At 67.2% G+C, this 57,671-nt stretch carries 50 protein-coding genes and 1 tRNA gene (1 of these 51 running past the window's edge); 31 read left to right on the top strand and 20 right to left on the bottom strand.

Features of this window, described 5'->3' with window-relative positions; all coding sequences use genetic code 11:
- Positions 1-11, top strand: partial view of an ATPase BagA gene (gene bagA, locus ACT86A_RS23350; protein ID WP_445094339.1) — the end only. The gene continues 1,027 nt to the left of window position 1, outside the view; the window shows 11 of its 1,038 coding nt (coding positions 1,028-1,038); its start codon lies off the left edge, out of view; its stop codon occupies positions 9-11.
- Entirely contained in the window at positions 8-1,174 is a 1,167-nt protein-coding gene (bagB, locus tag ACT86A_RS23345; RefSeq protein ID WP_445094338.1) for an ATPase BagB, read from the top strand. The genes bagA and bagB overlap by 4 nt, the downstream gene beginning before the upstream one ends.
- 95 nt (positions 1,175-1,269) lie before the next feature.
- Here the strand turns inward: bagB and ACT86A_RS23340 are convergent, their stop codons facing one another.
- Positions 1,270-1,593, bottom strand: coding sequence for a WhiB family transcriptional regulator (locus tag ACT86A_RS23340; RefSeq protein WP_014981178.1), 324 nt, complete (start codon positions 1,591-1,593; stop codon positions 1,270-1,272).
- A 366-nt stretch (positions 1,594-1,959) separates the two neighbouring features.
- Here ACT86A_RS23340 and ACT86A_RS23335 point away from each other — a divergent pair, with 366 nt between their 5' ends.
- Entirely contained in the window at positions 1,960-4,329 is a 2,370-nt protein-coding gene (locus ACT86A_RS23335; protein WP_445094337.1) for a penicillin-binding protein, read from the top strand.
- A gap of 129 nt (positions 4,330-4,458) precedes the next feature.
- Here the strand turns inward: ACT86A_RS23335 and ACT86A_RS23330 are convergent, their stop codons facing one another.
- Positions 4,459-4,923 (bottom strand): GatB/YqeY domain-containing protein, encoded by a 465-nt coding sequence (locus tag ACT86A_RS23330; RefSeq protein WP_445094336.1) that lies wholly within the window; start codon positions 4,921-4,923, stop codon positions 4,459-4,461.
- A 133-nt stretch (positions 4,924-5,056) separates the two neighbouring features.
- Between ACT86A_RS23330 and ACT86A_RS23325 the strand changes: the two genes are divergently transcribed.
- The 4 genes from ACT86A_RS23325 (at position 5,057) to ACT86A_RS23310 (ending at position 9,062) form a co-directional block, all read left to right on the top strand.
- Positions 5,057-6,019 carry a metallophosphoesterase gene (locus ACT86A_RS23325; protein WP_445094335.1) on the top strand — a complete coding sequence of 321 codons (963 nt, stop codon included), beginning with the start codon at positions 5,057-5,059 and terminating at the stop codon, positions 6,017-6,019.
- Between the two features lie 1,222 nt (positions 6,020-7,241).
- A complete protein-coding gene (locus tag ACT86A_RS23320) occupies positions 7,242-7,973 on the top strand; it encodes a DUF8017 domain-containing protein (protein ID WP_445094334.1) in 732 nt (243 codons plus the stop codon).
- 60 nt (positions 7,974-8,033) lie between these two features.
- Positions 8,034-8,107 (top strand) — tRNA-Pro (locus ACT86A_RS23315).
- 226 nt (positions 8,108-8,333) lie between these two features.
- Complete coding sequence (locus ACT86A_RS23310) at positions 8,334-9,062, top strand: SDR family NAD(P)-dependent oxidoreductase (protein ID WP_445094333.1); 729 nt, start codon at positions 8,334-8,336, stop codon at positions 9,060-9,062.
- Positions 9,063-9,070: 8 nt separating this feature from the next.
- Here the strand turns inward: ACT86A_RS23310 and ACT86A_RS23305 are convergent, their stop codons facing one another.
- Positions 9,071-9,529 (bottom strand): hypothetical protein, encoded by a 459-nt coding sequence (locus ACT86A_RS23305; RefSeq protein WP_445094332.1) that lies wholly within the window; start codon positions 9,527-9,529, stop codon positions 9,071-9,073.
- 287 nt (positions 9,530-9,816) lie between these two features.
- On the opposite strand from ACT86A_RS23305, the gene ACT86A_RS23300 reads away from it, so the two are divergent.
- Positions 9,817-10,572 carry an FAD-dependent oxidoreductase gene (locus ACT86A_RS23300; RefSeq protein WP_445094331.1) on the top strand — a complete coding sequence of 252 codons (756 nt, stop codon included), beginning with the start codon at positions 9,817-9,819 and terminating at the stop codon, positions 10,570-10,572.
- Positions 10,573-11,315: 743 nt separating this feature from the next.
- Here ACT86A_RS23300 and ACT86A_RS23295 read toward each other — a convergent pair.
- Positions 11,316-11,522, bottom strand: coding sequence for a DUF397 domain-containing protein (locus ACT86A_RS23295; protein ID WP_445094330.1), 207 nt, complete (start codon positions 11,520-11,522; stop codon positions 11,316-11,318).
- Positions 11,512-12,402, bottom strand: a complete 891-nt coding sequence (locus tag ACT86A_RS23290; protein ID WP_445094329.1) for a helix-turn-helix domain-containing protein — start codon at positions 12,400-12,402, stop codon at positions 11,512-11,514. Before ACT86A_RS23290 ends, ACT86A_RS23295 begins: the two co-directional genes overlap by 11 nt.
- 710 nt (positions 12,403-13,112) lie before the next feature.
- On the opposite strand from ACT86A_RS23290, the gene ACT86A_RS23285 reads away from it, so the two are divergent.
- From ACT86A_RS23285 to ACT86A_RS23255, 7 genes are all read left to right on the top strand, one after another.
- Positions 13,113-13,382 carry a hypothetical protein gene (locus tag ACT86A_RS23285; RefSeq protein ID WP_445094328.1) on the top strand — a complete coding sequence of 90 codons (270 nt, stop codon included), beginning with the start codon at positions 13,113-13,115 and terminating at the stop codon, positions 13,380-13,382.
- Positions 13,383-13,774: 392 nt separating this feature from the next.
- A complete protein-coding gene (locus tag ACT86A_RS23280) occupies positions 13,775-14,317 on the top strand; it encodes a DUF3558 domain-containing protein (RefSeq protein WP_445094327.1) in 543 nt (180 codons plus the stop codon).
- A gap of 46 nt (positions 14,318-14,363) precedes the next feature.
- Positions 14,364-14,768, top strand: coding sequence for a hypothetical protein (locus ACT86A_RS23275; protein ID WP_445094326.1), 405 nt, complete (start codon positions 14,364-14,366; stop codon positions 14,766-14,768).
- Positions 14,768-16,111 carry a hypothetical protein gene (locus ACT86A_RS23270; protein ID WP_445094325.1) on the top strand — a complete coding sequence of 448 codons (1,344 nt, stop codon included), beginning with the start codon at positions 14,768-14,770 and terminating at the stop codon, positions 16,109-16,111. The genes ACT86A_RS23275 and ACT86A_RS23270 overlap by 1 nt, the downstream gene beginning before the upstream one ends.
- Positions 16,108-16,875, top strand: a complete 768-nt coding sequence (locus ACT86A_RS23265) for an ESX secretion-associated protein EspG (RefSeq protein ID WP_445094324.1) — start codon at positions 16,108-16,110, stop codon at positions 16,873-16,875. Before ACT86A_RS23270 ends, ACT86A_RS23265 begins: the two co-directional genes overlap by 4 nt.
- 498 nt (positions 16,876-17,373) lie before the next feature.
- On the top strand, positions 17,374-18,615 hold the full coding sequence (locus tag ACT86A_RS23260; protein ID WP_445094323.1) for an APC family permease: 1,242 nt from the start codon (positions 17,374-17,376) through the stop codon (positions 18,613-18,615).
- Between the two features lie 201 nt (positions 18,616-18,816).
- On the top strand, positions 18,817-20,166 hold the full coding sequence (locus ACT86A_RS23255; protein WP_445094322.1) for a serine hydrolase domain-containing protein: 1,350 nt from the start codon (positions 18,817-18,819) through the stop codon (positions 20,164-20,166).
- 145 nt (positions 20,167-20,311) lie between these two features.
- Here ACT86A_RS23255 and ACT86A_RS23250 read toward each other — a convergent pair whose 3' ends face one another.
- The 3 genes from ACT86A_RS23250 to ACT86A_RS23240 form a co-directional block, all read right to left on the bottom strand.
- On the bottom strand, positions 20,312-21,229 hold the full coding sequence (locus tag ACT86A_RS23250) for an aminotransferase class IV (RefSeq protein ID WP_445094321.1): 918 nt from the start codon (positions 21,227-21,229) through the stop codon (positions 20,312-20,314).
- A 193-nt stretch (positions 21,230-21,422) separates the two neighbouring features.
- On the bottom strand, positions 21,423-22,457 hold the full coding sequence (locus ACT86A_RS23245; protein ID WP_445094320.1) for an aspartate-semialdehyde dehydrogenase: 1,035 nt from the start codon (positions 22,455-22,457) through the stop codon (positions 21,423-21,425).
- A gap of 3 nt (positions 22,458-22,460) precedes the next feature.
- Positions 22,461-23,726, bottom strand: a complete 1,266-nt coding sequence (locus tag ACT86A_RS23240; protein WP_445094319.1) for an aspartate kinase — start codon at positions 23,724-23,726, stop codon at positions 22,461-22,463.
- 162 nt (positions 23,727-23,888) lie between these two features.
- Here ACT86A_RS23240 and ACT86A_RS23235 point away from each other — a divergent pair, with 162 nt between their 5' ends.
- Positions 23,889-24,314, top strand: a complete 426-nt coding sequence (locus ACT86A_RS23235; protein ID WP_445094318.1) for a secondary thiamine-phosphate synthase enzyme YjbQ — start codon at positions 23,889-23,891, stop codon at positions 24,312-24,314.
- Between the two features lie 23 nt (positions 24,315-24,337).
- Here the strand turns inward: ACT86A_RS23235 and ACT86A_RS23230 are convergent, their stop codons facing one another.
- On the bottom strand, positions 24,338-24,913 hold the full coding sequence (locus ACT86A_RS23230; protein WP_445094317.1) for a dihydrofolate reductase family protein: 576 nt from the start codon (positions 24,911-24,913) through the stop codon (positions 24,338-24,340).
- Between the two features lie 74 nt (positions 24,914-24,987).
- Here ACT86A_RS23230 and ACT86A_RS23225 point away from each other — a divergent pair, with 74 nt between their 5' ends.
- Positions 24,988-25,566, top strand: coding sequence for a TetR/AcrR family transcriptional regulator (locus tag ACT86A_RS23225; protein WP_445094316.1), 579 nt, complete (start codon positions 24,988-24,990; stop codon positions 25,564-25,566).
- A 64-nt stretch (positions 25,567-25,630) separates the two neighbouring features.
- On the top strand, positions 25,631-25,819 hold the full coding sequence (locus tag ACT86A_RS23220) for a DUF1918 domain-containing protein (RefSeq protein WP_445094315.1): 189 nt from the start codon (positions 25,631-25,633) through the stop codon (positions 25,817-25,819).
- Between the two features lie 197 nt (positions 25,820-26,016).
- Here ACT86A_RS23220 and ACT86A_RS23215 read toward each other — a convergent pair whose 3' ends face one another.
- Positions 26,017-26,373, bottom strand: coding sequence for a sporulation protein (locus tag ACT86A_RS23215; protein WP_445094314.1), 357 nt, complete (start codon positions 26,371-26,373; stop codon positions 26,017-26,019).
- Positions 26,374-26,560: 187 nt separating this feature from the next.
- Here ACT86A_RS23215 and ACT86A_RS23210 point away from each other — a divergent pair, with 187 nt between their 5' ends.
- Positions 26,561-27,019: an SRPBCC family protein gene (locus tag ACT86A_RS23210; RefSeq protein WP_445094313.1), complete on the top strand. Its 459-nt coding sequence runs from the start codon at positions 26,561-26,563 to the stop codon at positions 27,017-27,019.
- 103 nt (positions 27,020-27,122) lie between these two features.
- Positions 27,123-28,334, top strand: a complete 1,212-nt coding sequence (locus ACT86A_RS23205; protein WP_445094312.1) for a low temperature requirement protein A — start codon at positions 27,123-27,125, stop codon at positions 28,332-28,334.
- On the opposite strand, the gene ACT86A_RS23200 is transcribed toward ACT86A_RS23205, so the two are convergent.
- From ACT86A_RS23200 to ACT86A_RS23185, 4 genes are all read right to left on the bottom strand, one after another.
- Positions 28,312-29,172, bottom strand: a complete 861-nt coding sequence (locus ACT86A_RS23200) for an ion transporter (protein ID WP_445094311.1) — start codon at positions 29,170-29,172, stop codon at positions 28,312-28,314. The genes ACT86A_RS23205 and ACT86A_RS23200 overlap by 23 nt on opposite strands.
- A 117-nt stretch (positions 29,173-29,289) precedes the next feature.
- Complete coding sequence (locus ACT86A_RS23195; RefSeq protein ID WP_445094310.1) at positions 29,290-30,906, bottom strand: GMC oxidoreductase; 1,617 nt, start codon at positions 30,904-30,906, stop codon at positions 29,290-29,292.
- A gap of 76 nt (positions 30,907-30,982) precedes the next feature.
- A complete protein-coding gene (locus ACT86A_RS23190) occupies positions 30,983-32,593 on the bottom strand; it encodes an alpha/beta hydrolase (protein WP_445094309.1) in 1,611 nt (536 codons plus the stop codon).
- A gap of 268 nt (positions 32,594-32,861) precedes the next feature.
- Positions 32,862-33,629, bottom strand: coding sequence for a sulfite exporter TauE/SafE family protein (locus ACT86A_RS23185; RefSeq protein WP_445094308.1), 768 nt, complete (start codon positions 33,627-33,629; stop codon positions 32,862-32,864).
- A gap of 282 nt (positions 33,630-33,911) precedes the next feature.
- Here ACT86A_RS23185 and leuA point away from each other — a divergent pair, with 282 nt between their 5' ends.
- The 6 genes from leuA to ACT86A_RS23155 all read left to right on the top strand — a co-directional run bounded on the left by leuA (position 33,912) and on the right by ACT86A_RS23155 (position 42,558).
- Positions 33,912-35,705, top strand: coding sequence for a 2-isopropylmalate synthase (gene leuA, locus ACT86A_RS23180; protein WP_445094307.1), 1,794 nt, complete (start codon positions 33,912-33,914; stop codon positions 35,703-35,705).
- Positions 35,706-35,991: 286 nt separating this feature from the next.
- Positions 35,992-37,686 carry a MinD/ParA family ATP-binding protein gene (locus ACT86A_RS23175; RefSeq protein WP_445094306.1) on the top strand — a complete coding sequence of 565 codons (1,695 nt, stop codon included), beginning with the start codon at positions 35,992-35,994 and terminating at the stop codon, positions 37,684-37,686.
- A gap of 302 nt (positions 37,687-37,988) precedes the next feature.
- Positions 37,989-39,764 (top strand): hydroxysqualene dehydroxylase, encoded by a 1,776-nt coding sequence (locus tag ACT86A_RS23170; RefSeq protein WP_445094305.1) that lies wholly within the window; start codon positions 37,989-37,991, stop codon positions 39,762-39,764.
- Positions 39,765-39,857: 93 nt separating this feature from the next.
- Positions 39,858-40,499 (top strand): pyridoxamine 5'-phosphate oxidase family protein, encoded by a 642-nt coding sequence (locus tag ACT86A_RS23165; protein ID WP_445094304.1) that lies wholly within the window; start codon positions 39,858-39,860, stop codon positions 40,497-40,499.
- A gap of 66 nt (positions 40,500-40,565) precedes the next feature.
- On the top strand, positions 40,566-41,804 hold the full coding sequence (locus ACT86A_RS23160; RefSeq protein WP_445094303.1) for a DUF1727 domain-containing protein: 1,239 nt from the start codon (positions 40,566-40,568) through the stop codon (positions 41,802-41,804).
- A 43-nt stretch (positions 41,805-41,847) separates the two neighbouring features.
- Positions 41,848-42,558: a type 1 glutamine amidotransferase gene (locus ACT86A_RS23155; RefSeq protein WP_445094302.1), complete on the top strand. Its 711-nt coding sequence runs from the start codon at positions 41,848-41,850 to the stop codon at positions 42,556-42,558.
- Between the two features lie 226 nt (positions 42,559-42,784).
- Here ACT86A_RS23155 and ACT86A_RS23150 read toward each other — a convergent pair whose 3' ends face one another.
- Complete coding sequence (locus ACT86A_RS23150) at positions 42,785-43,702, bottom strand: transglutaminase family protein (RefSeq protein WP_445094301.1); 918 nt, start codon at positions 43,700-43,702, stop codon at positions 42,785-42,787.
- Positions 43,699-46,326, bottom strand: coding sequence for a circularly permuted type 2 ATP-grasp protein (locus ACT86A_RS23145; protein ID WP_445094300.1), 2,628 nt, complete (start codon positions 46,324-46,326; stop codon positions 43,699-43,701). Before ACT86A_RS23145 ends, ACT86A_RS23150 begins: the two co-directional genes overlap by 4 nt.
- A 559-nt stretch (positions 46,327-46,885) precedes the next feature.
- On the opposite strand from ACT86A_RS23145, the gene ACT86A_RS23140 reads away from it, so the two are divergent.
- Positions 46,886-47,530, top strand: a complete 645-nt coding sequence (locus ACT86A_RS23140; protein ID WP_445094299.1) for a hypothetical protein — start codon at positions 46,886-46,888, stop codon at positions 47,528-47,530.
- Between the two features lie 69 nt (positions 47,531-47,599).
- Here the strand turns inward: ACT86A_RS23140 and recR are convergent, their stop codons facing one another.
- Together recR and ACT86A_RS23130 are read right to left on the bottom strand one after the other, a co-directional pair.
- Entirely contained in the window at positions 47,600-48,208 is a 609-nt protein-coding gene (gene recR, locus ACT86A_RS23135) for a recombination mediator RecR (RefSeq protein ID WP_364326588.1), read from the bottom strand.
- 13 nt (positions 48,209-48,221) lie between these two features.
- Positions 48,222-48,554: a YbaB/EbfC family nucleoid-associated protein gene (locus ACT86A_RS23130; protein ID WP_445094298.1), complete on the bottom strand. Its 333-nt coding sequence runs from the start codon at positions 48,552-48,554 to the stop codon at positions 48,222-48,224.
- A 199-nt stretch (positions 48,555-48,753) separates the two neighbouring features.
- Here ACT86A_RS23130 and ACT86A_RS23125 point away from each other — a divergent pair, with 199 nt between their 5' ends.
- Positions 48,754-49,407: a hypothetical protein gene (locus tag ACT86A_RS23125; protein ID WP_445094297.1), complete on the top strand. Its 654-nt coding sequence runs from the start codon at positions 48,754-48,756 to the stop codon at positions 49,405-49,407.
- A 42-nt stretch (positions 49,408-49,449) separates the two neighbouring features.
- On the opposite strand, the gene ACT86A_RS23120 is transcribed toward ACT86A_RS23125, so the two are convergent.
- The gene (locus ACT86A_RS23120) at positions 49,450-49,884 is read right to left on the bottom strand and encodes an SRPBCC family protein (protein WP_445094296.1); all 435 of its coding nucleotides are present in this window, start codon (positions 49,882-49,884) and stop codon (positions 49,450-49,452) included.
- Positions 49,885-50,219: 335 nt separating this feature from the next.
- Here ACT86A_RS23120 and ACT86A_RS23115 point away from each other — a divergent pair, with 335 nt between their 5' ends.
- Positions 50,220-51,683 (top strand): FAD-binding oxidoreductase, encoded by a 1,464-nt coding sequence (locus ACT86A_RS23115; RefSeq protein WP_445094295.1) that lies wholly within the window; start codon positions 50,220-50,222, stop codon positions 51,681-51,683.
- A complete protein-coding gene (locus ACT86A_RS23110) occupies positions 51,680-52,996 on the top strand; it encodes a class I SAM-dependent methyltransferase (protein ID WP_445094294.1) in 1,317 nt (438 codons plus the stop codon). Before ACT86A_RS23115 ends, ACT86A_RS23110 begins: the two co-directional genes overlap by 4 nt.
- 10 nt (positions 52,997-53,006) lie before the next feature.
- Here the strand turns inward: ACT86A_RS23110 and ACT86A_RS23105 are convergent, their stop codons facing one another.
- Positions 53,007-56,594, bottom strand: coding sequence for a protein kinase domain-containing protein (locus tag ACT86A_RS23105; protein ID WP_445094293.1), 3,588 nt, complete (start codon positions 56,592-56,594; stop codon positions 53,007-53,009).
- Positions 56,595-57,210: 616 nt separating this feature from the next.
- Here ACT86A_RS23105 and ACT86A_RS23100 point away from each other — a divergent pair.
- Positions 57,211-57,603: a MarR family winged helix-turn-helix transcriptional regulator gene (locus ACT86A_RS23100; RefSeq protein WP_445094292.1), complete on the top strand. Its 393-nt coding sequence runs from the start codon at positions 57,211-57,213 to the stop codon at positions 57,601-57,603.
- Positions 57,604-57,671 lie beyond the last annotated feature (68 nt).

Below are 57,671 nucleotides of genomic sequence, written 5' to 3'. Positions count from 1 at the left end.
GAGTCCGATGAGTACGCCGAGTACGCCGCCTACGCCGAGTACGCCGCCCCACTCCCCGGCAGCACCGCTGGATATTTCGCGGATCATCGCCGATCCGTCCGCCCGCGTGGTGGTCTGCTGTGGCTCCGGCGGCGTCGGCAAGACGACCACCGCCGCCGCCATCGCGCTGCGCGCCGCCGAGCAGGGACGCAAAGTCGTGGTGCTCACCATCGACCCCGCGCGCAGGCTGGCTCAGTCACTCGGTGTCGCCGACCTCGACAACATCCCACAGCGGGTGGCCCTCGGTCCCGAGGCCAAGGGTGAACTGCACGCGATGATGCTCAACATGCGTCGCACCTTCGACGACATGGTGCTCGAGCACACCAACCCGGAAAAAGCGGAGCAGATCTTCGCCAACCCCTTCTATCAGACCGTAGCCTCCTCTTTCGGGGGCACGCAGGAATACATGGCGATGGAAAAGCTGGGCCAGCTGGCCCACCGGGGCGAGTGGGACCTGATCGTCGTCGACACCCCGCCCTCACGAAACGCCCTCGACTTCCTGGATGCACCCAAGCGGCTGGGCAACTTCCTCAACGGTCGCATGATCCGGGTGATCATGGCGCCGGGCCGCGGCGTGACCCGGTTGGTGACCGGCGCGATGAGCCTGGCCGTGCGCGGCGTGTCCACCGTCGTGGGCGGGCAAATGCTCAAGGACGCGTCGAACTTCCTGCAGTCTCTCGAGTCGCTGTTCGGCGGCTTCCAGGAGCGGTCCGACCGGACCTACGCGATGTTGTCGAAGCCCGGCACGCATTTTCTCGTGGTCGCCGCGCCGGAACCGGATGCGCTTCGCGAAGCCTCCTTCTTCGTCGACCGGCTCTCCAGCGAAAGCATGCCGCTGGCGGGGCTGGTGCTCAACCGCACGCATCCGGTGCTCAGCTCGCTGTCGGCCGATCACGCGCTCACCGCCGCCGATCAGCTCGAGCAGGCCGATCCGCGCACCGCGGCGGTGTTACGCGTGCACGCCCGCCGAGTGGCCGCCGACAAGCGGGAGCAGCATCTGCTGCATCGCTTCACGGGCGCGCACCCGCGCGTATCGATCGTGTCGGTCACGGCGCTACCGTTCGAAGTGTCCGATCTCGACGCGTTGCGCGCGGTGGGCGATCAGCTCACACGAACGGCGCGGGCCACCGTCTGACAGTCAGGCGCATCCGCTATCTCTCGAATGGGAGATCGCCGGCCGGAAACGAACCGAGCCCGCTCGCGCGGGCTCCGGTTCGTGATTCGCTGGGACTACATCGCTACTTGATGCTGGCGCTGGGCCTGGAAGAAATCGGCCCAAGAGGTTACTTCCGGGTGCTGTTTCAACAGGGCGCGGCGCTGGCGTTCGGTCATGCCGCCCCATACGCCGAACTCGACGCGATTGTCGAGCGCATCGGCACCACACTGCATGAGCACCGGGCAGTGCCTGCAGATCGTCGCCGCTTTGCGCTGCGCCGCGCCGCGGACGAACAACTGATCGGGATCCACTTCCTTGCATCGAGCCTGGGCTACCCAGGCGATCCTTGCTTCGGCCTGCTCTACGTCCAATCGAGCGATGGGGGTTGTCATGTGCATTTGGTGTGCCCCTTTGCAGTCCGAACACCGGTCAACGGCGCTCCAGAATCGCGTTGCCACCGCGCAGCACCCAATCCCCGCTGCGGAGTGCACCACATTCCACTTTGAGTGTTAGCTCTATCACACTGGGTTCTCAATCTAGGTAAAGGTACGGCGCTTGCGCAAGACCGTCCCGAGATTTTTTGGTACGTCCGTCCCTGCAAAATCGGACGCACACCGGACGGTCAGGCAGATTGCGCGCACGCCGTCGTCCGACACGCCGCACGCGATCTCGCGACACGCCCATTCCGGCTCGAGAACAAGCAGTTCCGAGCGCCGATCAAATGCCGCCAGGAATACTCGAATCCCAACCCGTAATCTTGTTCCGTGCCGATCACACATACGCTCGCGCGGCTGGCCGGCAGTTGCGTGCTGGCCGCCGTGCTCGTCGCGGGGTTGTTGTTCCCGCTCGCCGGTGGCTTCGGATTCGTCTCCAATCGCGCCGCCGACGCCGTCGACAACGTCTCGTCCGAACTGGTCGAGGGGACGGTGCCCGCGGTCTCGACCATGGTCGACGCGGCGGGCAATCCCATCGCCTGGCTGTACGAGCAACGCCGCTTCGAGGTGCCCAGCGACCGGATCTCCAACGACATGAAGCTGGCGATCGTGTCCATCGAGGACCGGCGCTTCGCCGAACACGAGGGCGTCGACTGGCAGGGCACGCTGCGCGCGTTCCTCACCAATACCACCAGCGGCGAGGTGCAGCAGGGCGCGTCGACACTGGATCAGCAATATGTGAAGAACTTCCAGCTGCTCGTGGTCGCCAAGACCGACGCCGAGCGACGCGCCGCCATCGAGACCACGCCTGCGCGCAAGATCCGGGAGATCCGGATGGCGCTGACGCTGGACCGCGAGCTGACCAAAGACGAGATCCTCACCCGATACCTCAACCTCGTCCCGTTCGGTAACTCCTCCTACGGCATCCAGGACGCCGCGAAGACCTACTTCGGCGTCGACGCGGCCGACCTGAACGTGTCGCAGGCCGCGATGCTGGCGGGCATGGTGCAGAGCTCGTCGAAACTGAACCCGTACACCAACACCGCGGGCGTGCTGGCCCGGCGCAACACGGTGCTGGACACCATGATCCAGAACATCCCCAGCCGCGCCGACGAGTTCCGCGAGGCCAAGACCAAGCCGCTGGGCGTGCTGCCGGAACCCAAGGGGCTGCCGCGCGGCTGCATCGCGGCCAACGATCGTGGCTTCTTCTGCGACTACGCGCTGCAGTATCTGGCCAACGCCGGCATCAGCCGCGAGCAGATCGACAAGGGCGGCTACCTGATCAGGACCACCCTCGATCCCGCCGTGCAGGATTCGGTCAAGCGGTCGGTGACCGAGGCGGCGAACCCGAACCTCGACAACATCGCCGAGGTCATGTCCGTGGTCGCGCCGGGACAGGATTCGCATCCGGTGGTCGCCATGGCCAGCAGTCGCACCTACGGGCTGAACCGGGACGCGAACGAGACCGTGCAGCCGCAGCCGTACGCGATGGCCGGCGACGGCGCCGGCTCGATCTTCAAGCTCTTCACCACCGCCGCGGCCATGGAGAAGGGCCTCGGCATCAGCGCCGAACTGGACGTGCCGGGCCGCTTCGAGGCCAAAGGCATGGGTAACGGCGGCGCGCGCGGCTGCCCGCCCGCCACCTACTGCGTCGAGAACGCGGGCAAGTACAAGTCGCCCATGTCGGTGACCGAAGCGCTGGCCACATCGCCGAACACCGCGTTCGTCAAGCTGATCCAGGCCGTGGGCGTCACCCCGACCGTCGACATGGCGATCCGGCTGGGCATGCGCTCCTACACCGAACCGGGCTCCTCAGGTCACGGCAATCAGAGCCTGGCCGACATGATCAAGGACCAGAACCTCGGCTCGTTCACCCTCGGCCCGGTCGCGATCAACCCGCTCGAGCTGTCCAACGTCGCCGCGACGCTGGGTTCCGGCGGCCGGTGGTGCCCGCCGAACCCGATCAAGGAGGTCATCGACCGCCAGGGCAAGCAGGTGCCGCTGACCCAGCAGGCGTGCGAGCAGGTCGTCGAGCCGGGCTTGGCGAACACCCTCGCCAACGCGATGAGCAAGGACGACATCTCGGGCACCGCGGCGGGAGCGGCCGCCTCGACGGGCTGGAACTTCCCGTTGTCCGGCAAGACCGGCACCACCGAGAGCCACCGCTCCTCGGCTTTCCTCGGTTTCACCAACGCGCTGGCCGCCGCGGCATACGTCTACGGCGACAGTCCGACGCCCGGTGAGATCTGCTCGTTCCCGCTGCGCAACTGCGGCGACGGCAACCTGTTCGGCGGTAACGAACCGGCGCGCACCTGGTTCAACGCCATCAAACCGGTGGTACCGCTGTTCCCGCCGCCGGCACTGCCACCGCTCGATGACAAATACGTGCGCGGCGCCAACAACGCCCAGGTGCCCGACGTCGTCGGCAAGACCCAGTCCGAGGCCACCGCCGCGCTGGTGGCGGCAGGCTTCCAGGTGTCGCCGGTGACCGGCGCCGGTGACCGGCCCAAGGGCACCGTGATGGGGACCGCGCCGAACGGTTCCGCGATCCCCGGTTCGGTGATCACGCTCTACATCAGTGACGGCACTGTGCGCGCCGCACCACCGCCGGGTCCGCCGCCACCGCCGCCCGGAGCGCCGGGGCTGCCGCCACTACCGCGGCTGCCACCCATTCCCATCCCGATCCCACTCCCCCGCTGAGCACACGAAAGGGGCCGCGAACCTCGCGGCCCCTTTCTGTATCTGATATGCGCCGCATCTGATATGCGCCGCGCCCGGCCCCGCCGTGGCCACGCAAGCTACCGCCTCCGGGCCTGCCGGGATTCGGGGCTACAGCCGCGCCTTCACCGCGGCCGAGATGCGCGAACCGTCGGCTTTGCCCGCCGCCAACCCAGTGGCGATCTTCATGACCTGGCCCATCTGCCGCATGCCCGGCCGCTCGCCGATTTCCTCGGCAACCTGCGCGATAGCGGTATCGGCGAGATCGGCGACCTCGGCGTCGGTCAGCTGGGTCGGCAGGTACTCGTCGATGATGCGTGCCTCGGCGTGCTCGTTCGCCGCCAGCTCGCCGCGCCCGGCCTGCGTGTAGACCTCGGCCGATTCGTTGCGCTTCTTCGATTCCTTCTGCAGCACGGCGACGACCTCGCTGTCGGTGAGCTCCCGCGCCTCGCTGCCGGCGACCTCGACGGTCTGGATCGCCGACAGCAGCATACGCAAGGTGGAAAGGCGCAGCGTGTCCTTGGCTTTCATCGCGGCGGTCAGGTCCGCACGCAGCTGCGATTTGAGTTCCGACATGCCGCTCACGGTAGCGGGTCCGGCGCGACGGTCACACTACATTTGCCTCGGCGTCCGATTTCCCGGCCCGGGAACCGGCGCTTGTGCCGAAGCACACTCGGCGCTCCCGAGCGGGGTCACCTATGCTGGGCAAATGCCCGTGATCTCGACCTCTGCTGTACGCACGACCGCGCTCGGAGCCGCCGGGGCCGCGGTAGCCGGAATCGGCTACGCCTCGCTGGTCGAACGCAATGCCTTCATCCTGCGGGAGGCAACCATGCCGGTGCTGGCGCCGGGGTCGTCGTCGCTGCGGGTGCTGCACCTCAGTGATCTGCACATGATGCCGGGTCAGAAGCTCAAGCAGCAGTGGTTGCGGGAGCTGGACCGGCTGGAACCCGATCTGGTGGTCAACACCGGTGACAATCTGTCGCACCAGAAGTCGGTTCCCGCGGTGGTCCAGGCGCTCGGCGGATTGCTTTCCCGCCCGGGCCTTTTCGTTTTCGGCAGCAACGACTACTTCGCACCGGTGGCAAAGAACCCGCTGAAATACTTCAAGCGCGACCACCGCCGCACCTTCGGCGCGCCGCTGCCCTGGAAGGACCTGCGCGCGGCCTTCACCGAGCGCGGCTGGCTCGACCTGACGCATGTGCGCCGCGACCTCGAAGTCGCCGGTATCCGGATCGCCACCGCCGGCGTGGACGACCCACACCTGCAGCGCGACCGCTACGACACCATCGCGGGCGCCCCGAACCCGATGGCCGACCTGCGCATCGGTCTCACCCACTCACCTGAACCGCGGGTACTGGACCGCTTCGCCGAAGACGGATACGACCTGGTCCTGGCCGGACACACCCATGGCGGCCAGCTGTGCCTGCCCGGCTACGGTGCGCTGGTCACCAACTGCGGAATCGATCGGTCCCGGGTGAAGGGCCCGTCGAAGTGGGGCGAGCGCACCCAACTGCACGTCTCCGCGGGCGTCGGCACCTCGCCATGGGCGCCGTACCGATTCTGCTGCCGTCCCGAAGCGACCTTGTTGACGCTGGTCGCCGCGCCGCCGAAACGGCCGGGGGCCGACACAGGCCAGGGAGTGTCGGCGTCGGAGGCCGTCGCCCGCTAAGGTCCCCTGCCGAGACGTGAGTCAGGTAGGGGACGAAGCAAGTGAACAGAAATCCGCACGCGGCCGCGAGCGAGGAAATTACGCGCCTGCGAGGCGCAGTCATGGGCGAGTGTCGACGCGTGAACCGGACACGCGGCGTGTCCTCACGCACGACGGACCGCAGTGCCAGTGAGGCGCAGTGGTGAGTGGATCCGACGACCGGCGCGACGACCCTACGGTTCTGGGACGCTCCGCCACACCACAGGCTCCTCGGCAACCACAGTTCGCCCCTGACCCGGCGCGTCACGATGCCGGTGCCGCGTGGCGTCCGGCCGCTGGAGCGGATCCGGTCACGCCATCCGAAGCACCGCGTCCATTTTCGCAGTGGCCGTCGGGCGGCGCCGACCCAACCCGGGTGAGCGAACCGGCACGATCCACCGGCACGCCTTGGCGGCGTAGCTCGAACGAGCAGACGGCCGATCATGATTCGCAGCAGCGGCCACCGGGCATCGACGGGCAGCCGGAGTATCCGCCGACGTTGCAGTGGCAACCGGCAGCTGCGAGGGAAGCAGGCGCACCGTCTTATCCCCGGCAGCCGGCTGTCGACGGCAGCGCGGACCGATCATCCCGCGCGGACCAGACGATGGCCTACCCCGACCCCACCTTGCAGTGGCAACCGTATGGGCAACCCGATCCCACCCTCCAGTGGCAACCCGGGCAACCCGATCCCACCCTCCAGTGGCAACCTGGCGCGCAGGGTGGTCCGGTCACGCCGGGAAGTAGCACTTGGGCGCCCAACGCGGCTGATTCCACCAGGAACGCCCCGTCGCGGGGTGGCGGGCACCCGCACGCCCAGCGGGGCCACGACGATCCGACCATGTTGGCCCGATCCCTCGGTGTGCCCCCGGCATCTGGGCAGCCGCACCCCGAATCAGGTTTCGGAACCACCGGACAAGCCGATCCGGCCATGTTTGCCCGACCACTGGGTGCATTCGACCAACCCCTCGCCGTCAGCAGACCGCAACCCCATTCGGGAGAGGGTGACGGCACGGTTTTGCCCCCGTACCCGACCACCGACCGTTTCGTACAACCAGCGCAGACCTACCAGTGGCAACCGGCGGGCGGGCCGGGACCTTACGGCACTCCCCCACCCGAGCAGTATCAGCCCGGATACGGTCCGGGCGGACCTCCGCCTTACCTCCCGAGCGGGAGCGGCCGATCCGCCACGTCCCGCGGAAAGGCCGTGCTCCTGGTCGGCCTGGTCGTGCTGCTGGTCGCGGGTGTCGCGGCGGGCGCCGTGGTGCTGACCAAGAGTGGATCGAACGATTCCGCCCAGGGCAGTTCGCCCTCGCTGGTGAGCGCGCTCACTACTTCCGGCTCGCCCGCACCGGCCACCAAGACGGCGCCGACGACGACTACGGGCCGGGCAAGCGACAAAACCCCGGTCATCCCCGGCTATCAGGTGGTCGCGGCACCCGACAACGGTGCCGCCTACGACGTGCCGGCCGACTGGACCGTCGCCTCTGCGGGCACCATCGGCGGGTTCGGCCATCCGCCCAACGCCGTCGCGGGCAAAGGCTATGCCAGCGAAGGCAAGGGCTACTGCCCCGGCTCCACCCGGACAGTCGCCTTCCTCACCGGCTCGGACACCGCTGATCCGGCCACCGCGGCAACCGAACTCGGCACCAGGACGGCCGCGCTCGCCTACCAGGGCACCCCGGGCGGCCGACCCCGCGCGCCTGTGCCGTTGGCGTCGTCGGACGGGTCCCAGCACGGCGCGTTCGTGGAGACCACAGGCACCGTCGCCACGGCCAAGCCGGGCTGTGCGACGGCGTACTCCATCTATACGGCCGCCTTTCCCTCCGACAGCGGAACCTTCGTCATGGTGATCGTCGCCGACACCGGCGTCCCCCGCGCTCTCGACGCCGCGACCGCCAAGCGGATCTGCGCCAGCATTCGGCCGGTCGAAAGCTGACTGACCTGCCGGTTTAACGTCTCGCCCCGCACTGTTGTAAGCTACTGCAGGTTCGATTCACGGGGTGTGGCGCAGCTTGGTAGCGCGCTTCGTTCGGGACGAAGAGGTCGCAGGTTCAAATCCTGTCACCCCGACTCGTGGTTGAGACGACGGGAAGGCCCCTGACCAGTACACCTGGTCGGGGGCCTTCTCCGTTGTGGGTCTTGCGACGATTCCCACGCCCAGGACCATCGAACACTCAGCACAGCGGATGAGTCCGACACGATGATCGGGCGCTGCCTACTAACGTGTTGTCGGGTGGTGTGCGGGAATTACGATCGCTGAACCTATACTCTCGCAATCTACGAAAAAGGGGGGCAAATGAGCGAGCCTGTCGATGGAGCGCGCGCAGACAAACCGCTGGCCGGGAAGACCGCGCTGGTCACCGAGGCACATACCGGGATCGGCAAGACGATCGCGAAAACGCTTGCCGCGCAAGGGGCACAGATAGTGGTTCACCATCCGCACATTCCGGAGTGGGCGGCGGACGTGGTCAAGGAGATCACCGGCGCGGGTGGTGCCGCACTGGGGCTCGCCGCGGACGTCGCCGACCGCGCCGAGTACCAGGAACTGGTGGAGGTGCTGCTGGAGGACTGCGGTAGGTGGGACCTGCTGGTCCACACGGCGGCGGTTCCCGAGGCCGTGCCGTTCGCGCAGATCGGTCCCGAGGCATTCGATCTCGGCTTCGCCGCCGCGGTGCGGGGCGTGTTCAACGGGATGCAACTGGCCTCGCAGCACCTCGCAGAGGACGGCCGGATCATCACCGTCTGCGACTCCGCGACCCCGGGTGGCGCGGTCTACGACGCGACCCGGGGTGCGGTCGAGCAACTCGGCAAGGCCGTAGCGCCGGAGTTCGCGCCGCGGCGGATCACCGTCAACACCATCAGCCATGGCGTCGGCACCACTGACCACGCGGAACTCACCACCGCACTCGCCGCGATGAATCCGGCCGAGCCCCCCGCAGTGGTGGCTTACCTCGCCGGTGCCGCCGCGAGCACGGTGACCGCGCAAGCCATCCGGCTGGGCCCAGCGGCGCAGCCGGGGGCGTAGCCGGTCGGCTACCCGACGACGTTCCCACCGTAGGAACTGAATCCACGCCCCTTCGCCTGGCAGGTGAAGCTCCCGTGGAATCCCACCGCGCACGTCGAGCCCGCGTGCTCGATGCTCGGACCCCACTGTCCCGAGCCGGTCTGCACGTCGTAGATGCGGGGATTGCCGCCGGGCAGCGTGTACGGCGTGCCCGGGTCGAAGGTGGGGTGCGCGGGCAGCCAGGGCTGGTCGATCACTATCTCGTTCACCGTTACCGGCACCGGCACGTAGGTGTTGCCCACGTAGTAGCTCAGGTGCAGCGGAGAGCCGAAGTCGCAGCCGACGGACCCGTCAGCGAAGATCGCGCAGTTCGTGCTGCCGGCCGAAAAATAGACCGTGCCCGCGTCGGCGTGGGCGTTTCCGGCCGCGATGAGCGGCGCTACGGCCGCGGCGGCAAGTGCTCCGGCGAACCTTGTGCTGCGCTTCATGCCATCTCTCCTTAGTGAATTCGCTGACCGACCCGACAACTCTGTCGGCCCGGCGCCGGATTCTGTTTCGCCCCTGTCGAACACAGGCTGCTCGCCCCGGCGCAGAGCCCGCCAGGTTGATCGCCTCCGCGCTGCAGACCGTCGAAGAGTGGCCGGTGATCGCATTCTCGCCCCTGCGGAATCGGCGCCCTGCGCAGATTTATACATTTGTTCTAGACAAACGTCCTAACCTCATGTCAGACATACGTCTGAGACATTTGATCGACGAGGCGGGAATCGAGGAAATCATGAGCACCAAGTCCGTAACCAGCCAGCTTCGCGTGCTCGTCGCCGGTGGCGGCATCAGCGGCAATGCCGTTGCGCCGCAACTGCTCCGGTCCGGCATCCGGGTCACCGTCGTGGAGCGGGCCGCGGCGCCGCGGCCCGGCGGACAGGCCGTCGACCTGCGCGGACCGAGCCGCGAAGTGGCCGAACGGATGGGGATGATGCCGGGTATTCGCGACTTCCAGCTCGACGAGCGCGGCATGAAGTACGTCGACGACGCGGGCCGCGAGATTCTGCGCATGCCGAGCGAGTACTTCGACGGCAGGGGCGCGGTTGCCGAAATCGAAATCACCCGAGGCGATCTCAATCGGATTCTGCTCGACCTGCTCGCCGCTGAAGGTTGCGGCGACTACCGCTACGGCGAATGGATCACCGCGATCGAGCAAGACCACGCGGGCGTCGACATGACCTTCCGTCGGCTGGACCGACGGCAGAGCGACCTGGCCGTCGCCCAGGTCGGGTTCGGTGCCGCACACCCCTGGTTACCTTCGGCAGCCACAACGACCATCTCGTTGCAGTCAGCTCCAGGAAGAGCCGGCGCGAACGACCACTCCGCACCCATGTCCACCGAGCCGGCCACCCCTCGTAGACCGGCCCGGCGGACACCACCCCCGAAGTCCGACCTGTCACCCCTCGAGACAGGCCGTTCCCCGGTTCCCGGTGGTGGCTTGCACCCCCACGAGAACAACAATGCAGGCGCGGGCTTGGCGCACCCTTAAAAACAACTTGCAAGGCGAAACCGCAGGTAGAGGAGCGTTACCAAGTGGTGACGCGGCAAGGTCCTCCGGCACCGCCGGGTTCGCGGGATGATGGAGACCGAGTGCGCCAAGGAGATTGGAAGCGACGATGGAGACCGTGGTGGTCTGGATTCTGGCCAGCCTGCTCTACTGGTGGGGCCTGCTGAACTGACGAAACCTGGCCGCCTACCCGGCCAGGTTTACTACAACCGTCGTAGTTATCCCGTTTCGAGCGGATGCGCCGTCAGCGGCGTCGCAGCCGCGGGTGCCTGTCGGTGCGTCATCGTCGCGCCGGGCGCCGGTATTCGCCCCGGGCATCCGATCAGTGGCGCGCATCACAGAAACAGGGCGGAATAGGTTCCGACGAGGTGTCGTTGAAGATCCCTGTCGGCGTCCGGACAGCCCCGGGCCGCACCCTTTTCGTCGCTTCGAGCGACCACCCGCCGAGAGGCGCTTGTGGGACGTCGACCCCAAATCGTGACGCTGACGCGGCGTCCGGCAACTCAGCGCCGTCAGGTCTCGCGACCTGACGGCGTTGCCCTTTTCCGGGGCCGCCGATTCCTCGCGTGCCAGTAACAAAACCCCCGGCCGGCGAAAGGGTCCACACGTCGACCTACCGACCCGATGCCACCGGTGCCGAAATTGCGCCAGGCGACGGTACCCCGTCCACCGATGAACGAGTCCCGCCCTCGAAACCACTGAGGGCAGGACCTTTTCGGCTATCGCTACTTACGGTTGAACGCGCCGTCCACGAGGCTTGCCGTGAAGGCATCCCACTCGCCAGGGGTGAATACCAGCGCCGGGCCGGTGGGGTTCTTGGAGTCGCGTACTCCGATCACGCCTGCGTCGAGAAACGCGACCTCCACGCACTGGGAGCCGCTCTCGCTGCGGCTGCTCTTGAACCAGCGTGCCCCAGTTAGGTCAACGTTCACGCTCATACTCCCTTGCAGCCTGGCGAAGCAGGTCTCGCGTTCTTGTCTCGTCCAGGGCATCTACCCGGATGGCGTCAGCGAGTTCATGGTAGCGCTGGACCTCGTCAGGCTTCTCGACATACAGATCGCTGCTCACCCGCCCTTCGACATATACAACGGGCGGCTCGACCTGCTTGCCCTTGCGGTCGGATCCGAAATCCAAGATCACAAATGGGCCGTGCAAGAAGCCCCAGGTCATCCCGGCCGAGTAGGGATGTACACGCAGCGTCACGTTCGGTAACTTGCCGACCTCGGCAAGATGCATGAGCTGCGGTGACATCACTCGCGGCCCACCCATGACACGGTGTAGTGCGGATTGATGCAGAAGGACCTCGACAGCAAGCGGGTTGGACTTCCGCGTGACCATCGCCTGCCGCCTCAGGCGGACCGCCACTCGCCGCTCGATGTCGTCTGAGCTGTTGTAGCCCGGAAAGGCACGGAATGTCGCTTTCGCGTAGTCTGCGGTTTGCAGCAGTCCAGGAATCTGCTCCTGATAGGTCACGAGCGTGCGCGCCGATTGTTCCATCCCTACGTACATGTTGAACGCATTGGAGAACAACCCGCCCAGGGCGGTCACCTCAGGGTTCCGCGCAGCCTGCACGGCGAGATCGACAGCCTTTTCCAACTCGTCCGGGTCTACCTCGTACAGCTCGCACAGTGCCCGCACATCTTGTTTGCGTAGCTTTTGCGGACGTCCAGTCTCGAGTCGTTGTAGTGCTGCCGGGCTCAGCTGAACTTCCTGCGCCGCAAGGGCGATGGTCAGCCCGCTCGCTTCCCGTCGCTCGCGCAGAAATCGCCCCAATTGGCGACGCAGCAGCGTTGGCGATCCATCCTCGGACACCCGAATACCCCCTCGGTTCTGAATGTGTAAGACCGCGATTCTGAACCCATCATGCTCCCAATCCGGGGTTGTTCGTGGGGTTTTGAGCGGATTGTTTTGAATGTTCATCCAGGTGTAGTGCAGGTATGAAGCGCCGTGGTGTCCTGACTCAGCGCCCGTTGAAAATCTCTACTGCCTCGCATCAGCGTTCTTTCGAAGACGGGCGGACCTTCAGCTACGAGTGCGCAGGGAAGAAAACTTGGACCACATACCTTTTGGCGATACACCAGAGGCCCGGTGCTACTTCTACCGGCGGGTGTGCGACCTGCCTGCGGTGATAGACCCTCCGCAGCTGGGGCGCATCATCATGCCCGCCAGACACGTGTGGGCGTTGATGATGCCCGCCCGTCTGGGCCAGGCGGTAGAACACGAAATGCGTTGCCGAGCAGAAACACTCGGAGCCGTCCTCGCCCATCCCCGTTCCGGCAGGTGGTCCTATCTCATTCGTCCGGACATACCGGACGAGGTCGGTGTCTTCGCAGAGCTGTTCCGCTTGAACGTTTCGGTTGTACGCGAAGGTGGCACCATCGCGCTTCCCTCACCCGCAGATCACGGTGCGTCGTTCCGGCAGTGGGTACGACCACCGCGTTGCATATACCGGCCATCAGGGCTGGTCGTACTCGCGGCGATCCGGGTATGCGCCGGTCCGGGACGACGCCGGATGGTGGCCCATGGGTGATCGTGCGTGCGGACCGTGGATCATGTGGTCGCACTGCGGCTTCGGCAAGTTCGATCCACGCACCAACACACTGATCGAGGTCGCCTGCCCGTCGCGGTTCTGCGCGACCTGGGTGCCACTCACCGACGGAAAGCTCGCCGACCACGAGCGAACCGATGGTGGACATTGTCCATGGAGCGGCGTTCACGTGGAAGACGACCGCGCCGACCTGCCGGACCGGATCATCGACACGGAGGCGGCGCGATGGAGTGGCGAGCAGTGACCTCCGCGAACGGTTCCCCGCTGCCCGAGGAACCAGACGTACACCTCAGCGTCTTCCTGCACGGCGCCCGGTTCGACTTCGCCGCGTGCCTGACCGCCGCACTCCGGTTCATCCAAGACCATCAGGCCCGCCACCACGCCGACGCAGTAACCGTAATCGCGGGCGACCCAACAGATCTACCTCGCCTTCCATGCGAAGGGCTCTTTCTACAGCCTTGAGCGCACGGCACACCCGCGAGGTCCGCGCACCTGCTCGGATCCTGTCCGATACCGAGCAGATGTACGGCGACTGCCGGTACGGGGCTGCGATGCCGGATCGGACGGAACCAAGACAGGGTTCGCCGCGTCATATAGTTGTCACGGGGAAATCCGACGCCGAAGCCAGGGAGAGCTATGCGCACCGCCGACGTCATACGCACCGTCCTCGGTGGTGCCGCCGTGCTGGCACTCGCCACAGGCTGCGGGTCCGGCGTGGACGGGACCGCCACGACCAGCAGCAAAGCAGCAGAAGATATCCCGATATTCAACCCATGCACACAACTCAGCGACGACGTTCTGCGAGCTGCGGGGCTGGACCCGGCCACGAAACGCGTCATTACCGACCCGCCTGAAGGGCCCTCGTCGTGGCGGGTCTGCGGCTGGTATCCGTCGGCACACCAGTACAGAGTCGACGTCATGTCAACCAGTCACACGATCGACGAGGCTCGGACGAACGGCAAGGTGACCATCCTCCGGGAGGTCACGATCGGTCCGCGTAACGGCGTGATTACCCAGGACAAGTCCGATAAACAGGGCGACAGCTGTTACGCGAGCTTCCCAGCGCGACAAGGCATGTTCGAGGTTGCCGTTGGGTGGGAGAGCAGGACCCAAAAGCCGGATATTTGCGAGTTGGCTGTAAAACATGCTCAGGAACTCGAGCCCGGCCTACCAAAGTAGCTGGTGCCATTGGCAGTCGATTTCCGGCCCGCGCGAGGGAGAAACCATGGCCGATGAAATTCAGGGCGAGATGCGCCGGTGGCAGCAACTCAAGCAACAGGCTGACTCCGGTGAGTTCCGGATGGAGGAAGGCATCGGCGAAGCACTGCGCAGACGTTGCGAAACATTCCTCGGAGAACTAATGGCACTGAAGAGTCAGGCACAACGGCTCGATCACCTGTCAGGTTACGGCGATCTTCCTTCCGCCAAAACGATCCAGGCCAAGTTCGAGAAGAAGGCCGCTGGTGGTGACTCGCATGATCCGAATGACTCCGCCGTCGCCCGCCTTCAACAGCACATCGAAGTCGTCCAGTTGATGCACGACACCTACGCCGCCGCGATCGGCAAGCTCCAGTCCACCGATGCGGCGGCCGCCGGCCGGATGACCACCGTGACGGAAGAAGTGCGCTGATGGTCAATTCGCTGGATGTCGCCAAGGGCGTCATCAACGTCGTCGCCGGTCCGGGGGCAAGCATTGTCATCGATGCGTACGCGCAGTCGAATCGAAACAATGAGCGGGATGCCAATCTGCGCAAAGACGCCGATGATTACTGGCGATCCGATCGGCAGATCATCGAGAACGAGTGGGGCAAACTCGATCCGCAATACCATCAGCCGGCGCCGAGCAAAATTCTCTCGCCGGAGGCATTCGAAACCTGGTCGCACGAGCAGATTTGGAATGCGCTGAACGGACATGACGGGGTCAAAGGTGTCGAGCAGGGCGATATCAACGCGGGTGCCGACGGGTGGCGACGACTGACCGAGCAAGCCACGAACGCGATCAACGCGTTCCGCGCGGGCGTCGACTCCGACATCGAAACACTGTGGACCGGCAGAGCCGCCAACTCCGCAATGGAAGCCACGCGCACCTATTCGGACGAGTTCAGAAAGCTGACCGTCAGCTTCCAGATGGTCGCCAACGGCATCGACCTCACGCAGGGTTACCTCGATCAAGCCAAACGATCGGTCGCCCCACCCGAGACTGTGGACGCCCTCGGCGAGTTCCTGGGCCACATCCCCGGCAACGGTGTGCTGAAGCTTTCCCAGCATCGGGCGAATGAGGCCGAGGCGCATGCCCAGGACGTGATGAGCACGGTTTATCAACCGGGTGTCTTGAAGGTCGACGGGCGAACGCCGCTGCTGCCCGAGCCGTACAACCCGGTGCACAACTCCGGTGACCAGCCCACCCACGCCAGCCCGGTTCCGGGGAGCAATCCCACTTCGAACTATCCGACCGGCCCCAATCCGGACGGGGTAAATCCCACCGGACCGCAGCCCGGCGACCCGAACAGCTCCACCGCGCCGAACACCAACGACCAGAACACCAGCAACCAGACCGCGAACCAGCCCGACACCAATCCGGCCAACACCAGCACGCCACAGACCGTTCCGCAGAACTATCTGGAGGACCAGGTCGGCCGCCCGAACACACCGAACCCCGGCTCACCGCACCTGACCACGTCGAGCCCTGGTTCACCGAGCATCCCCGGCATGCCGGCCGCCCCCGGCCCGGGCAAGAGCATCCCCGGCAGGCCGACCGGACCGACCGTCCCGAGTGTGACGGGAACCGGGACCGGCCGTCCGCAGACCGGGCGGCCGGGCATGCCCGGATTCGGTATGCCGCCGGCCGCACGTGGCAAAGGGGACGACGACGAGGAGCACAAGACCCCCGACTACCTCGTCCAGGATCGCACCACCGAACTGCTCGGCGAGCAGCCACGCGTGCTGCCGCCCGGCGGGGTCATCGGCGGATGAAGGAAAACCGCTGGCAGCTGGACGGTTTCGCGTTCGTCCTCGCCATGTCCGCGATGGGACGGGACCGGCTGCCGTACCCGTTGAGCTACCGACCGGAGTTCACCGAACACCGCGACGACTACGAGCGGCTACGCGCCCGCACGGCACAGCGCTTGGGACACGTCTTCGATGAACGGCTCCACCGCGCGCTGACCACGTTGCTGCAGCCGCGCGTGCGGATCGAGATCCACGGTTTCCACGGCCCGAACAACGCCCAGGTGGTGCGCATCCACGCTGGTCTCGCCGGCCGCCTGGCCACCATCGCGCAGCAGTTGCCCGGCCCCAACCGTGAGCACGGCCGTGACGTGATCATCACCCAGTGCGGTGCGAACATGCTGGCCGCCCAGATCGCCGCGAAACTACCCCGCTGCCCGGGCGGAACCCACTACCCGTTCACAGCACGACGCAGTGACCTCGACCAACCGGTGTACTCCCGCCACCCCACCCGGCTGTCACCTATCGAAGAAGTCAACCGGTTCCTCCGCCGCCCCCGCGCCGGCACCGGCGAAATCACCGTCTACCCAGGCGCCGCCTACGACGCCCGCCCCACCAACGACGGCCATGCCCTCATCTGGCTCGACTACCCCACCGACGGCCGCTATCTACTGTCCAGCCACAGCCCCAACGATTTCAGCATCGCCCCCGGCCCGGCCGATGAACTCCTCCGTCAACTGCAAAGCCGCATCGCTACCGCCGACCGCGTTCGCTCAGACGCTTGGTCGTGATCAGCCAACGCCTGCGCCTATTGACAGCCGATTGCTTCCGCACCGACGCCGGACGGCACCTGGACTCTGGTCCGCATTCGGTGGCGGCCGGTGATCCCGCCCGAACAGGGGTGCTCGCCCCGGCGGCAAGCACCGCGAGGTATCGGCTACACCGGCCTGATTCAGCAAGTGCAACCTCGGTGCTCCGGGCTCGCTGTCGCCGACCACCGAATGGGGACCAGAGCCGAAAATGGGACAGAGCCGAAGACTGGACAGGCCCGCTCGGATTGGTGGAGTGCGAGCTCGGGTGGTATGCAACCGGCAAATGTTTCAGCGGACCGCAGCCATCCGCGTTGCCATACCGGACGCTCAGTCCGGAGCGAATCGTCCGAGGCCGCCACAGCGATCGGTGCACGGGGCCATCGTGCCCACATAGCTGGTTCGACGCACCGACTTCGCGGGTGCGACGTCCGTTGTCCCGACCTGCGTGGACGCGGGAGGTGCGGAAGGATGCAGCTCATGGCGTCGCATGATGGAACCTTGCACCGCAGGCTCGGGCTCACCGATTCGGTGATCATCGGGCTCGGGGCGATGATCGGGGCGGGTATCTTCGCGGCGCTGGCTCCTGCGGCGGCCTCGGCGGGGAGCTGGTTGTTGCTCGCACTGGCGGTGGCGGCGCTGCTGGCGTACTGCAACGCGACGTCGTCGGCACGGCTGGCGGCGCGGTATCCGGTTTCCGGGGGAACGTACGTGTACGGGCGGGAGCGGCTCGGGCCGTTCTGGGGCTACCTCGCCGGGTGGGGATTCGTCGCGGGGAAGACAGCCTCGTGTGCGGCGATGGCATTGACGGTCGGTAGTTACGCTTGGCCCGAGCAGGCGCATGCGGTGGCCGTCGCGGCGGTGGTGGCAATCACCGCGATCAACTACACCGGGGTACAGAAATCGGCGTCGGCTACTCGAGTGCTGGTCGCGGTCGTGCTCGTGGTGCTCGCGGTGGTCGTCGCGGCCGGGTTGTTCGGAACGCACTCGGCGGCAACGGCATTGACCGACCGAATCGGTCCGCGCGATGTTCTCACGGCGGCCGGGCTGCTGTTCTTCGCGTTCGCGGGCTATGCCCGTATCGCGACCCTCGGCGAGGAGGTGCGCGACCCGGAGCGAACCATTCCCCGGGCCGTCATGATCGCGCTCGGGCTGGCTCTGGCGGTTTACGCGCTGGTGGCGGTCGCGGCGCTGAGCGTGCTGGGGTCCGCCGGGCTGGCCCAGGCCACTGACCCGCTCGCCCGAGTGGTTACCGCGGCGGGCGTCCCGGCGGCGGCCCCGGTAGTGCGGGTCGGCGCGGTGCTCGCGGCGGCCGGATCGCTGCTGGCGCTGATCCTGGGTGTCTCCCGCACGGTGCTCGCCATGGCGCGGGATGGTTATCTGCCGGCTGCGCTGGCCGCGGTGCATCCGCGATTCGGGGTCCCGCATCGCGCGGAGCTCGTAGTCGGCGCGGTCGTCGCGGTAATCGCCGCCGTCTTCGATCTGCGTGCGGCGATCGGCTTTTCCTCGTTCACGGTGCTCGTCTACTACCTGATCGCGAATGTCTCCGCCGCGACTCTCACCGTTGTGGAGAACCGCCCGCCCCGCTGGATTCCCATCGTCGGCGCAGCGGGGTGCGTCATCGTCGGATTCTCGCTGCCACTGGTCGCTGTCCTGGCCGGACTCGGCACACTCGCGCTCGGCGCAGTGCTGTACGCGCTGCGAAATCGATCACGCGGATAGACAGAACTCGCAGCGGAAGATCGCCACCGAGCCTGCCGCGGCCCGGCAGCGTCAGCGGGTAACCCGCCGCGGCGAAGATTTCCGCGGTCACCGTGGCGGACCCGGCGACACCGCACCAGGCCGTCCCGGCTGGGCAAGTTCCACGCTCCTTCGTCCGCCTGTTGCCCCGATGATTCCCGCCGAGCGGGCTAGCCTTGCCACATGCAGCGTTTCGGTGGATTCCTGGCGGGGGTCGCGGCGTTTTCGCTGGTAGCGGGCAATCTGCTCGTCGGGAGCGCACAGGCCGCGCCCGATGATCAGCTGCGGTGTGGCGTCAGCTCGGGCCGAGAGCTACAGCGCGCGGCGCCGGAGCAGGTCGGGTTGGATTCCGCGCGGCTGCAAGAAGCGCTGCGCTTCGCCGCGGAACGAAACCGATTCAACGTGCAGGTGTTCCGGCACAACTGCCTGATCGGTGAGGGCCCGACGAACAATCAGACCGATAACGTCCCGTGGAACATCTGGAGCGCGACCAAGAGCATCGTTTCCGTTCTCACCGGAATCGCCTTGGACCAGGGCAAACTCGAACTCGACGCGCCGATCGACCGTTACCTGCCCGCTGGACTCGGCGGCCCGGCGCGCCGGTCGATTACCGTCGAGAATCTGCTCACCGAGACATCGGGTATGCGGGTCGGTGTGCTGACCGAGGGCGTCACCGGGGTGATCCCCGTCGACCCGAACAGCGCGGTGCAGGCGCTCGGGGTGCCGCTGGACAATCCGCCGGGCACCGTCTTCACCTACAGCCAGCGCAACGTCGACCTCCTGGCTTACGTGGTCGAACTCGCCGTGGGTGAACCGCTGCAACAGTTCGCCCAGCGGGAACTGTTCGATCCGCTCGGTATCGCGCGCGACGACTACTACTGGGCCCGCGACCGCTCCGGACATACCTACGGCTACGCACACCTGATGATTCCACCGAAGGATTTCGCGAAGCTCGGCCTGCTGGTGAGCAACGACGGACAGTGGGGTGCCCAGCGCGTCGTCTCCGCCGAGTACCTGCGCAAAGCGCGCACGCACTCGCCGACGAACCCGTGCTACGGATACCTGTTCTGGCTCGGGCCGGGTTGCGCCGAGATGGCGGACTTCCTGCCCAGCGACGCCTACATGATGGCGGGGCTCGGATTGCAGAACGTCTTCGTCATTCCGAGCCTGGATCTCACGGTGGTGTGGACCGGCGTTTTCGGCAACGTCAGCGCCCAGGGCGTGAACGGGATCATTCAGAACACCCAGGAACTGACCTATGAATTCTTCCGCAAAGTCTTCGACGCATTCGATGAGCGGCCGGTGCCCGACCAGGGCCCCTACATCGAGCCGCCGGTGCGGCTGGACCCCCGCCGTTTCGTCGACAACGACATTCTGATCGCGGTACTCGGCCTTGGGCCCGCCGCCTATCCGGGCTGCAACGTCTTCGCCTGCCTGAATTACCCATTGGAGCCGCCGTTCGCCGACACCCCGCCGGGCTGCGCCATCTTGGCTTGCCTCGGGCAGGATCCGCGCACCCCGGGCATCCGCTGAGCGCTACTGGTCGCCGTTCAACAGGCCCTCGACTGTGCCGGACGGGCCAGTTCCGGGACGAACAGAGAACCCCCGATCGCACAGTCATGCAGCCCAATGACTTCAATATGAAGATTCCCCGACGACGGCCCTGCCGGGACCGGCGCTATCCGGACAGTGTCGTGACCCACCCGTGGACCCCGTCGGTGCGCAGCGCGGCGTAGTGGCGTTTGCGCAGCGCCTGGGAGATCGGCCCGGGGACACCGCTGGCAACCACACGACCGTCCACTTCGACGACCGGAGCCGCACCGGCGGAGGTTCCGGTGACGAACACCTCGTCGGCGATGTACAGCTCGGTGAGGTCCACGGTGCGTTCGACCACCGGAATGCCGTCCTCCGCCGCCAAGGTGAGGACGGTCCTGCGGTTGATGCCGTCGAGGATGTCACAGGAGACGTCCGGCGTGATCAGCGTGCCGTTGCGGACCAGGAAGATATTCGCCGCACTGAGTTCGCAGACGTGCCCGTTGCCGTCGAGGAAGACGCAATCGTCGTATCCGCTGTCGATCGCATCCTGCTTGGCCAGGACCGAATTCACATAGGCGCCATTGACTTTGGCGCGGGACGGAATGGCATTGTCCGGAATCCTTCGCCACGGGCTGGACTTCAGCCGCATCCCCTCCTGCGGGACGATCGGCACCGCGTCGTAGACGAACATGCTGACCTGGATCGCACAGCCACGCACCCGAGTGCCCGGGATGGATTCGACCACGTGCACCGTCGCCCGCACGAAGACATCCTCGTGCGGGGCGTTCGCCGTGATCAGTTCCGCTACAGCAGCGCGAAACCTGGCGAAATCCCATTCCATGGCGAACCGGTCGATCCCGATGATCTTGCACGACTCCTCGAGCCGCCGGAAATGATCATCCAGCCGAAACGCGGTCCGTGCTGCCCCGTTCACGTGCACTGGGAAGACGGTGTAGACGCTCAGTCCGTACAGCACCGCGGACGATGCGACACCGACCACGGCCGCGTCGGCCGCAACGATCCGGTCACCGAGATACACGTGGGGATGAGGATTAGCCATCGCCGCAGGCTAACAGCGCGGCGTCCGGGCAGGCGAACCAATTTCGAATCGGACACGGTGACGCGGCGAAACGCGGGAATTGAGACCGTAGACATGGATCCGAGCTGAGCTGTCGGCGAGCAGTCCCCTTCTCCGGCATCAGCCCAACTGCGGGCGGCACCTGGCAGGTGCCGCCCGTTCAACCTAGAACACCTCAGCGGTTGCTGAGCAGAACTTCGGCGATCTGAATTGTGTTGAGGGCAGCGCCCTTTCGCAGGTTGTCGCCCGAGATGAACAGGGCGAGACCGCGACCGTCGGGGACGCCGGGGTCCTGGCGGATGCGGCCGACGAGGGAATCGTCGGCACCGGCCGCGGCCAACGGGGTGGGCACGTCGACCAGTTTTACGCCGGGGGCCTTGGCCAGGATCTCCTTGGCGTGCTCGACGGAGAGCGGCTCGGCGAACTCGGCGTTCACCGACAGCGAGTGGCCGGTGAAGACCGGGACGCGCACGCAGGTGCCGCTCACCGCGAGATCGGGTATGCCCAGGATCTTGCGGCTCTCGTTGCGCAGCTTCTGATCCTCGTCGGTCTCGCCGGAGCCGTCGTCGACCAGCGAGCCGGCCAGCGGAAGCACGTTGAACGCGATCGGCGCGACGTACTTGTTCGGTGCGGGGAAATCCACCGCGCGGCCGTCATGGGTCAACTGCTCGGCGGCGCCGATCACCGCGCGCGCTTGGGTGGCCAGTTCTTCGACACCGGCCAGGCCGCTGCCGGATACCGCCTGATAGCTGGACACGATCAGGCGACGCAGACCCGCGATGTCGTGCAGCGGCTTGAGCACCGGCATGGCCGCCATCGTGGTGCAGTTCGGATTGGCGATGATGCCCTTGACCAGATTGCGCGTCTGCTCCGGGTTGACCTCGCTGACCACCAGCGGGACTTCCGGGTCCTTGCGCCAAGCCGACGAGTTGTCGATCACGGTGACACCGGCCGCCGCGAAACGCGGAGCCTGCACCCGGGACATGGTGGCACCGGCGGAGAACAGCGCGATGTCCAAGCCGGACGGATCAGCGGTCTCGGTGTTCTCGACGACGATCTCGCGGCCGCGCCACGGCAGCGTCTTGCCCGCCGAACGCGCGGAGGCGAAGAACCGCACCTCATCGGCGGGGAAGTCGCGCTCCTCCAGCAGCTTCCGCATGACGGCGCCGACCTGCCCGGTCGCGCCGACGACTCCTACCCGAACGCCCATGACCTATCGCCCCGTTCCCGCGTGGACCACCGCGACCTCGTCGCCGCCGAGGTCGAACGCCTTGTGCAGCACCTTGACCGCCTCGTCCAGTTCGGTGTCCTTGACCAGCACGGAGATCCGGATCTCCGAGGTGGAGATCAGGTCGATGTTCACCCCCGCCTTGGCCAGCGCCTCACAGAACGTGGCGGTGACCCCGGGGTGGCTCTTCATACCCGCGCCGACCAGCGAAACCTTGCCGATGTGGTCGTCGTAGAGCACCTGGGAGAAACCGATATCGGCCTGGCGCTTGGTCAGCATCTCCACCGCGCGGGCGCCCTCGGTCTTCGGCAGCGTGAAAGTGATGTCGGTCTTGCCGGTCTCCACCTTCGAGATGTTCTGCAAGACCATGTCGATGTTGATCTCGGCGTCGGCGACCGCGCGGAACACCTTGGCGGCGTAGCCCGGTTCGTCCGGCAACCCGACCACGGTCACCTTGGCCTCGCTGCGGTCATGGGCGACGCCGGTGAGGATTGCTTGCTCCAAGGGGATGTCCTCCATCGATCCAGAAACGTAGGTGCCCCGCTTGTCGGTGTAGGACGAGCGCACATGCACGGGCACGTTGTAGCGGCGGGCGTATTCGACGCAGCGCAGCATCAGCACCTTGGCTCCGCAGGCCGCCAGTTCGAGCATCTCCTCGTAGGAGATCTGGTCGAGCCGCTGCGCGTCGGGCACGATCCGCGGGTCGGCGGTGAAGACGCCGTCCACGTCGGTGTAGATCTCGCAGACGTCCGCGTTCAGCGCGGCCGCCAGCGCGACTGCGGTGGTGTCCGAACCGCCACGGCCCAGCGTGGTGACGTCCCTGCTGTCCTGGCTGACGCCCTGGAAGCCCGCGACCAGCACCACGAGGCCGTCGTCGAGCGCGTCCCGGACGCGGCCGGGGGTGACGTCGATGATCTTGGCGTTGCCGTGCGCGCCCGTGGTGATCACGCCCGCCTGGGAGCCGGTGAACGAGCGGGCCTCGGCGCCCAGCGAGTGGATGGCCATGGCGACCAGCGCGTTGGAGATGCGCTCACCGGAGGTGAGCAACATGTCCATCTCGCGGGCCGGTGCCGCCGGCGCCACCTGCTGGGCGAGATCGAGCAGTTCGTCGGTGGTATCGCCCATGGCGGAGCAGACGACCACCACGTCGTGGCCCTGCTTCTTGGTCTCCACAATCCGTTCAGCGACGCGCCGGATGCGCTCGGCGGTCGCCACCGAGGATCCTCCGTACTTCTGAACCACGAGAGCCACGACAGGGTCCTCCAAGATCGACAACAAACTGGTAACAGCCACCCAGACTACCGGCCGGGGTTCAGCGGTTATGCCGATACCTACCCGGCGTGTAGAAATCCACCACCGTGTCCGATCCCCGGGCACCACGCGTGGCCCGCGACGCGATGCGACGATGGGCGGATGAAGAGCACGCTGCTCGAAGTGCGATCGGGCCACAGCGAGGTGGTGCAGGACATCACGCCGCAGTGCGCCGCATTCGTCCGCGAGGCGGGCGGCGCCGGCAGCCGGGACGGACTGCTGCACATCTTCGTACCGCACGCCACCGCCGGGATCGCGATCATGGAATTGGGTGCCGGCAGCGACGACGATCTGCTGGCCGCGCTGCGGGAGCTGCTGCCCGCCGACGACCGGTGGCGGCACGCGCACGGTTCGCGCGGCCACGGGCGCTCCCATGTGATGCCCGCGCTGATCGCGCCATACGCGACGGTCCCAGTGCTCGGCGGGAAACTAGCCCTCGGCACCTGGCAGTCGATCGCGCTGGTCGACCTCAATGTGGACAATCCGGACCGACAGGTGCGGCTGTCATTCCTCGCCGACGGGAACTGAGCCGATGGGAACTGACCGGGGGCTCAGGCCCTGGTGAACCAGGTGACCTGCGCGCCGTTGCCGAATTCCTTGCGCTGAGCTGGAGTGAACAGCGTCGGACGGAACGCGCCGGAGAACACGGACATGCCGCCGCCCGCGACGACCGGGTAGCTCTTGATGATCATCTCGTCGATCTCGCCGAGCAGTTCGGCGGCGAGCTTGCCGCCGCCGACGAGCCAGATGTCCCCACCCTCGGCCCGCTTCAGCCCCCGCACGAGCTCGACGGGGTCGCGTTCGACCACCTCGATGGCCGGATCGTCGACTGGACCGAGCGTGCTGGACACCACGTACTGCTTCATGTGCGCGTACGGGCTGGTCACACCGAGGGACAACCCGGGCTCGTAGCTGCCCCTGCCCATCACCGCGGTGTCGAACCGCTTGTTCGGCTCATCCACCGCCATTCCAGACTGCGTACGCAGGAAGCTGGGCACGAACTCCGGATATTCGCCGATGGCCCAGGCCGTCATCGCGTCGTCGAGAGGGTAGAAGTCGAACTCCCCCGCGGGGCCCGCGATGTAGCCGTCGACCGACACACCCACGTAGTAGACAAGCTTTCGCATACCCATACCGCCTAACACGTTGTACTCTGTCTGTAGTGATTTGAAATGTAGTACTACGACTGGAGTGGTGTCAAGTGCGGACCAACCCGGAGCGACGACAGGCGCTGGTGGACGCGGCGATCGAAGTTCTCGCGCGCGACGGCGCACGCGGACTGACCTTCCGCGCGGTGGACAAAGAGGCAGCGGTACCGGCGGGCACCGCGTCGAATTACTTCGCCAACCGCGACGACCTGCTGACCCAGGCGGGCGGTCGGTTCTACGAGCGGCTGCGACCGAGCGAAGCGACCATGGCCAAGCTGGCCGGAGGGCCGAAAACCCGCGCGAACATCATCGAATTGATGCGGGAGACGGTCGGGCGCATCGAGGCGTTCCGCACCGGTTACCTGGCCCTGCTGGAGTTGCGTTTGGAGGCGACCCGGCGACCGGAGCTTCGCGCGGTACTGACCGATCGGGTTCGCGAGGACATCGAATTCAATGTGCGTAACCATCTCGAGGCCGGTCTACCCGGCGACGAGAAATCGGTGCTGCTGCTCTACCTGGCACTCAACTGGCTGATCGTCGATCGACTCACGTTGCCGGAGGTGTTCACCGAGGAACAGAGCGTGGCGTTGATCGAGGCCGCCGTCGAGCGGGTCATCAGCGGCGGCAACTGAATGGTTACCGCGCAGCTTCGCGGAATGGTTGTGACGCGCAGCACTGAGGTTCGATAATGGGGCGATGATCGCACATGTAGGAGATCGACTCTGCGTACACGGACACGTGGTGGGTGAAGTGGATCACCTGGCCGAGATCGTCGAGGTCCGCGGGCCGGACGGGACGCCACCATTTATGGTGCGCTACTCCGACGGTCACGAATCACTGGTGTATCCAGGACCCGACGCGATCGTCGAGCCCGCCACAGACTGAGGCCACTCAGGTCGAGCGCTAGGCGGGTTCCCGCCTGCGCTCGGCCCGACGTGCGATACGGCCCGACTACATCCGGCGGCGCACTCGAGACGGCTGCTTCTGCCATGTCTCGACTTCTGCCACAGCCCGGCTTCTGCCACAGCTCTGCCCGCGCGCGGTCTACCGAGAACGGTCTACCGAGAACATCGCCGCGCCTTTCATACGTGTCGCGTGCGGCGGCGCGTGAGGGCGAAGGCCAGGATTCCCACCATCAGCACCTTGCCGACCGTCTCGATGATCGCGTTGACGTCCACGGCCGGGTGCCAGGTGAGTTGACCGTCACGCAGTACGTACGCGCCGACGGGTTTGGCACCCACACCGAACCCTGCCCCTTCACCGACCCCTGCCCCTTCAACCCGGCCGTCGTCGCTCCCGGCGCCGCCGCCCCCGCCACCGCCGCCACCGACCGAGGCAGCGGCAATGACGACCGCCCCATCGGATTCGTACGGCTCCCCGTACACCCGGCGCACGGTGATCGCGTCCCGCACTTGCCCCAGCAGTTCGGCGTACTGCACGACAACCTCCCACCTTCGACCGGACGGCATCGCCAGACCGACGCCGTTCCCGCTCCGATGGTAAGCGGGCGGGCCCCGCGCGGCGTATCCGGTCAGCCGGAGAATCGGCTTCAGCGGTCGAGTTGACGACGCCGACAAGGGCATAGACAATCGGCCGAATTGTCCACCCGGGGGTCGGAGGTATGCCATGCGCACCAAAACAGATATCCGATTCTTCGTCGACACCCAGCCCACGCAGGTCATGGACGCCCTGGTCGCTGTCGAATCGCTCCCGGAGTGGTCGACCTCCTACAGCGACATCCGGGTGGCGACGCGCGACCGGCTGCGGCGACCGCAGCGCGTCTTCGTCCGGGCGGAGCTGCTCGGTAGCTCGGATCTACAAGTGCTGGAATATGATTGGACCAAGAACCGGGCCGCCTGGACAGTCGTCGACAGCACCCGGGGCGTGCGGGGCGGCGGCTGGTTCGAGGTGTCCGACGGCGTCGACGGCACGGACGTCTGGTACCACGCCGAGCTGTATCTCCCCATCCCGATTCCCGGATTTCTGGTCAAACGAACAGTTCGCAAGGCGAACGAAGTAGTGGCGGAGAGCTTCGTCGATTTCGCCGAGCGATTCCCGGAACCGGAATACTACGAGCATGTATAGCCGAAGCGAATACTGAAGGGCGGCGCTGCGCCCGGTGCGAAATCACCGATCCGGTAGCGCAGCGAAACAGCGCCGACCCGGCCGGAGTGCGACGATGTGCACCATGATCGGTACCAAACGGGTTCGATTCCAGCCAACAGCGGAAGACGCTTCGGTCACCCAGCTCGAGCTGTTCTTCGACCTCGTGCTCGTCTTCGCGTTCACCATGGTCACCGGCTTGGCCGCCGAGGACACCAGCGCGCAGAACATGCTGCGCGGTTTCCTGGTACTCGCGCTGATGTGGTGGCTGTGGATCGCCTACTCCTGGCTCGGCAACGTGGTCCGCGCCGACGAGGGCATCGCACGGGTGGCCATGTTCGCGGCCATGGGCGGCGCCTTCCTCGCCGCGCTCACCATTCCCGAGGCGTTCGACGACCTACCCGGCGGCTGGTTCGGCCCGCTGGTATTCGCCATCGCCTACCTGGTCGTCCGATTGGTACACGTCGGGATGTTCTGGCTGGCCAGCGCCGAGGACTCGCAACTGCGTAATCAGGTGCTGCGCTGGTCGCTCGGCTCGATCACGATCGGCACCACACTGCTGGTCATCGCCGCTATGACATCCGGCGGGGTGCAGATCGCGCTATGGATCGCCGCTATCGCGGGCGACTACCTCTGGACCCTGATCGCGGGCACGGACTGGCGGTTGAATTCGGCCACCCATTTCGTCGAGCGGTACGGGCTGATCATCATCGTCGCGCTCGGTGAGTCCATCGTCTCGATCGGCATCGGGGTGGCGGGGTTGCCGATCTCCTGGCCGATCGCACTCGGCTCGCTGCTGGGTCTGGCCATTTCCGGTCTGCTGTGGTGGGCGTATTTCGACGTCGCCGCCCTGTCGGTGGAACATGAACTCGTCCGTGCCGAGGGCGCACGGCAGATCAAGATCGCGCGAGGCTCCTATACCTTCTGGCATTTCCCGATGATCGTCGGGATCATCGCGCTATCGCTCGGACTGAAGAAGGTCCTCTACTACGTCGGCGACTCCTCCCACCACACGCTGACCGACGCGCTCTACGGAATTCCGCTGTACTCGCTCTACGGCGGCGTGGTGCTGTACCTGATCGCGCTGGCCGGGTTCAAGCACTACGCCACCGGCATGATCACGCTGTCCCGGGTGGTCACCGTGGTGGTTCTGCTGGCGCTCATCCCACTGGCGTGCGCGTTGCCCGCGCTGGCGTCGCTGGCGCTGCTGTGCGTCATCCTGATCGGGCTGATCACTTGGGAGACAGTCCGTTTCGCGCAGCCGAGGGACGAGATCAGACACCCGGCCGCCGACTGAGCTGATGGCGCACACCGTCTTCGGCCGGCGTCGGACCGTACGCGGCCGGCGATACCCGGACACCGTCGCGGACCGCGTCGCGGATCTGATCGATGTTCTCGCGCAACATATCCGAGACGAGTTCGTCGGTGCGCGGGTCCTCCAGCACCTGGAACACGATGCGGAATGTGGTGTCGGCGATCAGCCGGATGATCTCGTCGTGAAACGGGATGTAGCGCACCCGACCCACCTGCGGGTCCTGCTTGATCAGTTCGAGGATCATCTCGTCCAATTCGGCCCGGTTCTCTGCCAGGGCCGCCGCGATATTGCGGGTGTAGTGCCCGGTGCGCAGCACGTTCGCCACTTCGTCCATCATCGCGATCGTCATCGGACGACGGATGGTGTCCACGATGGTGACCACGAAGTGATTCACCACCGCCGCCGTCACGCGATCGCCGAACACCCGGTCGGCCACCCGGGCCAGGCGCACGACGATCACCACGGCCCGCAGCAACCGGAATCCGCGGAAGAACGGGCTGGTCACCGGGATCATGCCGACGATTTCATACCAATAGACCAGCGGGAAGGTCCACGACCAGCCCACGCGCCGCCAGCGCCACAGGAACTCGGCGGCGAACACCGCGCACAGCGACCAGTCGATGAACACGACCACGCGGTAGGTGTGCCCGGAGACCGGAAAGGCGGTGATCCAGACGACCAGTGCCACCGAGACGACGGCCAGCCCCAGCATCGCGAAATCGGTCCAGAGCATGGGCGGCTTGCGCGGATACTCGTGCGGATGCGGTGCTTCCCGCAGACCGTATCGCTCGATGCCCGAGCTGGGGGTGAGAGCGGACACTGCGGATCCCTTCGACGCCGAACGGTGCCGCCGACAGTAGTACGCGCGAAGCATGCTCGGCACGGTTGGGGAACACCTGGTGGGTGCCCTGCGGCCAGGCCACGCAAACCGAGACGATCAGCGACCGGCGCGGACGATCGCCTCGATATTGCGTTCGGCCAGTGCGGCGATGGTGAGCGACGGGTTGACCGTGCCGGTGCTGCCCGGCACCGCGGCACCGTCTACCACGTACAACCCGGCGTGGCCGTGCACGCGCCCATAATTGTCGGTAGCCCGCCCGAGCACCGCGCCGCCGAGCGGATGCGCGGTGAACAGCGCGTTTGCGTCATAACCGAGAGCGCCGTACTCGACGAGCGCGCCCGCGCGTTCGGCGATCCGGTGGTCGACCGCGCGCGCCGCGGACACGATCTCGTCGCGGTTGCGCGCCGGCCAACTGAGCCCGACTCCGTTCGTGGCCCGGTCGTATCCGAACCGGGCTCGGGTCGAATCGAGCACCATGCCGAGCGAGGCCAATGCGCCGGTCTCGAACGGGATGCCAGGGATGTACCAGCTCTCCAGGGTCAGCGGCGCACCGGATTCGTCGAAGATCCGGCTCGCGCTCGGCACACCTTGGCCGTGTCCGGCCAGCGCGCTCGCGCCACGGGCGAGCACCACGTCGCCGTTGGTGCCCCAGCCGTCGCCGACATGCTCGTTCAGGCGGGGCAGCGCACCGGTGGCCTGGGCGCGGACCAACAGTTCCGAGGTACCGATCGAACCCGCGCCGAGGAAGAGCCGGTCACAGGTGAGGGTGCGGGTGGCCAGTACGTCGCCGGTGGGCGATAGCTTGGTCACGGTGACCAGATAGCGGTCGCCGTCCTGCGCGATGGCATCGACGCGGTGGCCGGGAAAGATGGCGCAGCGGCCGGTGCTCTGCGCGTACCGCAGATAGTTCTGGTTCAGGTCGAACTTGGCGCCGTTGGAGTTGCCCAGAGTGCTCCTGGCCGCGGTGGCCGAAGGCCGTGCGGCTCCGGCCAGTTCGGCGCGCAGGATATCCCAGTTGAAGATCGAGTCGTTCGGTTGAGGCTGGTAGCCCGCCTTGCGCACCTGGTCGTCCCAGGCGCGGGAATGCGTGAACGGCGAGGAGTCGTAGATGTCCGCGGGCATCGTGCTCAGCCGCAGCATCGCGCGCACCCGCGGGTAGTAGACCCGCTCCATCTCGCCGTAGTCGACGGTGCCGCTGAAGACGTGGTCGAAGAAGCGGCGTTCCGGGGCGATCATGGCTCCGCTGAAGATCACCGAGCCGCCGCCGACCACCGCCGACCGCCAGACATCGATGCCCGGATACTCGACGCAGTCCAGCACGCCGCCGAAGCTGGCGAATCGCATCGGCACCTTGGTGACGCCGGTGAAGTGGGTGCGGTGCCAGAACCCGCGACCGTCGGGCAGGTCGTCTCCGGTGAAGATCTCCCGCCACGGGTCGTTCGGCCAGCGCGAACCACGCTCCAGCACGGTGTTGGCGACTCCGGCCTCGGCCAGGCGCAGCGCGGTGACCGCGGCGCCGAACCCGGAGCCGATAACTATCGCGGGCGAGTGCTGAGGTGGATCGGGAAGCGGCGCAAAGATTTCCGGCACCCAATCGCGAAACAGGGCCTCCCAAGCCGGGTCGGTGGCCGCCGCGCTCGTGCCGGCCACCGTTCCCACAGCACCGAGCAGCGCGGCCGTGCCCGCCGCCTTGAACAAGGCACGTCTACGCACCGGTCACCTTCCATCATCACACCTGGCGTGCGCAGATTACCGGTATTCCCGTTTTATGAACAGATATCCGATTTCGCTATCGGCCGAACGGCGTCTCGTCGGCGCGGCAGACAGCTCCCGGAGCGGGCATCTGCAAGTCGATGAGGTAGCGCTCCCGCAACTTTCGGGTGCAATCGTTGAGCGGCGAGTGCCCGTAGCTCCCCTCCACCACGACCAGCCTGGCGTTCACCAATTCCTGCTGTGCGCGCCGTGCGGCCGGCAACGGGGTGACCGGATCGAATCGGTTGTTGACCAGCAGCGCAGGGGTGTCCGACCGCAGAATCCACGGTCCGGTGTAGCGCTGGGCGAACCCGTCGGGCGGCGACGGCCAGGACGCGCAGGCTTGGTACAGGTACAGCCAGAACGCCCCGTAGGTGGGGCTGACAACGGCGAGAGCTCTTGCCAGCGCGGGCCATTGATCGGGATCACGCGCAAAGGTATTGTCCGCGCAGGAGATCGCGGTGAACGAGTCGAGAAAGTCGTCCGGTTCCGCAGTCGCGGCCAGTATCTCGGACACGGCGTCCGGATTGCCGACCGGACCTCGCTCCAACTCGGCGAGCAATTCGGCCAACGCGGGCCAGCCCTCGTTCTGGTCGTACAGCAGTAGCGCATGCGCGGACAGCGCCTCGGAGTAGGTGACCGTGCGCACCCGCTCACCCGTCCCCACCACGATCGGCGCCTCACGAAGACGTTGCAGCACAACGTTATTGCGGGCACGCAAGTCGAGCTTCACCGCGCTGCCCTGCGCCGGGAGCCCGGGTGGGCTCGCTTCGGCCGCGAAGGCGCAGCGCGGTCGCCCGGCCTCCGCGCACAGTCGCAGAAATTCGCTCAGCACTTCCTCGGTCCCGGCCGCGACATTCTCGATCGAACGTCGCGTGTCGTTGGTGTACGTGTCCGGGTCGATCATCGAAGCAAGGTGCAGCGCGCGTACCCGATCACCGAACAACGCGCCGTACACCTGACCCAAATAGCTTGCGTAGGAACCGCCTTCGTACGTCAACTGCGGATCGCCGACCGCACGGCGCAGCAGGTCCAGATCGCGTGCCACATCGACGGTGGTCAGGTGCCCGATCAGGGTGCCGCTATGGGCCGCACAGCCGGCGGCAAGCCGACGGCCGGCCGCGGCGGCGGCGAGCTCCTGTTCCGGATTCACCGGCGGCAACCACGCGTCGGACCAGAACCGTTGCTGCTGCTCGGCATTCGGAAAGCAACGGACCTGTCCGCTGCGGCCGACGCCACGCTGGTCGAAGGTGATCACGTCGAACCGTCGCGCGATCTCGCCGCCGAACAACGGCCCCTGCGCCGCCCAGCGCAATCCCGAACCACCGGGACCGCCGACCGCGGTGAACAATGTGCCGATCCGCCGTTGCGGGTCCGCGGCTGGCTGGCGAACGACCGCGAGCGGCAGGGTCGGGCCGTCGGGGTGCGCATAGTCCACCGGCACGGCCGCTGTCGCGCACTGGTACCCGCTCAGCTTCGGTTCGGGGCACGGCGCCCAGTCCAGCCGGGGTGTCGGCGCCGCATCGGCTTGTTCGACCAGATTCGCCACGGCCGACTCCTGCCGGCTCGGTGTTGCGCCACAACCACTCAGCGCCGGGAGCGACATGGCGAGGGCGACGATGACCAGCTTCCAGCTACGCACGAACATCATCCTGTGCCGACGCACCGGCGGGCGTCGTCCTCCTCAGGGCTGACATCGAACCCTGACATCGAACCCTGAGATCGATTCACCGGCCATCCCTCCGGGCTGCGCACCACGCCGGCGTCCACCGCACCACGTCGCCGCGAAATCCGGACACACGCGGGCAACTCGGTGTCACATCGGACGCCGAAGGTGCGTCGCATGCCATCGACACCTCCTGAAGGAACGCCGGCCGGACGACGGCCACCAGGCCGAGCGGAGCCACGCCAGCTGCTTACGACAGCACCAGCCGGATCATGGCGACGAGACCGACCACGACGATGACCGCGCGCAGCACGACCGGCGGCATCCGCCTACCCATCTTTGCGCCGAACTGGGCGCCGATGACCGAACCGAGAGCGATCAACGCCACCACCCGCCAATCCACCTCGGCGACCACGATGAAGATCAAGCCGGCCACGGTGTTCACGATTCCCGCGAGGACGTTCTTCGCCGCGTTGAGGCGCTGGATGTCGTCGTGCACGAAGACCCCGAGCAAGCCGACCAGCAGCACGCCCTGCGCGGCGCCGAAGTAACCGCCATAGACGCCGGTCGCGAACACCGCGGTGTAGAGGATGGGGCCGCCGTGCTGCGGAACCGGGGCGCCGTCGTTCTCCCGCCGGCGCTTCACCCAGCCCGCCAGCCACGGCTGCACCACGACCAGGACCAGTGCCACGGCGATGAGTACCGGCACGATCGCCTTGAACGCGTCGGGCGGAAGCACGAGCAGCAGCACCGCCCCCGTGATTCCGCCGAGCAGCGACGCGGTGCCCAGTCGCAGCAGCCGGTCGCGCTGGCCGGCCAGTTCGCGGCGGTAGCCGTACACGCCGCTGAGCCCACCGGGAACCAGACCTACGTTGTTGGACACATTCGCAGTGACCGGCGGCAAACCGAAGGCGAGCAGGACGGGAAAGGTGATCAGAGTGCCCGAGCCGACGATCGTGTTGATACCACCCGCCGCGAAGCCCGCACCGAGGACGGCCAGTTGCTCCAGCCAGGTCATAGCCATCCTCCGACGTCGCGTCCGCCCCTGGAGCCCGCTACGAGCCCCCTACGCGGGTGTCCACTATCGGACCGGACACTAGCGGGTCATCGGATCACCCGATGACTGGACCGGCCTTCCCGGGCGCGATCGCGACACGCTAAACTCGCGAGCATTATGCAGCGGGCACTTCTTCTCGGCCGCCGCGACGGGGTCTGATCGGACCGGCTCCCGTCGCGGGGTTCCGCCGCGCCGGTCGACCCAGCCCATTTCGGGAAAACGACACCCTCGGAGAAACCGCCCATGTCCCCTGCTGACGCGTTCGTATCCGGTACCAGAACCATCACGGCGCCGAGCAAACCCGCTCCCGCCACCCAGCCGGCCTGGAACAAGCAGAACAACTCCTCGATGCCGACCTTCCGTTATCGGCCGTTCGCCGAAGAGGTCGAGCCGGTCACTTTGCCCGACCGCACGTGGCCGGAGAAGATCATCGACCGGGCTCCCGGCTGGTGCGCGGTCGATCTGCGCGACGGTAACCAGGCGCTGATCGACCCGATGAGCCCGGCCCGCAAACGCCGCATGTTCGATCTGCTGGCGCGGATGGGCTACAAGGAGATCGAGGTCGGCTTCCCGTCGGCGAGCCAGACCGATTTCGATTTCGTCCGCGAGATCATCGAGGACGGCGCGATTCCCGACGACGTGACCATCCAGGTGCTGACCCAGTGTCGCCCCGAGCTGATCACCCGCACCTTCGAAGCGTGCGCCGGCGCGCAGAACGTGATCGTGCACTTCTACAACTCGACATCGATCCTGCAGCGAAAAGTCGTGTTCCGCGCCGATCGCGCCGCGATCAAGAAGATCGCGACCGACGCCGCGGCGCTGTGCTTGGAGATCGAGCAGCGCTACCCGGACACCAACTGGCGTTACCAGTACAGCCCGGAGTCCTACACCGGCACCGAGTTGGCGTACGCCAGGGAGGTCTGCGACGCGGTCTCGGAGATCATCGCGCCGACGCCGGACAAGCCGCTGATCATCAACCTGCCCGCCACCGTCGAGATGGCCACGCCGAACGTCTACGCGGACTCGATCGAGTGGATGAGCCGCAACCTGGCCCGCCGCGACGCGATCGTGCTGTCGCTGCACCCGCACAACGATCGCGGCACCGCCGTGGCCGCCGCTGAGCTGGGCTTCCAGGCCGGCGCCGACCGGATCGAGGGCTGCCTGTTCGGCAACGGCGAGCGCACCGGAAATGTCTGCTTGGTCACACTGGGGATGAACATGTTCTCCCGCGGGATCGACCCGCAGATCAACTTCGCCGACATCGACGAGATCCGCCGCACCGTCGAGTACTGCAACCAACTGCCCGTGCACGAGCGCCACCCCTACGGCGGAGACCTGGTCTACACCGCGTTCTCCGGCAGCCATCAGGACGCGATCAACAAGGGCTTGGACGCGATGAAGACCGCGGCCGACGACGCCGGAGCGGACGTCGGCGACATCGTGTGGGAAGTGCCCTACCTGCCGATCGACCCGAAGGACGTCGGCCGCACCTACGAGGCGGTCATCCGGGTCAACTCGCAGTCCGGCAAGGGCGGCGTCGCCTACATCATGAAGACCGACCACGGGCTGGCACTGCCGCGGCGCTTGCAGATCGAGTTCTCCCAGGCGATCCAGCGGATCACCGATGGCGAAGGCGGCGAGGTGACGCCCAAGGAGATGTGGGATGTCTTCCACGAGGAGTACCTGAGCCCGATCCGTCCGCTGGAACGAATTCGCCAGCGGGTCAGCGCGTCGGAGACCGACGGCGGGGTCGACTCGATCGTGGCGGTGGTGAAGGTCGACGGCGTCGAGCAGGAGATCACCGGCAAGGGCAACGGACCGCTCGCCGCGTTCATCGACGCGATCGCGACCGTCGGCTTCGACGTGGAGGTTTTGGACTACTCCGAGCACGCGATGTCCGCCGGCGACGACGCGCAGGCCGCCGCCTACGTGGAGTGCGCGATCGGTGACCGGGTGGTGTGGGGCGTCGGCATCGCCACCTCGATCACCACAGCGTCGCTGCGCGCGGTGGTATCGGCGGTCAACCGGGCACACTGAGCGCATCCTGAGCTCGAGCCGGACGTGACTCGAGCCGGACGTGATCCGGCTCGAGCCCGCCCGCGGCGGGAGCGAAGCAGCAGGTTCACCTGTCCCGGAACGAGTCCGGTGCCGGTTGCGCCGCACAGCGGCCGATCCCGCTGTCGCAGACCACTTGTCGATGGCGTGTCGCTCGGCGCGTCCTGCCCTACCTACGGCGACGCGGCGTAGCGAACCCCGTGCTAGCGTGGATTCGCACTCCAAGCGCCGAGCTCTCTGCTCGAATTCCCGAGCAGATGGGGGAACCGTGACAACAAACGACCACAACCCGACCTCTCCGCCCTGGCTGCAGAGTCATTCCGTGGGCACGGCCGAAGTCACCGAGGGGGAGTCATCGGCCACCGACCCGTCGACCGCGCGCACCGGCGGCGTGGAGGCGAAGGAAACCGACGGGGCGGGGCTGGATCAGCCGGACGCGCAGCCCGAACAGCCGCAGCCGCAAGGCTCGACCGAGCAGACGACTGTCTACCCGCAGATCGGCGGACCCGCGCAGTCGTACGGTCCGCCACCGTCCGGGCCTGCCGAGTCGTACGGTCCGTACGCCGCACCGGGTGCCGGTGGGTACCCGCCGCCGACACCGTTTCCCGGAGAGCCGTTCCCTACCGGCGCATTTCAGCCGCCGACGAGCCCAAGCGGTAGTCACCCCCTACCGGCGCAGGGTCCCGAGCACAGTTACGACGAGTACCGCCAGGAGATCGGCCCCGACGGCTTGGTCCGGCGCGTGCCCGTGGACGCACCGCAGCCGGAATCCGCTGCACCGCAGCCCGATCCGGCCAGTGGACCGATCTACAGCTGGGCGCCGCCGCCTCCGCCGCTGACGCATCAGCCGCCGCCCGCGTACCAACCGCCGCCCCCGCCCCCACCGCCGGTCGGGCAACCCTCGGGGCCGAGCTGGCAGGGCGGGCCGGCACAACACCAACCCGCACAACACCTGACCGCACAACCTTTCCAGCCGCAGCACGTGCCGCAACCCGGACAGCCGGGGCATTCGGTGAACGACCTGAATCTGCTCAGGCGGGCCCGCCGGTCCCCGCGCAGCGGCTGGCGCCGTGCCGTGCACAAAGCCTCCGGCGGCATGATCAACCCAGGCGAGTCGGCCGCCGACATCGTCCACCAGGACTTGGCCGACCGGGTGAATCAGCCGGTCCGCGGCGACTATCGGATCGCGATCCTCTCGCTGAAAGGCGGCGTCGGCAAGACCACCACCACCGTCGGTCTCGGCTCCACTTTCGCGTCGCAGCGCGGTGACCGGGTCATCGCGATCGATGCCAATCCCGACCTCGGCACACTGGCGCATCGGGTGCCGCGCCAGACCAGGTCCACCGTGCGCAATTTGCTCGAGGACCAGCACATCACCAGGTACTCGGACGTGCGGGCACATACCTCGCAGGCGCCCAGCCGCCTGGAAGTGCTCGCCAGTGAACAGGATCCGGCGGTCTCCGAGGCGTTCAGCGAGGCGGACTATCGTAAGGCGATCGGTATTCTGCAGTCGTTCTACAACATCATCCTGACCGACTGCGGCACCGGTTTGATGCACTCCGCGATGGCCGGCGTGCTGGATATGGCCAGTTCGCTGGTGCTGGTCACCTCCCCCGCCATAGACGGCGCGCGCAGCGCGTCGGCAACCCTGGACTGGCTCGACCACCACGGCTACGGCAAGCTGGTCGAGCGAACGGTCGTGGTGGTGAACGCGTCCCGGCGCGGCGCGTCGAGCATCGATCTAGACCAGCTGCGCAAGCTGTTCCTCGACCGCACCCGCGCGGTGCAGGTGGTGCCGTTCGACGACCACCTCGCCGAGGGCGCGGAGATCGATCTGGAACTGGTGAGCAAGCCGACGCGGCGGGCGCTGCTGGAGTTGGCGGCGATGGTGGCCGACGACTTCGGCTACGTCGGCGCACAGTCCCAGCAGCCTTACCGTTACCCCGGTCCACCCGGAATGTGATCGGAGGGCCGGGCAGTACTCGGTATCGCCCGGCGCTACAAGCACATCCACCGCCGCTCGGTGATGTCCCGGCGCCGACGCAAGCGCGGATAGGCGCGGACCGACCGGCCAGGGCCGGACGGAACCAGGACGAACAGCGCCCTCAGCAGCCCGAATGAGCCGCCGCGGCGCATTCGGCCGGGCCGTGGCACCGAGAGGACGCGGCTGCACCTGTGCGGGGCCGATGCGGCGGGGAGCCCTGCCGCTTTACAGTTGTGCCCGAGGGTGAAAGTTGGTCCCGAGCCCAGACAGCAGATCGGCGCATGGCAGAACAACGGTGGACCGTCTCGCGAAGAGCGGTGCTTCGCGGCACGGTTGCGGCAGGGGTGGCAACGGCGGGGGGACTGACGGCGGGTGCACTTCGACCGCCGTCCGCCGCGGCGAGTGCCGACGGGCACCGTGTCGCCATCCTGGGTGGCGGGGTCGCGGGCCTGACCGCCGCGCATGAACTGGCCGAACGCGGATTCCGGGTCACCGTCTACGAACGACGCGCATGGGGCGGCAAAGCCCGCAGCGTCGGAGTGCCCGGTACGGGAGCAGGCGGACGACCGGACCTTCCCGGGGAGCACGGCTTTCGTTTCTTTCCCGGCTTCTATCAGCACGTGCCGGACACCATGCGCCGAATCCCGTTCCCGGGCAACGCAAATGGCGTTTGGGACAATCTCGTCGCCGTGTCGGAGGCTCGATTCGCCCGGCGTGGCGGCGACGACTTCCGCATGCCGATCGGTGCGCGCGCCCGGTCCGGGTTCACTCCGGACAGCTTTCGGGAGACGCTCGGTGCGGCGCTGGCGACCGCGCTGAAAATGCCTCCTGCGGAGGGGATCTACTTCGCCGAACGCCTGCTGGTCTTCAACACCAGTTGCGATGCCCGCCGCCTCGGTCAGTGGGAAAACACCTCGTGGTACGACTTCGTCGGCGGCCACGCGCGTTCCCACGAATTCCGCGCGCTGCTGTCGCGCACACTGACCAGCATCATGGTCGCCGCGAAAGAAAACGTGGCCAGCGTGCGCACCATCGGCACCATGGGCGAGCAGTTCCTCGGCAATCCGTTCGAGATCGGCAACGACGGCGGGCTGGATCGCGTGCTGAACGGCCCGACCAACGCGACTTGGATCGACCCGTGGGTGCGCCGAATCCGGGAGTTCGGCGCGGAATTCGTGCTCGGCACCGAAGTGCGCGGGCTGGAGGTGCGCGACCGCAGGATCACCGTTGCCAGCGCGGTGGACGAATCCGGCGCACAGCGCACCATCGAGGCCGATTACTTTGTCGTCGCGCTGCCCGCCGAGCAGGCCCGCAAGCTATGGTCGCCGCAAGTGCTGGCGGTACAGCCGGAACTGGCCGGGATGGACCGGCTCGTCACCGACTGGATGAACGGCATCCAGTTCTATTTGCGCCAACCGGCCGACATCGCCCGCGGCCATACCGCCTATATCGACGCGCCATGGGCGCTCACCTCGATCAGCCAGAATCAACTGTGGCGCCGCAAGCTCACCGAATTCGGCGACGGTAACGTGCAGGACTGCCTGTCGGTGGATATCTCCGATTGGCAAACCCCCGGCATACTGCTGGGCAAAACGGCCGAGGAGTGCACCCACGAGGAGATCGCTCGCGAGGCATGGGCCCAGATCAAGGCGCACCTCGATGATCGCGGTGCGGTGCTGCGTGACGCCGACCTGCACTCCTGGTTTCTCGATCCGGGTATCACCTGGCAGGAGGGGCGGCGGCGCAATGCCAACGCCGACCCGCTGCTGATCAACACAGCCGGCTCCTGGGCGTACCGGCCACAGCCGCACGGCGCGTTGGAAAACCTGTTCCTGGCAGGCGATTACGTGCGCACCAACATCGACCTGGCCACGATGGAGGGCGCCAACGAATCCGCTCGCGGCGCGGTAAACGCGCTACTGGACGTCGCCGGCTCGAACGCGCAGCGCTGCCGGATGTTCACGCTGTACCGGGCGCCCGAACTGGAACAACTACGCACGCTCGACGCGGACCGCTACGCGGCCGGACAACCGAACCTGTTCGACGTGCCGATCTGATCCGTGCTGATCTGATCCGCGCCGAAGATCGATCTCCCCCGCGCGAACAGAATTCGATCCGCATACACGGCCGCGCGGTGCTTGAATCGAGGTATGGGCGACAGCACCGCACCGAACGAGATCACCGACCCGGCGCAGTTACGGCAGTTGCTCGGTGAAGTCAATCCGCGCGCCGCCACCAAAGAGCGGGTTGCCCTGCACACCCGAGACCGGGACTGGATCGCGAACTCCCCGTTCCTGGTGATGAGTACCAGCGACGCGGACGGCAACTGCGACGCGTCGCCGAAGGGTGATCCGGCCGGGTTCGTGCGCGTGCTGGACGACACGACGCTCGCCATCCCCGAGCGGCCAGGCAACCGGCGCGCCGACGGCTACCACAATATCCTGACCAATCCGCACGTCGGCCTGCTGTTCCTGATTCCGGGCCGGCGCGAGACGCTGCGGATCAATGGGCGGGCCCGGCTGGTGCGCGACGCGCCATACTTCGACGACATGGTGGTGCGCGGCCACCGCCCGATCCTCGCCGTCGAGGTGGATATCGACCAGATCTTCTTCCACTGCGCCAAGGCATTCATCCGCAGCCATCTGTGGGAGCCGGATCAGTGGCCGCTCGACACCCTGCCGAGCCCTGCCCGCCTGGTCAAAGAGGTGAACACGAACATCACGGAGACGGTCGAGGAGTTGGAGCGCTACTACGATCCGGCGAACTACGACGTGAAGGTGTATCGCGGCTGAGCCGGGGTGGCCCACACCACCGGGCCGCGACGCGCCCGGATCGCCGGGCGAACATAGACTCGCGACGTGGCAGACATATCGGTGCGCGGACGGCTCGCGCTGACGGCGGCGGCCGCGGCGTCCTGGGCCTCGCAGAAGGCTGGTCGCGGCAAGGGCTCGATGATCGGCGGCTTGATCGCGTTGAAGATCGATCCGACGGTCATGGGCCAGCTCGGACGGCAGCGGCGCACCGTGCTGGTGACCGGCACGAACGGCAAGTCCACGACCACCAGGATGACCACCGCCGCGCTCAGCACACTGGGCCAGGTCGCCACGCAGGCCGACGGCGCGAACATGGACGCCGGCATCGTCGCCGCGCTCAACGCCCACCGCCGGGCGCCGCTGGCCGCGATCGAGGTGGACGAACTGCATCTGCCGCACGTCACCGACTCGCTCAATCCCTCGGCGGTGGTCCTGCTCAATCTCAGCCGCGATCAGCTCGACCGGGTCGGCGAGATCAACATGATCGAGCGCAAGCTGCGGGCGGGACTGGCGAAGCACCCGGCCACCGTCGTGATCGCGAACTGCGACGACGTGTTGGTCACCTCGATCGCCTACGACCATCCCAATGTGGTGTGGGTGGCGGCGGGCGGCGGCTGGGCGATGGATGCGACCAGCTGCCCGCGCAGCGGTGAGCCGATCGTCTGGGAGGGCGGGCACTGGCGTAGCACCGGCGCGGATTTCCAACGTCCGCAACCGGATTGGTGGCTGGACGGCGATGATCTGGTCGGTCGCGACGGCGTGCGTTCCCCCTTGCGGCTGGCGCTGCCGGGGCGGGCCAATCGCGGCAACGCCGCACAGGCGGTGGCCGCCGCCGTCGCGCTGGGCGCCGACCTCGGGCAGGCTGTCGCGGCCACCGGCACCGTGCGCGAGATCGCGGGTCGTTATCGCACCGTGCAGGTCGGCGAGCACGACGCGCGTCTGCTGCTGGCGAAGAACCCGGCCGGGTGGCAGGAGGCGCTGTCGATGATCGAACCGACCTCGGCCGGCCTGGTGATCGCGGTGAACGGCCAGGTGCCCGACGGTGAAGACCTCTCCTGGCTGTGGGATGTGCGGTTCGAGCACTTCGAAGGCGTGCAGGTGGTCGCGGCCGGCGAACGCGCCACCGACCTCGCCGTACGGCTGACCTACGCGGGCGTGGCGCACACCACGGTGCCGGACCCGGTACGCGCCATCGCCTCCTGCCCGGCTGGCCACGTCGAGGTGCTGGCGAACTACACCGCGTTCCGTGACCTCAACCGCGACCTCGAGCAGCGGACCGCATGAGCGTGACCACGCAGGGCTCCGCTCAGGCTAGAAAGGAAGCACCGTGAGTGAATCCACTATTCGCATCGGCCTGGTTCTGCCGGATGTGATGGGCACCTACGGCGACGGCGGCAACGCGCTCGTGCTGCGTCAGCGGCTTCGCATGCGCGGCTACGACGCCGAGATCGTCGACATCACGCTGCCCGAGCCGGTGCCGGATTCGTTGGACATCTATACCCTGGGCGGCGCCGAGGACTCCGCGCAGCGGCTGGCGACCCGGCACCTGCAGCGCTACCCCGGCTTGCAGCGGGCGTCCGCGAAAGGCGCTCCGGTGCTGGCGATCTGCGCGGCCATCCAGGTGCTCGGCCAGTGGTACGAGACATCGACGGGTGAGCGGGTGGACGGCGTCGGCCTGATCGATGTCTCTACGTCGCCGCAGCCCGAGCGCGCCATCGGCGAGGTGACGAGCACACCGCTGCTCGACGGCCTCACCGCGGCGCTCACCGGCTTCGAAAACCACCGTGGCGGCACCAAACTCGGCGGTGACGCGGCCGGCCTCGCCCGGGTCACCCGCGGTGTCGGCAATGGTGTCGGCGATGGTCTGGAGGGCGTCGTCCAGGGTTCGGTGATCGGCACCTATATGCACGGCCCCGCGCTGGCCCGCAACCCCGAACTCGCCGACCTGTTGCTGACTCGCGCCCTCGGTGTCACCGACCTGGCCCCGCTCGACCTCCCGGAGGTCGACCAGCTCCGCCGCGAACGCCTGCGCGCGTGAGGGACCGCCGACGAGATCCACGCCGACATCCGCACCCATGCCGTCGACTCTCGTCAGGTGTTCACCCAGTACTACGGGAGCACGGCGCTGGACGCATCGAACCTGCTCATCCCGCTGCCACGTCATGGTGGTGTGTTCGGGCCCGGCCGTCGCGGTCACCCGGCCCGAGCCGGCGACCGCCGGCGACGGAGCGGACGTCCGGCACTAGAACGACGAGCCGGCCTGGTCAGCACCGATCGACCTCGGAGACATCGACCGAGACGGTAATCGCGCTGTCCTTGGCGTCGGTGTAGATGATGCCGCGCAGCGGGGGTACGTCCGCGTAATCCCGTCCCCAAGCGACAGTGATGTACCGCTCGTCGCCGAATTGGTCGTTGGTGGGATCGAGATCTATCCAGTGGCCGTCCCGGTCGTGGTCGTCGCCCCCGCGCACCCACACGGCCGCCCAGGCATGCGTGGCGTCGGCGCCGATCATCCGCTCCTTGCCCGGCGGCGGGTCGGTGGCCAGGTAGCCCGACACGTACCTGGCGGCAAGTCCGTGTGACCGCAGGCAGGCGACGGCGAAACGGGCGAAATCCTGACAGACGCCCGCCCGCGCGGCGAACACGTCGGCCACCTTGGTGGAGACGGTCGTGGCACCGGACAGGTAGGTGAAATCGGTGTAGATGCGGGTGTTCAGCTCGGCCACGGCGTCCAGCAACGCGCGGCCCGGCGCGAGGGATTCGGCCGCGTACGCCGCGATCTCGGCGGTGATCTCCGGCGGAGACAAGTCCAGGGTGAACTCCACGGCGAACGGCGCACTCGCACCGGTCGGACGCGCTTTCTCCCACGGATCGACGGCCGGGCCCCACGGATCTCGCATCGGCGCCGCGACCTCCACCAGCGACTCGCCGACGACCGTCAAGGCCCGGTGCGCGGTCGTCACGTGGAAGTAGGAGGTGGTGTTGCCATACACGTCCGCGCCGACCGAGCGGTCCGACGGGGCCGGGTCGACGTGGATGTCATGAGCGAGCAGTCGTTGGCCGGGGAAATCACGCGGGGTCAGGTAGGCGCGCCCGTATGAGCCGGCGACCTCCCCGGAATACGAATACGTGGTGCGGTGCTCCACGCGATAGCGGCGGAGCGCGCCGTCCGGGCCGATCATTCGACGACCTGCGCGCTACCCCACAGCGGCTGGATGCCGGCAGGCAGCGACAGCTTCGTGGTCTCGAATGATTCGGACACCTTGCATAGCCGCGTATGCACGCCGTCCAGGAGCTCGGCCAATTCGGTGCGCTGTCCGTCCGCGTCGGTGACCTCGAGATCGTCCGGGTCCAGTCGGCGCAGCATGCGTTGGGCGTCGGCGAGTAACCGCCGCGGTCGCGACGAGCGCGAGTTGCCGGGCAACGCGCGGAAATCCGCGTCGAGCCGGTCGAGCTGGTAGGCCAGCGACCGCGGGTTGCCGGTGTCGAACAGCAGCAGCCCGGCGACGGCGGCGATCCGCACTGAATCCCGATGCCTGCGACGGTAACTCACCGCCGACTCCGCGGCCCGCAGCATCCATTCGGTGACCTCCCGCTCGGTTTCCTCCGGATATTCCCGAGTGAGCGCGGCCGACAACAGTGCGGTCAGCGTCAGGCCACGCTCGATGCGCTTGCCGCTGTCCATCACGTACCAGCCGGGTTCACGTACCAGCGACTCCGCGTCGATCCCGGACAGCGCGAGCAAACCGGCCAGGGTCAGCGAGTGCACCTCGGAGAGCTCCGCCTCCTGGTTGCCCGCCGTTCCCCGATAGTCGGCCAGTGCCCGGTCGACCGCGCTGAGAATCATCCAGGTGTCCGCCGACAGCTGGTCGCGCACGGCTCGCGCCGCGATGCCGTACCGATCGACCGCGAAGGCCAGCGATCCGGGCAACTCCCGGTCGATCGTCAGCGCGACGAGGTAATCGTGCCCCGCGCAAGAGGGCGAATCCTGCCGTGCCGCGGGGTCGCGTACCTCCGGGGCGAACAGTCCGTCGGCCGGCGCGGCGGTGGCGGTGGTCCGGCCGACAGCGGCCAGCAGAATCGGCAGCGCATCCGCGCCTTCCAGCCAGGGGCGGTAACGGAACTCCTGGTAGCGCTCATGGGTGGCGATCAGCAGGCGCGCGGTGGCCTCGGCGCGCTCGCCGTAGCGGCCCATCCAGAACAGGTCGTTGAGGACACGCGGGGAACTGAGCGCTTCGACGACCGGGACGATGGGCCGTTCGCGTTCCTCACGCGGCGGCTCGGTGCCGACCGCCGCGGCCGCGATCGGCGCGGCGGCGACCCAGATGTCCTTGGCGGCCACCTCGCTCACCACGCCGTCGGGTACGACCCGCTGACGCAGTTGGCCGAGACCACCGGACATCACGGTGTAGCCGCCGCGCCGGGCCAGCGAGAACAGCCGCATGCCGACCGGTGCGGCGGCGAGTCCACCGTGCTCCCGCACGGCGGGCGCGACGGAGAACTCCGCCGGTTCCTGGCCGACCCACTGCCAGCCGCACGCGTCGACCCTGGCCGCCAAGTCGTCGCGCTGATCCCGGCTCAGTTCGGGTCCGGCCAGCGTGGCGCCGTCGACCGCTGAGCGGATGATCAGCTTGTCCAGGTTCGCGAGCAGGTGGGCACGCTCCCGGTTGTCGCCACCCCAGTACGACGGTGCGCTCTCCAGCTGCAGATCCTCGCCCAGCAGCGCGCGCGAGACTCGCGGCAGGAAACCGGCCAGTGCCGGGTTCTCCAGCAGGCCGCTGCCCAACGTGTTCACCACGGTCACCGCCCCGCGCCGCAGCACCTCCACGAGGCCCACCACACCGAGCCGGGAATCCGGGCGCAGGTCGAGCGGATCGGCGCATTCGGCGTCCAGTCGCCGCAGCACCACGTCCACCCGCTTCAGCGTGCCGAGCGACCGCATCCACAGCGAACCGTCGCGCACCACCAGATCCGCGCTTTCCACCAGCGGGAAGCCCAGTGTCGAGGCGAGATACGCCTGATCGAAAGCGGTCTCGGACCGCACGCCGGGACTGAGCACCACGATCAACGGCTCCTCGTCGTCGGCTTGCGCCGACTCGATCAGCATCGACCGCATCGCTCTGGCGAACGGTGTCAGCGGACGCGGATTGGCATACTCGAACGACTCCGGGATCGCGGTGGCCACCACCCTGCGGTCGGCCAGCGCGTATCCGCCGCCGGACGGCGCCTGTGCCCAGTCCGCCATCACCCGGAACTGGCCGTCGCTCCAGCGGCTGAGGTCGCAGGCGTGCAGGAACAGCTGATGCCGCCCTGGCACGGTGATGCCGTGCGCGGCCCGCACATAGCCGCGGTTGCCGAACACGACCTCCGGCGGGAGCAGTCCCGAGCCGAGCGTCCTGCGCGGGCCGTAGATGTCGGTGAGTACCTCGTCGAGCACTCGGGAACGCTGTTCGAGACCGGCCTCCAGCCGGGTCCAGTCGTCCGCGGAGACCAGCAAGGGGATCGGGTCGAGGCGCCACGGGCTCGGCGTCGTGGTTTCGCCTGCGGCGCCGGTCGCGAGATAGGTGATGCCGTCGTCATCGACCAGCCTGCGCACCCGGCTGTCCAGTCGGTCGAGTCCGTCGCTGCCCAGGCCGACGAAATCGGTGGACAGCTCCCGCCACATCGGCCGCACGCTGCCATCGGCATCGACCAATTCGTCGTAGTGGCCCGGGGTGGGCCTGCCGCATTCGTCCGCAGCGGCGGTATCGGCGCCCGCCGCGCGATAGCGCGCGAGCCACCCGCGCGTATCCGCACCGGTCGCCATCCCTCGCGGCTCATCAGGCACCGCCACCGCGCCGACCTCACTTCCGCCATCAAGGATGCTAAACAATCGCCGATTTCCATAACGATTCCGATTCGCCGGGAAACCAGAACGCCCGGCCCGCCGGGATCGCTAGGCCATCCGTGACATTTTCGCATGTAGCAGCCCTGAATACCGGCGGAGCAATGGACGTTACCCACCACCAAGAAAAAGTTGCGACATGATTGCTGAATGATCGAGAAAGTGCGGCAACCCGCGCGACAATGGGTCCAACCGCACCGATTGCGGTGGCGATATCACCGAATGACAACTCCGGTCCCTTCAGGAGGTCACATGCGCACAACAAGTTGTTCATCCTGCGACTCCGCGTTCGACCACTGCCACGGAACGCTGATCGTGCATGCCGGCCGAATCTCCGAATGCACCGAGGAGCGGTGCATGGATCCGGCCCATGCCCGGCACGCCTTCGTCATCGATTGCGGCGACCTCGCGGGCGGCTGCCGCTGCACGGAAGGCGACTCGACCCGCCGGCACGCTTTCGCGGTTCCGTACCCTGGCCGAGGTGAGCTATGACCACGTGTTGCTGCCCTCCGGTGTCGCGTCGTCGATCGCGCAGGTCGACGCCTATCTGAACACCCAACAGGGCGTCCCCGAAGCAGGGGCGGTCGCGCAGATCGCGGCCGAGCTCAACAACCGCAACGCGGAGCTACCCGAAGCGGACAGCTTTCTCAGCACGGTCTCGGTGGGCGGTGCCGACACCGGCACGGCGCTCTACGTGCCCTGCCCATACGACGCGATCGGCTTCGTGCGCCACCTGCTGTTCGAACTCGCGACTCCGCTGAACTACGCCGTCTACGACCCGCAGCTGGCCTGGCTGATCGATCCGGCCGGCCACATCCCGGCCATCGTCACCCACGGCGGCGCGGGCGAGTTTCCGTACCTGACCAAATCGCTTGCCGAACAGTGGGTTCCAGAGTTGAGCCCGCCGAACCCCTACTTGGTCGTCGAGCGCAGCGAGCAGTTCTACATCCAGACCTACCGCGGGAACGCGGGGGTCTACACCCTCGAATACCGCGACGGCTCCCCCGACGAACACTTCGGCACCTCCGTCGCCGACCCTGCCATCGTGGCCGCCATCATCTGGGACTGGGCCAACGACGAGCGGGCCCGTTTCCCCAGCCTCGCCTGGTCCCGCGTCGAACTCTGACCTCCCACCGCCCGTGCGCGCTCCCCGGTCGCCGTGCCGGAATTCGAGCGCGGCTCAGGACGAGCGCCGCTAGAGCGCGCGCCGCCCGGACAGTGCGCGACCGAGGGTCAGCTCGTCGGCGAACTCCAGATCGCCGCCCATCGGCAGGCCCGAAGCCAGTCTGGTCACGCTCAGACCGGGGAAATCGCGCAGCATCCGGACCAGGTAGGTGGCGGTTGCCTCGCCCTCGGTGTTCGGATCGGTCGCGATGATCACCTCGGTGACGTCGACGCCGTCCTCCTGATTCGCGATGCGCGCCAGCAACTCCCGGATCCGCAACTGGTCGGGGCCGACGCCGCTGAGCGGATCGAGCGCGCCGCCGAGCACGTGGTAGCGGCCACGGAACTCCCGCGTGCGCTCGATCGCCTGCACGTCCTTGGGCTCTTCGACAACGCAGATCATGGCGCGGTCGCGGCGCGGGTCGGCACAGATCCGGCACAGCTCGCCGTCGGAGACCGTCCCGCACACCACGCAGAACCGCACGCCGTCCCGCACCTTCTGCAGGGCGGCCTGCAACCGATCGATCTCCGGCGGCTCCACCTGCAGCAGATGAAAGGCGATCCGCTGCGCGCTCTTCGGACCGACGCCGGGCAGCTTGCCCAACTCGTCGATCAGATCCTGAACCGGCCCCTCGTACAACGGCTACCTCGGCTCAGAAACCGGGCAGCGAACCGCCGCCGAGACCACCGGACAGCGGCCCGAGCCGTTCCGCGGCGAGGCGCTGCGCGTTCGCCATCGCGTCGTTGACCGCGCCGATCACCAGGTCCTGCAAGGTCTCGATGTCGTCGGGGTCGACGGCCTTCGGGTCGATGATCAGCGACACCACCTCACCGGTCGCCTTGATGGTGACCTTGACCAGCCCGCCGCCCGCCGCGCCGTCCACCTCGCTCGCCGCGATCTCGGCTTGGGCTTCCAGCACCGCCTGCTGCATCTGCTGCGCCTGGGCGAGTAACTGTTGCATATCGAACTGACCACCTGGCTGCACGGGAGGGTCCTCTCTGGGGAAGGTGTCAGCGGCCAGCCTAGTCCTGCCGCGCCGGCTGCCGGGCGTGGCCCGATCGGTGCGGAGCTGTTCGCGGTGTTCGAGGCGGTGCCGGTAACAGGTTGGGCAGTGCGCGTCGAGAAAGCTCGTCCTACCATCGAAACAGGTCGGGTGAAGCGATGCAGCGAATCCGGAGACAACGATGCAGGCATACGGCTTACGTTTGCTGACCAGCGTGGCGCTCGCGCTGGGCCTACCCGGTATCTTTCTCGGCGCGGCCGGCCCTTCGGCATTCGCCGACGCCAACCCCGCCCCGCCCATCGATACAGCGCCCGTCGATACGGCACCCATCGATACAGCACCCGCCGAAGCGGAGAGCGTCGTCCCGGCCGTAGCCGACTACGGCGATGGCTGCGTTCTCTACTCGGACGACAAAGCGGCGACCCTGGATTCGCTACGGTCGCGCTGCTCACCGCCGCAGCAGGACGCCATCTTCCGCGACGCGCCGCTCGGCGCGATCCCCATGGGCGTGAAGGATGGCTGGGTGACCCGCCCGCCGGTCATGCAGGCTCTCGCGCCGCCGTTGTGGATAGGCAAGACCTTCTACACCGGGCCGGACGGGGGCTACCTGATGAACCGGATCACCCGCGCGGGTTTCGAAGCCTGGCGTGCCGACGTCTACGCCGCACCCGCCCTGACCGACGGCGGCCCGGTCTGGGCGCTCGACTACGCACCGTCACCGACGCCGCCGGTCTACGACGAAATCCGCGAGGTCACTCCGGGCGTCTGGTTCGGCTATTCCTGGTGGCGTGCGGCGTTCCAAACCACCTTGCTGCTGACCTTCGCTCTCGCATAACAGGCGCAGCCGACGGATCGGGCAACCGACCAGCAGCTTCGGTCAGGCCAGTTCGCGCTGCAGGTTCCCCAGCACCTCGGCCTGGATCTTCTTCAGCCCGAGCGGTGCGAAGATCCCCTCGAAGATGCCCTTGACGCCGCCCGCGCCCTTCCAGGTGGTGCGCAGCGTGACCTGCGCACCGGAGCCCTCCGGGGTGACGGTCCAGGTATTCACCAGCGACGAGTTCGAATCACGCTCGGTGACAATGGAATCCGATACCGACACGACCGCGTGCACATTCCGTGCACGGTTCTCGGTGGCCTGCAGCGTCCATTCCGCGACCGTGCCCGCCCCCTTGCCGCCCTCGACGACCTTGTAGTCGCGGTAATGCGGGGAGAGAATGCGCGGACGAACCGCGTCGTAGTCGGCGATCGCCTCGAGTGCGCGCTGCGGATCCGCCGCCACGACGATCGAACTGCTGGCGCTGACCTGTCCCACAATGAGCTCCTTGTCCGGATGGTGTCTCGACCGTTCCCTATCCTGCCCTGTCTCCTTGTGGCCGCACCGTCCAGCCTGGCTTGTTCTGGTCTCGTCCAACCAGTCCACACACCAGTCCGGCAGGCGTAGGCGGCGACTCGCGTAGCCAAGCTATCCGGCCCGGTATGGTCGGCCGGGAGCGCAACACCGCCCGGGTACCCGCTGTACCGGATCGAACACAGCCCGTCGCGTCGAACGTTCGGTATTCCCGATGCAACATTCGCGTGACTTTCTGCCGGATCGATCATTTCTCGGTGGCTGTAGGTAACGGTCCGTACTAGCGTCGAGGGGTGGCAGTGAGTCTGTTGGGGAAGGCCGGACGCGCACCGGCTACACGCGAATCAGGATTTGCCGCGCATCGAGCCGGTGTGGACCGCCTATTGGCGAGTTATCGCGCGATACCCGAGCACGCCAACGTCCGGTTGGCCAAGAAGACCTCGAACCTTTTCCGCGCCAGGGCAAAAAACACCGCGCCCGGTCTCGACGTCTCCGGACTCACCAAGGTCATCGCGGTGGACCCGGTCGCGCAGACTGCCGATGTCGCCGGCATGACCACCTACGAGGAGTTGGTGGCGGCCACCCTCCCGTACGGGCTGGCGCCGCTGGTCGTTCCGCAGCTCAAGACGATCACGCTGGGCGGTGCGGTCACCGGGCTCGGCATCGAGTCGACCTCGTTCCGCAGCGGTCTACCGCACGAGTCGGTGCTGGAGATGGACGTGCTGACCGGCGCGGGCGAGATCCACACCGCGACGCCGGACAACGAGTACGCCGATCTGTTCCGCGGCTTCCCGAACTCCTACGGCACCCTCGGTTACACCGTCCGGCTGAAGATCGAGCTGGAGCGGGTGCAACCGTATGTCGCCCTGCGGCACGTGCGCTTTCACGATCTGCGGGCGCTGGAGACGACCCTCGCGACGATCGTGACGGACCGGACGTTCGAGGGCGAGCGGGTCGATTACCTCGACGGCGTGGTGTTCTCCGCCGAGGAGAGCTACCTGACGCTGGGCCGCCAGACCGACGAGCCCGGCCCGACCAGCGACTACACCGGGATGGACATCTACTACCGGTCCATCCAGCACAACGGGAGCACGCCCAAGCGCGACCGCCTCACCATCCACGACTACCTGTGGCGCTGGGACACCGACTGGTTCTGGTGCTCCCGCGCATTCGGCACGCAGCACCCGAGGGTCCGCCGATTCTGGCCGAAACGCTACCGGCGCAGCAGCTTCTACTGGAAGTTGGTCGCGCTGGATCACAAGTACCACATCGGCGACAAGCTGGAGGCCCGCAAGGGCAATCCGCCGCGCGAGCGGGTGGTGCAGGACATCGAGGTACCGGTGGAGCGCACCGCCGATTTCGTGGAATGGTTTCTGCGGGAGATTCCGATCGAACCGATCTGGCTGTGCCCGCTGCGATTGCGGGAGACCGGGAAAACGGTGGACAACCACGCTGCGCTCGGCGCGTCCACGGCGCGGACCTGGCCGCTGTATCCCTTGGAGCCGAACCGAACCTACGTCAACGTCGGATTCTGGTCGGCCGTACCCACCCTCCCGGGGCAGCGCGAAGGAGCGGCCAACCGCGCCATCGAGCGCACGGTGACCGACTTCGACGGACACAAGTCGCTGTACTCGGATTCCTACTACGACGAGGATGAGTTCGCCGCGCTCTACGGCGGAAACACCTACACCGAACTGAAGAAACGCTACGACCCAGACCAGCGCTTGCTGGATTTGTATTCGAAGGCGGTGCAACGCAAATGACGACATTCCGGGACCGTTCCGATGTCTTCGCTGACCTCGGAACCAAGCTCAGCATTGCCGAGGTCTTCGAGACCCTCATCGAGGGCGACGTGCCGATCCGCCTGACCGCTTACGACGGCAGCGCGACCGGACCGGAAGATTCGGAATTCGCACTGGACATCAGGACGCCGCGCGGCATCAACTATCTGGCGACCGCCCCCGGCGATCTGGGCATGGCCCGCGCCTACATCGCCGGTGACTTGGCCGCCAGCGGTGTACACCCCGGCGATCCGTACGAAATCCTGCGGGCGATAGACGGGCTGAAGTTTCGCCGTCCGTCCGCGCTGGCCCTGGTGGCCATCGCGCGCTCGCTCGGCTGGGAGCGGCTCAAGCCGGTCGCCCCGCCGCCGCAGGAGACCTTGCCGCGCTGGCGCCGCATCGCCTTCGAGGGCCTGCGGCACTCCAAGACCCGGGACGCGGAAGCCATCCACCACCACTACGACGTTTCGAATGCCTTCTACGAGAAGGTGCTCGGCCCGTCCATGACTTACACCTGCGCGGCCTACGGTGCCGAGAACTGGTCGCTGGAACAGGCCCAGGAGAACAAGTACCGCTTGGTCTTCGAGAAGCTGCGGTTGGCCGAAGGCGACCGGCTGCTGGACATCGGCTGCGGTTGGGGCAGCATGGTCCGGTATGCCGCCAAGCGCGGCGTCAAGGTCATCGGCGTGACGCTGTCGGCCGAACAGGCGGACTGGGCGCGGAAGAAGATCGCCGAGGACGGCTTGACCGACCTGGCCGAAGTGCGCCATTCCGACTACCGCGACGTACCGGAGGGCAACTTCGACGCGGTGTCCTCGATCGGTCTCACCGAGCACATCGGCGTGCACAACTACCCGTTCTACTTCGAGTACATCAAGAGCAAGCTGCGCGACGGCGGCCTGTTCCTGAACCACTGCATCACCCGCCCGGATAACACCCGCACCACCAAGGCGGGCGATTTCATCGACCGCTACGTGTTCCCGGACGGCGAGTTGATCGGTTCCGGCCGGATCATCTCGGATATCCAGAACGTCGGACTCGAGGTGCTGCACGAGGAGAACCTGCGTGAGCACTACGCACTGACCCTGCACGAATGGTGCAAGAACCTGGTCGCCAACTGGGACGCCTGCGTCGCGGAAGTCGGCGAGGGCACCGCCAAGGTGTGGGGCCTGTACATGGCGGGCTGCCGGCTCGGCTTCCAGCGCAACGTGGTTCAACTGCACCAGGTCCTCGGCGTCAAACTGCCCGCCGACGGCGATTGGACCGTGCCGCTGCGGCCGTGGTGGCAGCCGTAATCCGGCGCGTTCACAAGACCTGACTGCCCGCCTCGTCCAGGAGCTCGTCCAGGAACTGGGCGGGCAGTTCAGTGTCCCCGACCTGACCCGATGGCGGCAGATCGGCGCGCAGCACGCGCAGGATGCCGACCACGCCGGGGCCGGCGTCCAGCAGCGGCCTGGTCCAGCCGAGCCCGGCGCAGGTCGCGACGGCGGGCAGCAGCAGGTTGGTGGCCTCCCCGACCCAACCCGAGGCGGCCAGACATTCCGCGAGCAGCAGCGCCGCGTCCAATTGCGCGCGCGGGCGGCGCTTTTCGAGCGTGTGGTCATAGAGCGCGCGGGCGCGTCGCACGGCCCGGTCATCGGAACCGACCCGGTGTTCGGTGAGCAGCGCCCGGATCGCGGCCAGTTCCTCGGCCTCCGCGGCGAGCAGGGCAGCGCCGCTGCGCCGGTGCCCTGCGAGCAGCGGCGTGGACTCGGCGCCGTCGATGTACCGGCGGTCCGCGGTGTCCGGTGGCAGGCCCAGCCGCAATCGTTCGGCGCGGATGTGCGCGCTCAACCGGGCCAGACGGTTGTCGATGGCGATGCGGGCGCCCTCGTCCAGCCGGGTGGCCGCGGTGTACAGGTCGCCCCGGACCGCCTTGACCCTGGCGCCGACGACGAAAGTCGAGATCAGGAAGTCCACCGGGCCGACCCGCGTAACCAGTTCGTGACTCTCGTCGAGCAATGGGTCGGCGGTACCCAGATCGCCCCGGCGGTAACTCAGTTCCCCGAGTAGCGCGGCGGCGACGCGAACCGCGTACGAGCGCGGGCCCGAGCGCGCCCGCGCGAGGTCCCATGCCTGCTGGAAGCAGCGGGTGGCGGTCGCGATGTCGAGTTCCTCGTAGGCGGCCGCGCCCTGGCCGCAGCGGCCGAAGACGATGCCGAGCGGGTCCTTCGAGCGCTCGTGGTACTCCTCCACCCATTCCTGGACCTTCCTGGCGCCTTCGAAATCGAACTCGCACAGGCGCACGAAGGTGGTCAGGTTCGCCGCGGTCGAGACCGTCCACGGCGGCAGTTCGTCCGGGTGTTGCAGACAGTCGGCAACCCGGTCCAGCACACCGTCGGTGTGGTCGCGCGCGATCTGGTCCGCGGCGGCGAGCACCACCGCTTGGCAGCGCTGCACGCGCACATCGTCGTCGCTGGACGAACCACTCGCCAGAATGTTCGACAACCTGCCCAGCGCGTTGCGCGCCGCGCCGGACTGCTGCAGGTTGACATTGGCCCTGGCCACCGCCATCAGCAGCTTCGAGCGTGAAGCCACCTGCTGCATCGGCAGTTTCGACACGCTGCTCAGCAGGGTGGCGAGGCGGGAGGCGTCGATCAGGTCCATGCCGCCGCTCTCCAGCAGGTCGAGCGCCATCTTCAGGTCGGGCGCGGCCAGCGCGTGATCGATCGACTTGCGCAGCAGCTGATGCTCGGCGTACCAGCGAGAAGCCCTGCGATGCAGATTCTTCGCCTTGCCCGGGTGGACCCGGTCGAGCCGGGTCCGCAGATGCTCGGCGAACAGCGGCTGCATGCGGAACCAGTCCGGGTCGTGGTCGACGCGCCGCAGGAACAGTTCACGCTGCTCGGCCTGCTCGAGCAGTTGGTCGGCGTCCGGCTCGTCGGTCAGCGCCGCGGCGAGCGAACCGCTCACCCGCTCGGTCACCGCGATCGACATCAGGAACTCGAGCATCCTCGGTTCCAGTGTGTCCAGCACGTTCTCGGCGAGGTACTCGCGGATGCCGTGGTCACCCTCGGACAGGGTGGCGATCAGCTGTGCGGGGTCGGTGTTGCCGCGCAGCGACAGCCCGACCAGCTGGATTGCGGCAGGCCAGCCGTCCGTGGCCGTGTGGATCTCGGTGACCTGTTCGGGTGTGAGGTCGAACCCATTGCGCTGCACCAGGATCTGCCTGGTCTCCGCCTCGGTCAGGCGCAGCGCGGACGAGCCGATCTCGACCAGTTCGTCTTGCACCCGCATCCGGCCGGTCGGCAGTCCGGACTGCACCCGGCTGGTCACCACGAAGCGCAGGTGGTGACAGCCGTGGTCCAGCAGCGCCTCCATCGCCCGATGCGCGCCGGTATCGGTGACCCGATGCCAGTCCTCGACGATCACCACGACCGGCTTGCCCGCGGCATGGATCTCGTCGATGAGCGTGGGTATCACGAAGGCGGCAGCTTCGGCGGGCCGTTCCTCGAGCACCTGCTCCAGACCGCTGCCGACATCCGGATGCACGTGGCGTATCGCCTGGATGAGGTGCGCCAGGAACCAGATTTCATTGTCGTCGTCCCGGTCGATGCCGATCCAGGCGACCGCGGCATCGGTCCCGGCGAGTTCGGCGCGCCACTGCGCGGCCAGCGCGCTCTTGCCGAATCCCGCGGGTCCGTGGATCACCGTGAGCCTGCGCCGGCCACCCGCGCGCAAGATATTCAGCAAACGTGGCCGCGGCGCCGGGGCGTGCGTCGGTGTCGGCGGACGAAATTTGGTCACGGCCGTCGGCGGCATGGTGATCGTTCCCGGCGTACCCGGGTGCTGCGAGACAGCCGGCCGCAGCGTCAACGGCCAGCTGCGTCGCGCGGTGACCGCGGGCCGGGAACCGGTCCATACCGCAGTCGGCTCGTCGGTGGCGGTCGACGGTGTGGACTCGGGTTCGACCGTGGTGTCCAGCAGCGCCATCTCATCGGGCAACTGATCATGGTCGTGCTGGATGGCGCGCAGCGCTTCGCCGAATTCGTACGCGCTGACCGGACGGTCGCGCGGATCCGGGGACATGGCGTGTTCGATGACTGCGGCCACGTCCGGCGGCAAATCCTGTTCGCGCAGGTCCGGCACCGGCTGCGTGGTGATCCGCAGAAATTGGGCGACCACCCGCTCGCCCGCCCGTCGTTCGAAGGCCGCGTGCCCGGTGAGCAACGCGAACAACGTCGAGCCGAGGCCGTAGATATCGGAGCGAACAGTCGGCTCGTCGCCCTTGAGCACCTCCGGCGCGGTGAACGCGGGCGAACCGGTGATCATGCTGCTCGACGTACGGAACCCGCCCGGAATGCGGGCGATCCCGAAATCGGTCAGCTGCGGCTCGCCGTAACCACTGAGCAGGACGTTGGCCGGTTTCACATCTCGGTGCAGGATGTGGGCGCGGTGCGCGCTCTCGATCGCACCGGCCAGCTTCACCCCGGCTCGTAGTGAGTCCGACCAGGTCAGCGGACCGTTATCCCGGATCAGCTGTTCCAGCGACCCGTGCGTGCAGTACGGCATCACGATCAGCGGCATGCCGGTGGCGGTGACGCCCACCTGGAGGATGTCGACGATATTCGGATGGCCGGACAGCCTGCCCATGGCCTGTTCCTCGCGCAGGAAGCGCTCCCGGCTTTCCTGATCGATCTCCGAGGAGAGCACTTTCACCGCGACGACCCGGTCCAGCGCGGTCTGGATGCAGCGATACACCACCCCGAACCCGCCGCGGCCGATCTCCACCGCCCCGGACAGGCCCATCGCCTCCAGCTCGTCGGTGATTTCGATGGCCACCGGATGCTGCGTATTCGATTCGGCCGCAGTCGATTCGGGGCCCACCCGACCCGAACTCGTCTGTGGATTCATGTGATCACCTCGATCTCACATCGAGCCGACGTCACCGGCGATCAACGTCGCACCGAACACCACGATGTCCGATATGTCTGCGCATACTCCAACGTAGCGCGGCGGGCGAGCACACGTCTCGCCGCTCGCGCGATTCGCGCCGGTGGGCGCTCGGCCGCGGGCTCGGTGTCCGGGGCGAGCAGCGACGAAATACGTTCCATCATGTTCTGGCGCTTGATGTTCTGAAATGCGGCGACTTACTGCCGACCATCCGGCCGGCCCAGGTCTGGACCTCGGATAATTCCGCGCCAGTCGTGCGCGCACCGGTAGGTGTCGCCTCGGCTGGTTATCTCGGCCGTGTCCGGCCCGTAAACGCGGATACCCAAGTAGGAGTCGGCCAATCGGGCGGCCCCGAGAAACCACTCCGAATGAGTGCGGTCGCCCGCGACGATATCGGATCGACTTCGGTCGATAGATTGCTTCTCGAGGGAGCTTTCTTTATTCGTAAAGTATCTTCCAATTAGACGAGACCGGACTTGGAGGAATCCTGTCGACACCCGACGGCAACCAGCGCCCCCCGGAGCATCAGCCGCGATCGGACACGAGCGAGGTCTACCGGCGGTACCTGAGCGCAGTCGTGCTGCATGAACAAGCCGCAGCCAGGGCGGTCGAGCTGGGTGCGACCGATCTCTACGCACTGAACATCCTCGAACTCGCCGGGCCGATGACGCCGGGCGAGTTGGGCGCACGCAGCGGACTGACCACCGGCCCGACGACGCGGCTCGTCGATCGAATGGAGGACGCGGGCTACGTGCGCCGCGTGCCGGTGCCCGGCGACCGGCGCAAGGTGACCGTCGAACTGGTCGGTGCACCGGCCGATCTGGATGAGGTCCTGGCCCCGGCGCGGCAGCGGATCAGCGAGATCATCGACAGCTATTCAGCGCACCAGCGCGAGGTGCTGTTCGACTACTTCATCCGGGCGGCGGCCGCCTACCAGTCCGCCGCCGACGATCTGCGCCACGCCGACTGACCGACGGCCAGGGCGATGACCTGGCTGATCCGGCCGTTGTCGAAACGACGAAAGCCCGCCACGCGGAA

This window comes from Nocardia glycosmidis, from assembly GCF_052545115.1.
This window is presented reverse-complemented; position numbering and strand designations above follow the sequence as displayed.

What these genes read in the sequence shown, in the direction of transcription:
- leuA (WP_445094307.1), top strand. Translation starts at nt 33,912, where the DNA reads ATGTCCCCTGCTGACGCGTTCGTATCCGGTACCAGAACCATCACGGCG.
- ACT86A_RS23165 (WP_445094304.1), top strand. Translation starts at nt 39,858, where the DNA reads ATGGGCGACAGCACCGCACCGAACGAGATCACCGACCCGGCGCAGTTA.
- ACT86A_RS23325 (WP_445094335.1), top strand. Translation starts at nt 5,057, where the DNA reads ATGCCCGTGATCTCGACCTCTGCTGTACGCACGACCGCGCTCGGAGCC.
- bagB (WP_445094338.1), top strand. Translation starts at nt 8, where the DNA reads ATGAGTACGCCGAGTACGCCGCCTACGCCGAGTACGCCGCCCCACTCC.
- ACT86A_RS23245 (WP_445094320.1), bottom strand. Translation starts at nt 22,457, where the DNA reads ATGGGCGTTCGGGTAGGAGTCGTCGGCGCGACCGGGCAGGTCGGCGCC.
- ACT86A_RS23230 (WP_445094317.1), bottom strand. Translation starts at nt 24,913, where the DNA reads ATGCGAAAGCTTGTCTACTACGTGGGTGTGTCGGTCGACGGCTACATC.
- ACT86A_RS23145 (WP_445094300.1), bottom strand. Translation starts at nt 46,326, where the DNA reads ATGGCGACCGGTGCGGATACGCGCGGGTGGCTCGCGCGCTATCGCGCG.
- ACT86A_RS23330 (WP_445094336.1), bottom strand. Translation starts at nt 4,923, where the DNA reads ATGTCGGAACTCAAATCGCAGCTGCGTGCGGACCTGACCGCCGCGATG.
- ACT86A_RS23285 (WP_445094328.1), top strand. Translation starts at nt 13,113, where the DNA reads ATGGGTGATCGTGCGTGCGGACCGTGGATCATGTGGTCGCACTGCGGC.
- ACT86A_RS23265 (WP_445094324.1), top strand. Translation starts at nt 16,108, where the DNA reads ATGAAGGAAAACCGCTGGCAGCTGGACGGTTTCGCGTTCGTCCTCGCC.
- ACT86A_RS23185 (WP_445094308.1), bottom strand. Translation starts at nt 33,629, where the DNA reads ATGACCTGGCTGGAGCAACTGGCCGTCCTCGGTGCGGGCTTCGCGGCG.
- ACT86A_RS23305 (WP_445094332.1), bottom strand. Translation starts at nt 9,529, where the DNA reads ATGAAGCGCAGCACAAGGTTCGCCGGAGCACTTGCCGCCGCGGCCGTA.
- ACT86A_RS23310 (WP_445094333.1), top strand. Translation starts at nt 8,334, where the DNA reads ATGAGCGAGCCTGTCGATGGAGCGCGCGCAGACAAACCGCTGGCCGGG.
- ACT86A_RS23150 (WP_445094301.1), bottom strand. Translation starts at nt 43,702, where the DNA reads ATGATCGGCCCGGACGGCGCGCTCCGCCGCTATCGCGTGGAGCACCGC.
- ACT86A_RS23190 (WP_445094309.1), bottom strand. Translation starts at nt 32,593, where the DNA reads ATGTTCGTGCGTAGCTGGAAGCTGGTCATCGTCGCCCTCGCCATGTCG.
- ACT86A_RS23210 (WP_445094313.1), top strand. Translation starts at nt 26,561, where the DNA reads ATGCGCACCAAAACAGATATCCGATTCTTCGTCGACACCCAGCCCACG.
- ACT86A_RS23235 (WP_445094318.1), top strand. Translation starts at nt 23,889, where the DNA reads ATGAAGAGCACGCTGCTCGAAGTGCGATCGGGCCACAGCGAGGTGGTG.
- ACT86A_RS23260 (WP_445094323.1), top strand. Translation starts at nt 17,374, where the DNA reads ATGGCGTCGCATGATGGAACCTTGCACCGCAGGCTCGGGCTCACCGAT.
- ACT86A_RS23250 (WP_445094321.1), bottom strand. Translation starts at nt 21,229, where the DNA reads ATGGCTAATCCTCATCCCCACGTGTATCTCGGTGACCGGATCGTTGCG.
- ACT86A_RS23170 (WP_445094305.1), top strand. Translation starts at nt 37,989, where the DNA reads ATGGCAGAACAACGGTGGACCGTCTCGCGAAGAGCGGTGCTTCGCGGC.
- ACT86A_RS23110 (WP_445094294.1), top strand. Translation starts at nt 51,680, where the DNA reads ATGACGACATTCCGGGACCGTTCCGATGTCTTCGCTGACCTCGGAACC.
- ACT86A_RS23280 (WP_445094327.1), top strand. Translation starts at nt 13,775, where the DNA reads ATGCGCACCGCCGACGTCATACGCACCGTCCTCGGTGGTGCCGCCGTG.
- ACT86A_RS23340 (WP_014981178.1), bottom strand. Translation starts at nt 1,593, where the DNA reads ATGCACATGACAACCCCCATCGCTCGATTGGACGTAGAGCAGGCCGAA.
- ACT86A_RS23255 (WP_445094322.1), top strand. Translation starts at nt 18,817, where the DNA reads ATGCAGCGTTTCGGTGGATTCCTGGCGGGGGTCGCGGCGTTTTCGCTG.
- ACT86A_RS23275 (WP_445094326.1), top strand. Translation starts at nt 14,364, where the DNA reads ATGGCCGATGAAATTCAGGGCGAGATGCGCCGGTGGCAGCAACTCAAG.
- ACT86A_RS23300 (WP_445094331.1), top strand. Translation starts at nt 9,817, where the DNA reads ATGAGCACCAAGTCCGTAACCAGCCAGCTTCGCGTGCTCGTCGCCGGT.
- ACT86A_RS23105 (WP_445094293.1), bottom strand. Translation starts at nt 56,594, where the DNA reads ATGAATCCACAGACGAGTTCGGGTCGGGTGGGCCCCGAATCGACTGCG.
- ACT86A_RS23270 (WP_445094325.1), top strand. Translation starts at nt 14,768, where the DNA reads ATGGTCAATTCGCTGGATGTCGCCAAGGGCGTCATCAACGTCGTCGCC.
- ACT86A_RS23220 (WP_445094315.1), top strand. Translation starts at nt 25,631, where the DNA reads ATGATCGCACATGTAGGAGATCGACTCTGCGTACACGGACACGTGGTG.
- ACT86A_RS23125 (WP_445094297.1), top strand. Translation starts at nt 48,754, where the DNA reads ATGCAGGCATACGGCTTACGTTTGCTGACCAGCGTGGCGCTCGCGCTG.
- ACT86A_RS23205 (WP_445094312.1), top strand. Translation starts at nt 27,123, where the DNA reads ATGATCGGTACCAAACGGGTTCGATTCCAGCCAACAGCGGAAGACGCT.